The organism is Pseudomonas sp. ACN5 (genome assembly GCF_002303975.1).
Lineage (GTDB): Bacteria > Pseudomonadota > Gammaproteobacteria > Pseudomonadales > Pseudomonadaceae > Aquipseudomonas > Aquipseudomonas laurylsulfatiphila.
In genome coordinates this window covers 1-56,712 of sequence record NZ_MRCP01000011.1, presented here as the reverse complement: position 1 = coordinate 56,712, position 56,712 = coordinate 1, and the positions used below count along the sequence as shown (strand labels likewise).

54 protein-coding genes and 1 pseudogene are annotated in these 56,712 nt (G+C 62.2%); 28 read left to right on the top strand and 27 right to left on the bottom strand.

Translation table 11 applies throughout. The features are described from left to right. The first annotated feature begins 156 nt into the window (after positions 1-156). From BSF40_RS20360 to BSF40_RS20330, 7 genes are all read left to right on the top strand, one after another. Positions 157-1,656 (top strand): cytosine permease, encoded by a 1,500-nt coding sequence (locus tag BSF40_RS20360; protein ID WP_095966476.1) that lies wholly within the window; start codon positions 157-159, stop codon positions 1,654-1,656. Then, on the top strand, positions 1,653-2,495 hold the full coding sequence (locus tag BSF40_RS20355) for a nitrilase-related carbon-nitrogen hydrolase (RefSeq protein ID WP_095966475.1): 843 nt from the start codon (positions 1,653-1,655) through the stop codon (positions 2,493-2,495). Before BSF40_RS20360 ends, BSF40_RS20355 begins: the two co-directional genes overlap by 4 nt. Before the next feature lie 87 nt (positions 2,496-2,582). Then, positions 2,583-3,605 carry a helix-turn-helix transcriptional regulator gene (locus BSF40_RS20350; protein ID WP_095966474.1) on the top strand — a complete coding sequence of 341 codons (1,023 nt, stop codon included), beginning with the start codon at positions 2,583-2,585 and terminating at the stop codon, positions 3,603-3,605. Positions 3,606-3,806: 201 nt separating this feature from the next. After that, positions 3,807-5,603, top strand: coding sequence for an amidohydrolase (locus tag BSF40_RS20345; RefSeq protein WP_095966473.1), 1,797 nt, complete (start codon positions 3,807-3,809; stop codon positions 5,601-5,603). A gap of 18 nt (positions 5,604-5,621) precedes the next feature. Then, positions 5,622-7,361, top strand: coding sequence for an amidohydrolase (locus tag BSF40_RS20340; RefSeq protein WP_095966472.1), 1,740 nt, complete (start codon positions 5,622-5,624; stop codon positions 7,359-7,361). A gap of 107 nt (positions 7,362-7,468) precedes the next feature. Continuing rightward, positions 7,469-8,209, top strand: a complete 741-nt coding sequence (locus BSF40_RS20335) for a TorF family putative porin (RefSeq protein WP_095966471.1) — start codon at positions 7,469-7,471, stop codon at positions 8,207-8,209. 44 nt (positions 8,210-8,253) lie between these two features. Further along, the gene (locus BSF40_RS20330; RefSeq protein WP_095966470.1) at positions 8,254-9,642 is read left to right on the top strand and encodes a cytosine permease; all 1,389 of its coding nucleotides are present in this window, start codon (positions 8,254-8,256) and stop codon (positions 9,640-9,642) included. Positions 9,643-9,776: 134 nt separating this feature from the next. Here the strand turns inward: BSF40_RS20330 and BSF40_RS20325 are convergent, their stop codons facing one another. From BSF40_RS20325 to BSF40_RS20290, 7 genes are all read right to left on the bottom strand, one after another. Continuing rightward, positions 9,777-10,493, bottom strand: a complete 717-nt coding sequence (locus BSF40_RS20325) for a L,D-transpeptidase (protein ID WP_095966469.1) — start codon at positions 10,491-10,493, stop codon at positions 9,777-9,779. Beyond that, positions 10,490-11,248, bottom strand: a complete 759-nt coding sequence (locus BSF40_RS20320) for a M15 family metallopeptidase (protein WP_095966468.1) — start codon at positions 11,246-11,248, stop codon at positions 10,490-10,492. Before BSF40_RS20320 ends, BSF40_RS20325 begins: the two co-directional genes overlap by 4 nt. A gap of 33 nt (positions 11,249-11,281) precedes the next feature. Continuing rightward, positions 11,282-12,271: a lipoyl synthase gene (gene lipA, locus BSF40_RS20315; protein WP_095966467.1), complete on the bottom strand. Its 990-nt coding sequence runs from the start codon at positions 12,269-12,271 to the stop codon at positions 11,282-11,284. A gap of 139 nt (positions 12,272-12,410) precedes the next feature. Continuing rightward, a complete protein-coding gene (glyA, locus tag BSF40_RS20310; protein WP_095966466.1) occupies positions 12,411-13,667 on the bottom strand; it encodes a serine hydroxymethyltransferase in 1,257 nt (418 codons plus the stop codon). 32 nt (positions 13,668-13,699) lie between these two features. Then, positions 13,700-14,083, bottom strand: coding sequence for a glycine cleavage system protein GcvH (gene gcvH / locus BSF40_RS20305; protein ID WP_095966465.1), 384 nt, complete (start codon positions 14,081-14,083; stop codon positions 13,700-13,702). A 396-nt stretch (positions 14,084-14,479) separates the two neighbouring features. Further along, a complete protein-coding gene (locus tag BSF40_RS20295) occupies positions 14,480-15,988 on the bottom strand; it encodes a sigma-54-dependent transcriptional regulator (RefSeq protein ID WP_095966464.1) in 1,509 nt (502 codons plus the stop codon). A gap of 69 nt (positions 15,989-16,057) precedes the next feature. Next, complete coding sequence (locus tag BSF40_RS20290) at positions 16,058-16,972, bottom strand: LysR family transcriptional regulator (protein ID WP_095966463.1); 915 nt, start codon at positions 16,970-16,972, stop codon at positions 16,058-16,060. Positions 16,973-17,123: 151 nt separating this feature from the next. On the opposite strand from BSF40_RS20290, the gene speB reads away from it, so the two are divergent. From speB to BSF40_RS20260, 5 genes are all read left to right on the top strand, one after another. After that, positions 17,124-18,125, top strand: a complete 1,002-nt coding sequence (gene speB, locus BSF40_RS20285; RefSeq protein WP_095966462.1) for an agmatinase — start codon at positions 17,124-17,126, stop codon at positions 18,123-18,125. 68 nt (positions 18,126-18,193) lie between these two features. After that, positions 18,194-19,705, top strand: coding sequence for an aldehyde dehydrogenase (locus tag BSF40_RS20280; RefSeq protein ID WP_095966461.1), 1,512 nt, complete (start codon positions 18,194-18,196; stop codon positions 19,703-19,705). 254 nt (positions 19,706-19,959) lie between these two features. Next, positions 19,960-21,534, top strand: a complete 1,575-nt coding sequence (locus tag BSF40_RS20270; protein ID WP_095966460.1) for a cytosine permease — start codon at positions 19,960-19,962, stop codon at positions 21,532-21,534. A 2-nt stretch (positions 21,535-21,536) separates the two neighbouring features. After that, positions 21,537-23,225 carry a choline dehydrogenase gene (betA, locus tag BSF40_RS20265; RefSeq protein ID WP_095966459.1) on the top strand — a complete coding sequence of 563 codons (1,689 nt, stop codon included), beginning with the start codon at positions 21,537-21,539 and terminating at the stop codon, positions 23,223-23,225. Positions 23,226-23,434: 209 nt separating this feature from the next. Next, positions 23,435-23,893 (top strand): GNAT family N-acetyltransferase, encoded by a 459-nt coding sequence (locus BSF40_RS20260; RefSeq protein WP_007980669.1) that lies wholly within the window; start codon positions 23,435-23,437, stop codon positions 23,891-23,893. 13 nt (positions 23,894-23,906) lie between these two features. On the opposite strand, the gene BSF40_RS20255 is transcribed toward BSF40_RS20260, so the two are convergent. Beyond that, the gene (locus BSF40_RS20255; protein WP_095966458.1) at positions 23,907-24,212 is read right to left on the bottom strand and encodes an NIPSNAP family protein; all 306 of its coding nucleotides are present in this window, start codon (positions 24,210-24,212) and stop codon (positions 23,907-23,909) included. 230 nt (positions 24,213-24,442) lie between these two features. Here BSF40_RS20255 and BSF40_RS20250 point away from each other — a divergent pair, with 230 nt between their 5' ends. Next, entirely contained in the window at positions 24,443-25,105 is a 663-nt protein-coding gene (locus BSF40_RS20250) for an ATPase (protein WP_095966457.1), read from the top strand. Between the two features lie 40 nt (positions 25,106-25,145). After that, complete coding sequence (locus BSF40_RS20245; RefSeq protein WP_095966456.1) at positions 25,146-25,484, top strand: hypothetical protein; 339 nt, start codon at positions 25,146-25,148, stop codon at positions 25,482-25,484. Between the two features lie 317 nt (positions 25,485-25,801). Here BSF40_RS20245 and BSF40_RS20240 read toward each other — a convergent pair. Both BSF40_RS20240 and BSF40_RS33585 read right to left on the bottom strand, forming a co-directional pair. Further along, positions 25,802-25,960 (bottom strand): annotated as a pseudogene (locus tag BSF40_RS20240) (polyphosphate kinase 2); the annotation flags it as partial. After that, positions 25,885-26,064, bottom strand: coding sequence for a hypothetical protein (locus BSF40_RS33585; RefSeq protein ID WP_371918105.1), 180 nt, complete (start codon positions 26,062-26,064; stop codon positions 25,885-25,887). The gene BSF40_RS33585 and the pseudogene BSF40_RS20240, both read right to left, overlap by 76 nt. A 97-nt stretch (positions 26,065-26,161) precedes the next feature. Between BSF40_RS33585 and BSF40_RS20235 the strand changes: the two genes are divergently transcribed. The 4 genes from BSF40_RS20235 (at position 26,162) to BSF40_RS20220 (ending at position 28,579) form a co-directional block, all read left to right on the top strand. After that, a complete protein-coding gene (locus tag BSF40_RS20235) occupies positions 26,162-27,091 on the top strand; it encodes a phosphatase (RefSeq protein ID WP_095966455.1) in 930 nt (309 codons plus the stop codon). A gap of 24 nt (positions 27,092-27,115) precedes the next feature. Further along, positions 27,116-27,559 carry an arsenate reductase ArsC gene (locus BSF40_RS20230; RefSeq protein WP_095966454.1) on the top strand — a complete coding sequence of 148 codons (444 nt, stop codon included), beginning with the start codon at positions 27,116-27,118 and terminating at the stop codon, positions 27,557-27,559. A 62-nt stretch (positions 27,560-27,621) separates the two neighbouring features. Next, on the top strand, positions 27,622-28,002 hold the full coding sequence (locus BSF40_RS20225) for a DUF1801 domain-containing protein (protein WP_095966453.1): 381 nt from the start codon (positions 27,622-27,624) through the stop codon (positions 28,000-28,002). Between the two features lie 187 nt (positions 28,003-28,189). Further along, positions 28,190-28,579, top strand: coding sequence for a cytochrome c family protein (locus BSF40_RS20220; protein ID WP_095966452.1), 390 nt, complete (start codon positions 28,190-28,192; stop codon positions 28,577-28,579). On the opposite strand, the gene BSF40_RS20215 is transcribed toward BSF40_RS20220, so the two are convergent. Further along, positions 28,580-29,437 carry a LysR substrate-binding domain-containing protein gene (locus tag BSF40_RS20215; protein WP_008002864.1) on the bottom strand — a complete coding sequence of 286 codons (858 nt, stop codon included), beginning with the start codon at positions 29,435-29,437 and terminating at the stop codon, positions 28,580-28,582. Positions 29,438-29,571: 134 nt separating this feature from the next. Between BSF40_RS20215 and BSF40_RS20210 the strand changes: the two genes are divergently transcribed. The 4 genes from BSF40_RS20210 to BSF40_RS20195 are packed head-to-tail and all read left to right on the top strand — an operon-like array spanning position 29,572 to position 33,813. Then, a complete protein-coding gene (locus BSF40_RS20210) occupies positions 29,572-30,624 on the top strand; it encodes an agmatine/peptidylarginine deiminase (protein ID WP_095966451.1) in 1,053 nt (350 codons plus the stop codon). A gap of 4 nt (positions 30,625-30,628) precedes the next feature. Next, positions 30,629-31,537, top strand: coding sequence for an N-carbamoylputrescine amidase (gene aguB, locus BSF40_RS20205; RefSeq protein WP_095966450.1), 909 nt, complete (start codon positions 30,629-30,631; stop codon positions 31,535-31,537). 1 nt (position 31,538) lies between these two features. Then, positions 31,539-32,639, top strand: a complete 1,101-nt coding sequence (locus tag BSF40_RS20200) for an extracellular solute-binding protein (RefSeq protein ID WP_095966449.1) — start codon at positions 31,539-31,541, stop codon at positions 32,637-32,639. Between the two features lie 49 nt (positions 32,640-32,688). After that, positions 32,689-33,813: an agmatine/peptidylarginine deiminase gene (locus BSF40_RS20195; RefSeq protein WP_095966448.1), complete on the top strand. Its 1,125-nt coding sequence runs from the start codon at positions 32,689-32,691 to the stop codon at positions 33,811-33,813. Positions 33,814-33,951: 138 nt separating this feature from the next. Here BSF40_RS20195 and BSF40_RS20190 read toward each other — a convergent pair whose 3' ends face one another. From BSF40_RS20190 to BSF40_RS20135, 11 genes are all read right to left on the bottom strand, one after another. Continuing rightward, positions 33,952-34,380 carry a nuclear transport factor 2 family protein gene (locus BSF40_RS20190; RefSeq protein WP_095966447.1) on the bottom strand — a complete coding sequence of 143 codons (429 nt, stop codon included), beginning with the start codon at positions 34,378-34,380 and terminating at the stop codon, positions 33,952-33,954. Continuing rightward, entirely contained in the window at positions 34,373-35,116 is a 744-nt protein-coding gene (locus BSF40_RS20185; RefSeq protein ID WP_095966446.1) for an SGNH/GDSL hydrolase family protein, read from the bottom strand. Before BSF40_RS20185 ends, BSF40_RS20190 begins: the two co-directional genes overlap by 8 nt. Before the next feature lie 27 nt (positions 35,117-35,143). Beyond that, positions 35,144-35,344: a helix-turn-helix transcriptional regulator gene (locus BSF40_RS20180; protein ID WP_095966445.1), complete on the bottom strand. Its 201-nt coding sequence runs from the start codon at positions 35,342-35,344 to the stop codon at positions 35,144-35,146. After that, entirely contained in the window at positions 35,341-35,715 is a 375-nt protein-coding gene (locus BSF40_RS20175; protein ID WP_095966444.1) for a hypothetical protein, read from the bottom strand. The genes BSF40_RS20180 and BSF40_RS20175 overlap by 4 nt, the downstream gene beginning before the upstream one ends. Positions 35,716-35,965: 250 nt before the next feature. Beyond that, complete coding sequence (locus tag BSF40_RS20170) at positions 35,966-36,538, bottom strand: chorismate mutase (protein WP_095966443.1); 573 nt, start codon at positions 36,536-36,538, stop codon at positions 35,966-35,968. An 81-nt stretch (positions 36,539-36,619) separates the two neighbouring features. Next, positions 36,620-36,910 carry a hypothetical protein gene (locus BSF40_RS20165; RefSeq protein WP_095966442.1) on the bottom strand — a complete coding sequence of 97 codons (291 nt, stop codon included), beginning with the start codon at positions 36,908-36,910 and terminating at the stop codon, positions 36,620-36,622. A gap of 180 nt (positions 36,911-37,090) precedes the next feature. Then, positions 37,091-38,653, bottom strand: a complete 1,563-nt coding sequence (locus BSF40_RS20160; protein ID WP_095966441.1) for an amino acid permease — start codon at positions 38,651-38,653, stop codon at positions 37,091-37,093. A 162-nt stretch (positions 38,654-38,815) separates the two neighbouring features. Further along, positions 38,816-39,976: an iron-containing alcohol dehydrogenase gene (locus tag BSF40_RS20155; RefSeq protein ID WP_095966440.1), complete on the bottom strand. Its 1,161-nt coding sequence runs from the start codon at positions 39,974-39,976 to the stop codon at positions 38,816-38,818. Between the two features lie 3 nt (positions 39,977-39,979). Continuing rightward, the gene (locus BSF40_RS20150; protein WP_095966439.1) at positions 39,980-41,371 is read right to left on the bottom strand and encodes an aldehyde dehydrogenase family protein; all 1,392 of its coding nucleotides are present in this window, start codon (positions 41,369-41,371) and stop codon (positions 39,980-39,982) included. 7 nt (positions 41,372-41,378) lie between these two features. Further along, positions 41,379-42,752, bottom strand: a complete 1,374-nt coding sequence (locus BSF40_RS20145; RefSeq protein WP_095966438.1) for a glutamine synthetase family protein — start codon at positions 42,750-42,752, stop codon at positions 41,379-41,381. 256 nt (positions 42,753-43,008) lie between these two features. Further along, positions 43,009-44,598: a winged helix-turn-helix domain-containing tetratricopeptide repeat protein gene (locus BSF40_RS20135; protein WP_095966597.1), complete on the bottom strand. Its 1,590-nt coding sequence runs from the start codon at positions 44,596-44,598 to the stop codon at positions 43,009-43,011. Positions 44,599-44,824: 226 nt separating this feature from the next. Between BSF40_RS20135 and BSF40_RS20130 the strand changes: the two genes are divergently transcribed. The 4 genes from BSF40_RS20130 (at position 44,825) to BSF40_RS20115 (ending at position 48,780) form a co-directional block, all read left to right on the top strand. Then, positions 44,825-45,577, top strand: coding sequence for an SDR family oxidoreductase (locus BSF40_RS20130; protein WP_095966437.1), 753 nt, complete (start codon positions 44,825-44,827; stop codon positions 45,575-45,577). A gap of 43 nt (positions 45,578-45,620) precedes the next feature. After that, on the top strand, positions 45,621-46,034 hold the full coding sequence (locus tag BSF40_RS20125; protein ID WP_095966436.1) for a cupin domain-containing protein: 414 nt from the start codon (positions 45,621-45,623) through the stop codon (positions 46,032-46,034). A 95-nt stretch (positions 46,035-46,129) separates the two neighbouring features. After that, the gene (locus BSF40_RS20120; protein WP_095966435.1) at positions 46,130-47,215 is read left to right on the top strand and encodes an HlyD family secretion protein; all 1,086 of its coding nucleotides are present in this window, start codon (positions 46,130-46,132) and stop codon (positions 47,213-47,215) included. After that, positions 47,212-48,780 carry a DHA2 family efflux MFS transporter permease subunit gene (locus BSF40_RS20115; protein ID WP_095966434.1) on the top strand — a complete coding sequence of 523 codons (1,569 nt, stop codon included), beginning with the start codon at positions 47,212-47,214 and terminating at the stop codon, positions 48,778-48,780. Before BSF40_RS20120 ends, BSF40_RS20115 begins: the two co-directional genes overlap by 4 nt. 69 nt (positions 48,781-48,849) lie before the next feature. Here BSF40_RS20115 and BSF40_RS20110 read toward each other — a convergent pair whose 3' ends face one another. From BSF40_RS20110 to BSF40_RS33385, 4 genes are all read right to left on the bottom strand, one after another. Continuing rightward, a complete protein-coding gene (locus tag BSF40_RS20110) occupies positions 48,850-49,251 on the bottom strand; it encodes a hypothetical protein (protein ID WP_007996958.1) in 402 nt (133 codons plus the stop codon). Between the two features lie 249 nt (positions 49,252-49,500). Beyond that, a complete protein-coding gene (locus BSF40_RS20105) occupies positions 49,501-50,193 on the bottom strand; it encodes an RES family NAD+ phosphorylase (RefSeq protein WP_095966433.1) in 693 nt (230 codons plus the stop codon). Further along, positions 50,187-50,591, bottom strand: a complete 405-nt coding sequence (locus BSF40_RS20100; RefSeq protein WP_095966432.1) for an antitoxin Xre-like helix-turn-helix domain-containing protein — start codon at positions 50,589-50,591, stop codon at positions 50,187-50,189. Before BSF40_RS20100 ends, BSF40_RS20105 begins: the two co-directional genes overlap by 7 nt. A gap of 97 nt (positions 50,592-50,688) precedes the next feature. Beyond that, positions 50,689-52,185: a methyl-accepting chemotaxis protein gene (locus tag BSF40_RS33385; RefSeq protein WP_095966431.1), complete on the bottom strand. Its 1,497-nt coding sequence runs from the start codon at positions 52,183-52,185 to the stop codon at positions 50,689-50,691. A gap of 628 nt (positions 52,186-52,813) precedes the next feature. Between BSF40_RS33385 and BSF40_RS20090 the strand changes: the two genes are divergently transcribed. Next, positions 52,814-55,726, top strand: coding sequence for a multicopper oxidase domain-containing protein (locus BSF40_RS20090; RefSeq protein ID WP_095966430.1), 2,913 nt, complete (start codon positions 52,814-52,816; stop codon positions 55,724-55,726). A 64-nt stretch (positions 55,727-55,790) separates the two neighbouring features. Here BSF40_RS20090 and BSF40_RS20085 read toward each other — a convergent pair whose 3' ends face one another. Next, positions 55,791-56,063 carry a hypothetical protein gene (locus BSF40_RS20085; RefSeq protein WP_095966429.1) on the bottom strand — a complete coding sequence of 91 codons (273 nt, stop codon included), beginning with the start codon at positions 56,061-56,063 and terminating at the stop codon, positions 55,791-55,793. A 442-nt stretch (positions 56,064-56,505) separates the two neighbouring features. Between BSF40_RS20085 and BSF40_RS20080 the strand changes: the two genes are divergently transcribed. Continuing rightward, on the top strand, positions 56,506-56,712 hold a 207-nt coding region (locus tag BSF40_RS20080; protein WP_256589566.1), incomplete at its 3' end, for an MATE family efflux transporter.

Genomic DNA, 56,712 nt, shown 5'->3' with positions numbered 1-56,712 from the left:
ACAGTGTGCCTGCGATATTTTATTGCCCGGACTCACACCCTACATTGCCGTGAAACCAGCGTCATCGTCAGCTTTTTCTGGAGTTTCACCCGATCTGGACGTCGTAGCGAGCGCTGTAACCACAAAAACAACAAACACCAGCATAGGAACAATCGTATGTCAGGTTCCCCAGTGTCTGCGCGCGCCGCCGAGGCGAGTGGCGGATTGGCCATCGAAGGCCACTCCATCGATTACATTCCGGAAAACGAACGTCACGCCAAACTCAGCAGCCAGGGACCGTTCTGGTTCCTGGGCAACTTCCACTTCTTCACCATCTCCATCGGCTTTGTCGGCCCGAGCCTCGGCTTGTCCGCACTGTGGACCCTGCTCGCCGGTGCCCTGGGCATCATGTTCGGCACCATTTTCATGGCGTTCCACGGCTCCCAGGGCCCGGAAATGGGACTGCCGCAGATGATCCAGTCCCGCGCCCAGTTCGGTTATCGCGGGGTGATCCTGGCGTTGATGGCGACCATGTTCGTGTTCGTCGGATTCAACGTGGTGAACATCTCGCTGATCATGAACGGCCTGGAACATGTGTTCGGCATCGACCCGACCATCGTCGCCGTCACCGTGGTGCTGATCGGTGCGCTGTTGTCGATCTACGGCCACGACCTGATGCACAAGGCGTTCAAGTGGGCCTTGCTGGCGACCTTGCCGCTGTACGCCCTGGTGACCATCGCCCTGATGTTCGGTGCGGGTCAGGAAGGTGTCACGCCGGCGACCGATCTGGGTTTCAACTGGGTGGCCTTCGCCACGCTGTTCGCCATCGGTGCCAGCTACAACATTTCCTATGCGCCCTACGTGTCCGACTATTCCCGTTACCTGCCGAAAAACACCAGCCGGGTGAAATTGATCGCGGCGGTGTTCATCGGTGCCTCGTTGTCCGGCAGCTGGATGATCGGCCTCGGCGCCTGGCTGGCGCAGCAGTTGAAAGCCGCGGATGCACTGGTGGCGTTGAATCAGGTCGGTTCTTCCATGGTGCCGGGGTTGGGCAATCTGCTGGTGATCGTCTCGGTGGCGGGCTTCCTGCCGATCATCGCGCTCAACACCTACAGCGCCATGCTGACGCTGCTGACCGGTGTCGACTCGATCAGGAAAATCACCCCGACTCCCCGCGCCCGCGTGCTGTCGATCAGTGTGATCAGCGTGGTTCTGTTGACCTGCGTGCTGTCGATCAAAGGTGACGGTATCGCGCTGTTGAACACCTTCCTGGTGCTGTTGCTGTACTTCCTCGTGCCGTGGACCGCGGTCAACCTGGTGGACTACTTCTTTGTGCGCAGGGGCCGCTATGCGATCCCGCATTTCTTCACACCAAAGGGCATCTACGGCGCCTGGCAATTTCGCGGCATCGTCTCGTACCTGATCGGCTTTGCCGCGATGGTGCCGTTCTTCTACATCTTCGATGCCGCCGCCGGCAAAGAGGTTTTCGTCGGCCCGCTGGCGCGGGTGCTCGAAGGCGTGGACATCGCCTGGCTGGTGGGCCTGGTGGTGTCGGGGCTGACCTATTACCTGCTCAGCCGCTCGATTGACCTGGCCGCCGAACGCCGGGTGATCGATGCACTGAGCGAGAGCGACATCGTCGCCATGACCCATTCATCTGCGGAGGCAGGGCGTTGAACAACGCAAAAAATACCGTGGTCGCCTGTTGCCAACTGGCACCGAAAATAGGTGACCTGGCCTACAACCGCACGCTCACCGAGCGCGCGATTCGCCAGGCGGCGCACCAGGGGGCGCAAGTCGTCGTGCTGCCTGAGCTGGTGCAGAGCGGCTATGTGTTTGCCGACCGCGACGAAGCGCTGAGCCTGGCGGAAACCGTTGACGGTCCGACATTGCAGTTGTGGCAGGCCCTGGCCCGTGAGCTGAACCTGGTGATCGTCGGCGGCTTCTGCGAACGCCTGCCCGGCGATGAGCTGGCCAACAGCGCGGCGATGATCGACGCCAATGGCCTGCGCGCGGTGTACCGCAAGGCGCATCTGTGGGATGCCGAAAAGGACATCTTCACCGCCGGCGATGCGCCGCCGCCGGTGATCGAAACGCTGCATGGACGGCTCGGCATGCTGATCTGCTACGACCTGGAATTCCCCGAGTGGGTGCGTCTTGCGGCGCTGGCCGGCGCCGATCTGTTGTGCGCGCCGGTCAACTGGCCCGACGGTCCGCGGCCGCAGACCGAGCGCCCGGCGGAAGTCTTGCGGGTGCAGGCCAATGCCTCGGTGAATCGCCTGTTCATTGCAGCGTGCGATCGCTATGGCCATGAACGCGGGGTCGGTTGGGTGCAAGGGTCGGTCATCGTCGATGCTGATGGTTATCCCTTGGCCGGGCCGGCGGAGCAGGGCGGCGAGCAGATCCTGCTGGCGACGCTGAACCTCGCCGAAGCGCGCAACAAGCGCATCAGCGCGCGCAACGACCTGCATCAGGATCGCCGGCCACAGCTGTACGGGTTGCACAGCACTTTGTAACCGATGATGTCATTGCGTGCTGGACGCCCGTCAGGGGCCTATGGCATCGTCGAAACGAAAGGCCATGCAGTGAACGGGATCGCAATGATGGGGGCGGGAAATAAAGTCGACGGTGACGCAACGATGGTCACGCTCAAGGCGTTCAATCATTGCGTATTGCACCTTGGCCGGCTGGCGCGGGAGAGCGGATCGTCGCGGTTCATCGCCGATGGCCTGCAGGCCTTCGGTCAACTGGTGCCCTTCGCCTCTGCCTGGTGGGGCGAAATGTCTGCGCCAGGTCATGATGTGCCCATGCAAAGCTGGATGCATGGCAGCATCAATCTCCCTGAATCCTTTGCCGCCGAATGGCATCCGGTGGCGGCCAACGATCAGTTCTCCTACGCCACGCTCAATCATCCCGGTGAAGTGGTGCGCGACAAGGGTTTCACCGACCCTTGCGAGGCAGTCAATGATTTCGCCCGGCGCTTCGATCTCTATCACTTGATGAGCATCACCTACGAATTGCCCGAAAGCGGCCTGATGTTTTTCGTCTGCCTCTACCGGGGTGAGGATGAACAGGCGTTCGAGGAGAACGAAGCCGAGCTGTTTTTGGCGTTCTGCGATCACCTGTTCCAGCTGTGGCGGTTCCAGGTGCAGGACATGATTCGCTTCGACAGCGAAAACGGCGCGAGTGATTTTGGCATCGCGCGCATGGACGGCAGTCTGCTCTATGTGGGGGCCAGGTTGTGTGTTGCCATCCAGCGCGAACTGCCCGGCTGGAGCGGTTCCACGCTGCCACCGGAGGTGATCGCGCAATTGTCCAAAGCCCCCTGCGTGATCCGTCTGGGTCGCTGCGCCCTGACCCTGAGCCCCAACGCCGAACACGTCATCCTGTCCCTCGAAGCCCCCTCGGGCGGGGATGGCCTGGCACCTCGGGAGCGCACGGCAGCGATGCTGTTCGCCGCCGGCCATTCCTACAAAGAGATCGCCAAACTCCTCGCCTTGAGCCCCGCGACCGTGCGCACCTATCTGCGTAACTGCTACTTGCAGCTCGGTGTGAAAAGCAAGGTGGAACTGGGCTCGGTCCTGCGCTCGCCGGGCGCGCTGACGGAGTCCGTGCGCCGGGATTAATCCCAGCCGTTTCAATTATTTGCCTGACCCCTCCTCATTTGCAGAGGTCCATTCGAACGCTGCGCCCTATAGGGTAGGCCCTGTCTATACAAGGGCTTGTGCAGCCGTTCGGGCCGCTTCAAAACAATAAGAACAGGGGTGAGGCATTTGAGACTTTCCAGGCTTTTTGTCGCCATTGCGGCGACCACGACATTCTCCGGCATGGCGTTGGCGGCGACACCCGCCGACACGGTCATGCGCAATGGCTACGTCTACACGGTCGATGGCCAGAATTCCGTGCAGCAGGCCATCGCCATTTCGGGCGGCAAGATCGTCTACGTCGGCAGCGATGCCGGGGTCGACGGCTACATCGGCAAGCAGACACAACTGATCGACCTGGCCGGGCGCATGCTGATGCCGGGCTTCGTCGATGCGCACATGCACCCGGGGGATGGCGGTCGCGCCATGACCTTGTGCGACCTGAAATACCAGACCATGACCCGCACGCAGTTTCAGGCGAGCATCCAGGCCTGTCTCGATGCCGAGAAGGACAAGGGACCGGATGTCTGGCTGGAAGTCGGCAGCTGGGACCGCATGGGCATGACCGGGCTTGACGGCGACGCCGACAAATCGACCCTGGACGCGCTCAAGACCCGGCGTCCGATCCAGGTGCGCTCCACCGATTTTCACACCGTGCTGACCAACTCTCGCGGCCTGGAACTGGCCGGGATCAACAAGAACACCCCCGACCCCGAAGACGGCAAGTACCGACGTGACAGCGCCGGCAACCCGAACGGCATCTGCGAAGACGGCGCCGCCGAGTCGTTGGCCGCCGTGGTGCCGCCCGCCACCGACGCAGAAAAGCTCAACCAGACCCGTGCGGCCCTCGACGCCATGCGCCAGCAAGGCATCACCAGCTTCTTCGATGCCCTGTCGGGGCCGGAAAGCGGCAAGGCCTTCACCACTCTGCAAAAGTCCGGCGAACTGACCGCCCGGGCCTTGCTGGCGATCAAGCTGGACCCGGCCGCCGCTGCCGCCGACCCGGTGAAAACCATCGCCGAGGCCAAGGCCCTGGCCAGCACCTACGACCAGGGCGACGTGCATGTCGCGCCGGGCGTGAGCATGCGCCACGTCAAACTGTTCATGGACGGCATCATCAATGCCCCGGCTGACACCGGCGCCCTGTTGACCCCGTATCTGCACAATAGCGGCACCGAACAGGCGCCGAAGTGGACGCCGGGCAAGAACCTGGGCGAACTGTACTTCCCGCCGCAAGTGCTCAATCCACTGGTGCTGCAAGCGGTCAAGGCCGGTCTCGATCCGCACTTGCACGCCACCGGCGAGCGCGCGGTGCGCGATGCACTGGACAGCGTCGCCTACGTGCGCAAGGAACTGCCCGGTACGGATTTCCGTCCGGCCATTGCGCACGCCGAGTCGGTCGATCCTGCCGACTATCCACGTTTCAAGGCACTGGACGTCACGGCCACCATGTCGTTCCAGTGGGCGCAGCAGGCACCGTCCACGGTCGACGGCACCAGCGATCACCTCGGCGCCGAGCGTTTCGAGCGCATGGAACCCTCGGGCAGCATCGCCCGTGCCGGCGGTCGTGTGGCGTTTGGCAGCGACTGGCCGGTCGATCCCCTCGATGAGTTCCTGGCGCTGAAAGTCGGTGTCACCCGTTCCGGCGATCCCACCAACCCGCACAGCTATGGACCCAAATATGCCGGGCGACTCAACAGCGATCCGGCCATGTCGCGAGCCGAAGTGCTGCGCAGCATCACCCTCAATGCCGCCCAACAGCTGAAGCTGGAGGCGGTGCTGGGCTCGGTCGAAGTCGGCAAGTTCGCTGACCTGATCGTGCTCGACAAGAACTTCATGCAGGTACCCGAGGACGCACTGGGCCGCAATGACGTGCTGTTGACGCTGGTCGGCGGCAAGGTCGTGTGGGCCAAGGCGCCGTTCCTGGGGCTTGCGCCAAACGTGGTTTCCCAGGCCGTTACTTCCCGATCCGCCCAATAAAAACCAGAGAGCGTTCCGATGCGATTGATTCCAAACCTGTTGGCCGCCGCACTGGCCTTGTCGTCGGTGCCGGCGATGGCCGCCGCTGACCTGGTGTTGTTCAACGGCAAGGTCTTTACCGCCGAACCCGGCCAGGCGCTGGTGCAGGCTGTTGCGGTGCAAGACGGCAAGATTCTGAAAGTTGGCAGCGATGCCGAAATCAACGCCCTGGCCGATGCCAAGACCCAGCGCATCGACCTGGCGGGCAAGGTGTTGATGCCAGGCATGATCGACACCCACAGCCACCCGGTGGTGGGGGCGTTCGACAGCATGAAGGCCAACCTGCTGGACGAAGTCAAACCGCTGCCGGAACTGGAGCAGTGGTTGATTGAAGAGGACAAGGCCGGGCGTGCCCGGGCTGGCGATGTGATCAGCGTCGCCGGGGTCAGTTCGGCCTATTGGGAAAAAAGCCGTGAACTGGGCAAGGTGTTCAATCAGGGGCGCTGGGCCGATCAACCGATCGTCTTCAGCGGCATCGACGGCCACACCGGTTGGGCCAACAGCGCGATGCTCAAGCGTCTGAACATCGACGCGGCACTGGTCAAGAGCCTGCCGGAGAAAGAGCGCGGTTACGTCGGCCATGAAGCGGACTTCACGCCGAATGGCTACTTTGCCGAATCACGCTGGGACGTGGTGCGCAGCGCAATTCCCGCGCCCAGCCAGGAGACCATGCTCAAGGCCGCGAAAGAGGCGGTGCGGGTCAACAACCAGTTCGGCATCACTGCGTGGATGGACGCCGCGGCGAACGGCGGCAGTGAAGACTCACTGTTCGATTTCCATGCCACCGCCGAAAGCGTCGGCGTACTGCCGCTGTACAAGGAACTGGCGCAGAACGGCGAACTCAGTGCCCACGTCGCCGCGCTGATGGTCACCAACCCGAAGAGCAAACCCGCCGACCTGGAAGTGATCGCCACGGTGATGAAGCAGTTCGAAGGCGTGCCTAACCTGACGTTCCCCGGCATCAAGGTCTTTGTCGACGGCATTCTCGAGTTCCCGGGGCAAACCGCTGCGGTCATCGTGCCGTACAAGAACAGCCACAAGGACGGACAACTGCTGACCGACCCGGCGCACTTCGGTGAACTGGTGGTGGCGGCGGAAAAACGCGGCTGGATCGTGCACATGCACGCCGTCGGCGACCGCGCGGTGCGTGAAGCGCTCAATGGCGTGGCCTATGCGCGCAAGCTCAGCCCGAAGCCAGTGCCGCACAGCGTCGCGCACCTGCAACTGGTCAATCCCAAGGAGTTTCCGCGCTTCAAGCAACTGGGCGTGATCGCCTCGATGCAACTGCTGTGGGCCACCGGCGAGTCCTACACCGTCGAACTGGTCAAACCCTACATCAGTGCCTTTGCCTACGGTTACCAGTATCCCGCGCGGTCCCTGCATGACGCCGGTGCAACGATTGCCGGTGGCAGCGACTGGCCGGTGTCGAGCGCCAATCCGTTCAACGCCATTGCCCAGGCCAGCACGCGCAAAGGACCGTTGGGCGTACTCAATGCCAAGGAAAGCATCGACCGCCAGACCATGTTCTATGCCTACACCCTCAATGCCGCGAAAACCCTGGGCCTGGACAAGCAGATCGGCTCGCTGGCACCGGGCAAGCAGGCTGACCTGATCATTCTCGACCGCGACGTGTTCAAGGTCAGCGATGACGACCTGTTCGAAACCAAAGTCCTGAACACCTTCTTCGCCGGCAAGCAGGTCTACGCCCCAGCGTCCTGACCTGCGAACACCCGACATACGCAAAAACCGCCAGCCCCTCGCAGCGCGAGGGGCCTGGCATCGCCATGCCTGAAATTCCCCGTACGCCATAACAACAAGAGAACTGTATGAACGCACTTTCAGCATTGACCCTCGCCGCACTGGCATTGGCCCCCCTGAGCAGCCACGCCCTGGCCCTCAACGATGACTTCAGCCTTGACATGACCCTGGGCGTGGTCAGCGACTACCGTACCCGTGGCATCTCGCAAACCCTGGGGGATCCGGCCGTGCAGGGCGGGGCAACGCTGCTGCACAGCAGTGGCCTGTACATCGGCGCCTGGACCTCCAACGTGGATTTCGGTGGCGACTTCGATACCCGGCAGGAGCTTGAGTACTACGCAGGTTACTTCTGGCAGGCGACCGAGGCCATCAGCCTGGACCTGGGCTACATCAAGTACGACTACCCGAAAAACGCCGAATTCAACCTCAGCGAGGTCTACGCCATTGTCGATCTGTATGGCGTCAAGCTCGGTGCCTATTACTCAAAGGACACACCGAACTTTTTCGGCGAGGACCAGGACACCCTTTACACCTACCTGGGCTACAAAATCGATCTGCCGGCTGAAGTCGGCCTGGACCTGCGCTTTGGACGCAACGATGTGAAAGACCCCGCGTTCTGGTCCGCCAGTGGCGATAACCGCGAGTCTTACTACGAGTGGGAGGCCAAGCTGACACGCGACTTCGTCGGCGTGACCTGGGGCCTGAGCTACGTCGACACGGACTTGTCGAAAAGCGAGTGCAGCAGTTGGTATGGCTATGACGACCTGTGCTCGGCCACGGTCGTTGCCAGCGCCACCAAGACCTTTTAAGTACACCCCGACAACAAAAACAGTTCCTCAAAGGAAACACCGTCATGAGTGCGCAACGCAGTCCCCTGATCGAGACCCGCTCGATCGATTTCATTCCCGAGGCCGAGCGTCACGGCAGCCTCTACAGCCAGTTCACCCTGTGGCTTGGCGCCAACCTGCAGATCACCGCCATCGTCACCGGCGCCCTCGCCGTGGTGCTGGGCGGCGATGTGTTCTGGTCGCTGATCGGCTTGCTGATCGGGCAAGTGCTCGGCGGCGCCGTGGTGGCGCTGCACGCGGCGCAAGGGCCCAAGCTCGGGCTGCCGCAGATGATCTCCAGCCGCGTGCAGTTCGGGGTGTATGGCGCGGCGATCCCGATTGTCCTGGTGTGCCTGATGTACCTCGGTTTCAGCGCCACCGGCGCGGTGCTCTCGGGGCAGGCGATTGCGCAGTTGATCAGCGTCAGCGACAGCGCCGGCATCCTGATTTTCGCGGCGTGCATCGCGTTCCTGACGATCTTCGGCTATCGGGTGATTCACCTGGTCGGGCGGGTGGCCAGTGTGCTGGGCATCATCGCCTTCGCCTACCTGTTCACCCGGTTGATGACCCTCAACGACATCGGCCTGCTGCTCGACAACCGTCATTTCAGCTGGAGCACGTTCTTGCTGGCGGTGTCGCTCTCGGCGTCCTGGCAGATCGCTTTCGGCCCTTATGTGGCGGACTACTCGCGCTACCTGCCGAGCAATACCTCATCGTGGAAAACCTTCACCGCCGTGGGCCTCGGCACAGTGTTGGGGGCCCAGACCTCGATGGTGCTCGGGGTGTTCGCCGCCGCATTGGCCGGAGCGAATTTCCGTGGGCACGAAGTGGCGACCATTGTCGGTCTGGGCAGTAGCGGTGTGATCGCCTCCTTGCTGTACCTGAGCATTGTGTTCGGCAAGGTCACGGTGTCCACCCTCAACGCCTACGGCAGCTTCATGTGCATCGCCACCATCATCAGTGGCTTTCGCCGCCGCCTGGAATTCAGCGCCCGCCAGCGCATGCTGTTTGTGCTGCTGATCGTCGCGGCGTCCACCGCACTGGCGTTGGCGGGGCAGTACTCGTTCCTCAACTCGTTCAAGTACTTCATCCTGTTCCTGCTGACGTTCTTCACCCCGTGGAGCGCGATCAACCTGGTGGACTACTACTTCATCAACAAGGAACGCTACGACATCCCGGCGCTGTCCGACCCGACAGGCCGCTACGGTCGCTGGAACGTGCTGGGGATCAGCGTCTATGTGATCGGCGTGTTGATCCAGTTGCCCTTTGTCGACACCCATTTCTACTCCGGGCCGATGGTTGCGCAACTGGGCGGCGTGGACATTTCGTGGATTGTCGGGTTGTTGGTGCCTGGGGTGATCTACTACGCGCTGGCCAAGCCGTCGATGGGTGCTGTGGTGGTTGAGCGGGGTTAACACCGGAAGAGCGGCGAGTACCTGTGGCGAGGGAGCTTGCTCCCGCTGGGGCGCGTAGCGGCCCTAAAAGATGGGACTGCTACGCAGTCCAGCGGGAGCAAGCTCCCTCGCCACAGGTTTGGTGTTGCTCTTAATCAACGCTCAGGTAACTTCCAGCGCTCACGCAACTGCTCGTACTGCGCTTCAGGCAGTTGCACCAGCACCGGGGATTTGCCAGGGTCCAGCCAATCCAGCAGCCGCTCGATATCCGCCGGGTCCATGGCCGTACAGCCACGGGTCGGCGCCGTGGGGCCGCGCCAGATGTGGAAGAAAATGCACGAGCCGGCAGCGGGAGAGGCCGGGGTGTTGTGCTGGATGAAAATGCCCTGGCGGTACAACTCATCCGGGCGGCGCATCCGTTCGGAGCTGCTCCAGTCTTTTTCGACGACCGCGCCGTCGACCAGTTCGTTGTAGCGAGTCGATTGGCTGTCATCCACGCATTCGATGCTCGGTGTCAGCGACAGATAGGGCAGGCGGGTATCGGCCGAAGGCGCGTAGCCAAACGCCGTGCCCAGCTTGAACATGCCAGCTGGGGCCTTTCCATCGCCTTCCTGTTTGACCGGTCCTTCAGGTGGCCCGCTGTCGAGCAGCCCCTTGCCCCAGCCCATGCCGTTCTTGCCGAGAACGACTGCGAAGGGCGCTTCGAATTTGCGCAAGGTCTGCCTGTGCCGTTCATAGCGCTGGGCAGTACCCCGGATGTCATCCCAGCCTTTACTGGTGACCACGATCAGTTGGTCGCTGCCGTCGAGTCCCTGGGCCATGGCGGCCAGCGGAAAAAACGCCACCAACATGGCCTTGAGCAGATTGTTCATGGCGTGAACGGCGTGATCGGGAAGTCCATGACGTCCGGCTTCGGTGGATTGCCGCTGTATGTGAAGTGCCACCACTCGGCCGAATACCCCACAAAGCCTTCCTTGGCCATGGCGTCGGTCAGTCGCTGGCGATTGGCCCTGGCCGTGGCGTTGATCAGCGCCGAGTCGGTGTGCGCCCGCTCATCGAAGCAGTCGAACCCGGTGCCCATGTCGAGCGCGCCGTCGTGCCAGCGCTCGCCGTAAGGCGCCGTGCAATCCACCGGTTTCACCGAAGGCGTCCAGGTGTCGGCGGGCAGGGCGTCGGGGCCGGTCATCGTCAGGTCGACGGTGTTGCCCCGGGAGTGATTGGACACCCGGGCCACATACCCCAGGCGCCAGAAGTCCTGCTTGTCGACCCGCGGATAGAACTCGGTCTTGAGCGGGTCGCCGGGTTCGCTGGCGAAGCGGCCCATGTCCGCCACCGCGCGGGTCGGGCGATAGCAGTCGAATACCTTCAAGCCGTAGCCTTCGGCTTTCAGTGCGCTTTGCACTCGGGCCAACGCCTTCGCCGCGTCCTGCGATAGCAGGCACTCCGCCGCCTGGTAGCCGTCGAGCGGGTGCCCGGTGAAATTGTGTGCGCTGGCGTAGCGGATGTCCTGCACGATGCCCGGGTCGACGCTGCGCACATACAGCATGTGCCCGGGTTTCGGCTCGTCGGCCATGCACGGCAGGGCAAGGCTCAGGCACAGCAACAACAGACAGGGTGAACGCGGCATCGGGAACGGCTCCATGCATGACCAGTCACTCCATCATGGCTGGAAACCGCCGGCACCTCCATGAAGTTGTTGATCGGCATGATAGGACGAGCGCACCAGCGGCCCGGACGCCACGTTCTTGAAGCCCATGCGCGTGCCTTCCTCGGCGAACCAGGCAAAGGTGTCCGGGTGCACGAAGCGCTGCACCGGCAAGTGACTGCGCGAGGGCTGCAGATACTGGCCGAGGGTCAGCATGTCGATGTCGTGCTCGCGCATGCGCTGCATGACTTCGATGACTTCCTCGTCGGTTTCGCCCAGGCCCAGCATCAGGCCGGATTTGGTCGGTACGTGGGGCACCGCGAGCTTGAACTTCTGCAGCAGGTCCAGTGACCACTCGAAGTCCGAGCCGGGGCGCGCGGCCTTGTACAGGCGCGGTACGGTTTCCAGGTTGTGGTTGAACACATCCGGCGGCTCAGTGGCGGTGATCGCCAGGGCCACGTCCATGCGTCCGCGATAGTCCGGCACCAGGGTCTCCAGCTGCACGCCGGGGGACAGCTTGCGGATTTCCCGCAGGCAATCGACAAAGTGTTGGGCGCCGCCGTCGCGCAAATCGTCGCGATCCACCGAGGTGATCACCACGTACTTCAGGCGCAGTTCGGCGATGGCCACGGCCAGGTTCATCGGCTCGTTGACGTCCAGCGGCCTGGGCCGGCCATGGCCGACATCGCAGAACGGACAGCGCCGGGTGCAGATGTCGCCCATGATCATGAAGGTCGCGGTGCCACCGGAAAAACACTCGCCGAGGTTCGGGCACGAGGCTTCTTCGCAGACGCTGTGCAGCTTGTGCTTGCGCAGCAGTTGCTTGATCCGCTCGACCTCGGGAGAGATCGGCATGCGCACGCGGATCCAGTCGGGTTTGCGCGGGAATTCATCCGTGGGAATGATCTTCACCGGAATCCGCGCGACCTTGTCCGCGCCGCGCAGTTTGGTGCCGATTTCTACTTTCGCCGGGCTCTTGCCGGTCGATGCGACAATGGCATTCATGGTGCTTTCCTTGTGCAATTGCGCAGATCCTGTGGGAGCGGGCTTGCTCGCGAAGGCGGCGTGTCAGTCAATATTGATGTCGACTGACACGGCCCCTTCGCGAGCAAGCCCGCTCCCACAAGGGTTTTGTGTTGTGGGGTCAGTCGCGGTAGACCGGGAAGTCGGCGCACAGGGCGGCTGCCTGTCGGGCGACATTGGCTTCGATGTCGGCATCACCCAGGTGATCGAGGATGTCGCAGATCCACCCGGCCAGGGCGATGCTTTGCGCTTCCTTGAAGCCACGGCTGGTGATCGCCGGCGTACCGATGCGCAGGCCGGAGGTCACGAAGGGCGATTGCGGATCGTTGGGCACGGCGTTCTTGTTCACGGTGATGCCGGCACGCCCGAGGGCGGCGTCGGCGTCCTTGCCGGTCAGGCCCTGGCGGATCAGGCTGACCAGGAACAGGTGGTTGTCGGTACCGCCGGACACCACGTCATAACCGCGCTCGATAAACACCTGCGCCATGGCCTGGGCGTTGCGGATCACCTGCGCCTGATACGTCTTGAATGCCGGCTCCAGCGCTTCCTTGAAGCACACGGCCTTGGCGGCGATCACGTGCATCAGCGGGCCACCCTGACCGCCGGGGAACACGGCGGCGTTGAGCTTCTTCTCCAGCTCCGGGTTGGCCTTGGCCAGAATCAGACCGCCACGGGGGCCGCGCAGGGTCTTGTGCGTGGTGGTGGTGACCACGTCGGCGTAGGGCAGCGGGTTCGGGTACAGACCCGTGGCCACCAGCCCGGCGACGTGAGCCATGTCGACGAAGAAGTAGGCGCCGACCTTGTCCGCAATCTGACGGAAGCGCGGGAAGTCCAGGGTCTTCGAATAGGCCGAGAAGCCGGCGATGATCATCTTCGGCTGGTGCTCGAGCGCCAGGCGCTCGACTTCGTCGTAATCGATCAGGCCGGTGGCGGTGTCGATGCCGTACTGCACGGCGTTGTACAGCTTGCCGGAAAAGCTCACCTTGGCGCCGTGGGTCAGGTGGCCGCCGTGGGCCAGGCTCATGCCGAGCACGGTGTCGCCCGCTTGCAGCAACGCCAGATAAACCGCGGCGTTGGCCTGGCTGCCGGAGTGCGGCTGGACGTTGGCGTAATCGGCGCCGAACAGTTGTCTGGCGCGGTCGATGGCCAGTTGTTCGACCACATCGACGTGCTCGCAGCCGCCGTAGTAACGCTTGCCCGGATAACCTTCGGCGTACTTGTTGGTCAGGCCGCTGCCCTGGGCCTGCATGACCCGCTGGCTGGTGTAGTTTTCCGAGGCGATCAGTTCGATATGGTGTTCCTGCCGGGCATCCTCGGCATTCATCGCCGCCAGCAGTTCGTCGTCGTAGCCTTTGATCTGGTCGTGTTTGCTGAACATGGTGTGGTCCTTTTTCCGGATTCGTGGGGGCTTCAAGCGTCGGCGTGTTCGGCGGTCAGGCGTTCGTAGGCGTCTTGATCCAGTAGATCTCCGAGCGCCTCGACATCGACCGGCTTGAAGCGAAAGAACCAGCCTTCGCCCAACGGGTCTTCGTTGACCAGTTCCGGAGTGCCCTCCAGCGTGTCATTGACCTCGACCACCTCACCGTCCAGCGGCATGCCGATGCTGCTGGCGGCTTTCACCGACTCCAGCACCGACACTTCAGCGCCGGCACCGAAGGCGCCCAATTCAGGCACCTGAACGAACACCACATCCCCCAGCGCCTGCTGGGCAAACGCCGTGATGCCGACGGTGACCAGGCCATTGCTCTCAAGGCGCAACCATTCGTGATCGACGGTAAAACGCAATTGGCTCATATCAACTCCTTATTGTTTTAAGGCTCGTGGCGGGGCGACGAGCGGGGTTGGAGGAGTGATAGCAAGGGCGGTGCCAATGTTTATTAGTCGTTTTAAATCAATGGCTTAAGGTGTTTTTACAAGAAAGGGATGACGAGTGCTGTATTGAAATCAATACGGGCAAGCAAAGCCCCGGACGCAAGCGCCGTGATTGCTGGCAGGCAAGTGGTTGTCTTGATTTCGCTACGCCGTATCGATTTTAAGACATGGAATCCAACAACAACACTGATCCCCTTGTGGGAGCGGGCTTGCTCGCGAAGGCGCCCTGTCAGGCAACACTGATGGTGAATGACACACCGCATTCGCGAGCAAGTCGGATCGCCGCACCGCCGCTCCCACATTTTGACCGAGTCAGTCTTACGGTTTGTTGGGAATCCCGTACTTGCGCAGGCGAATCGCGATGGCGCTATGGGATGTCTGCAACCGCGCAGCGAGCAATCGACTGGACGGATAACTGCGGTAAAGCTGTTCCAGCAGGTTCTTTTCAAAGTCGCCAACGGCCTCTTCCAGGCTGCCCACTTCGCCGTCGTTTTGCCGCTCGACGGCGGTGCGGGCGATGTCGAGGTCGTCGATGTCCACCAATGGATTTTCGCAGATCGCCGCCGCGCGAAAGATCACGTTTTGCAGTTGCCGCACGTTGCCCGGCCAGCGGTTGCCGAGCAGGGCACTGAAGGTGCTCGGCGCCAGGCGACAGGCCGGTCGCTGGATCTGCGCGCAGGCCTGTTGCATGAAGTGATTGGCCATCAGCAGAATGTCGTGACCGCGCTCGCGCAGCGGCGGCACTTGCAGGTTGAGCACGTTGAGGCGGTAGAACAGGTCTTCGCGGAAACGTCCTTCGGCGACCATTTTTTCCAGGTCGCGGTGGGTCGCGCTGAGCACCCGCACATTGACCCGTACTTCCTTGTCGCCACCGACCCGACGAAAGCAGCCATCGCTCAAGAAGCGCAGCAACTTGGCTTGCAGATAGGGCGACATTTCCCCCACCTCATCGAGGAATACCGTGCCCTGGTCGGCCAGTTCCAGCAGGCCGAGCTTGCCGCCCCGTTGCGCGCCGGTGAAGGCGCCGGGGGCGTAGCCGAACAGCTCGCTTTCAGCGAGGCTCTCCGGCAGTGCCGCGCAGTTCAGGGCCAGGAATGGCGCGTCGTGGCGTGGGCTGATGGCATGGCAGGCACGGGCCACCAGCTCCTTGCCGGTGCCGGTTTCACCCTGGATCAAGAGCGGCGCATCAAGGGCCGCCACCCGTTGGGCACGGGCCTTGAGTGCGCGGATCGGCGGCGATTCGCCGAGCAGCGCATCGAAGCCTTCGGCATGGTCGTGGTGCAGCGCCGACAGGCGTTCGCCGATGCGATTGGGTTGATACAGGGTGAGCAGGGCGCCGGCGTCGGTGATCGGCATCGCGTCGAGGAGCAAGGTCTGGCCGCCGAGACTGACCTCGTGCATCGGCAGGCGGAAATGATGGGCGATCAGGGTGCGCTGCAAGTCGGCATCGTCGAACAGGGCGGTCAGCGACTCACCGGCCGGTTCGCGGCCGCACAGGGCGATCAGCGCCGGGTTGGCCAGCAGCACATGACCACGGTCATCCACCGCCAGCACCGGGTCGGAACTGGCGGCCAGCAAGGCGTCCAGTTGCAGGCGCCGGCGTTGCCCCGGAAGGATGTCGACCAGGGTCACGGCCTGCACGCCGCGCACATCGAAAAGGGCTTCGCGCAGCTCTTCGAGCACCTCGGCGCCGAGGGTCGGCGCATCGATGTAGACGTTCGGCGGGACCATCTCCACGGCGTCCAGGTTGAAACTGCGTCCACCGAGCAGGGCCAGCACTTCCTGGGTGATGCCGACGCGGTCGATGAAGGTGACGTGGATGCGCATGACGGGCCTGCAAGGTTGGCGAACTAAAATCAGTATGCCCGGCAAAATTTCAATTTGGCGAGTGTCACCTCACGGCGTGCCGGTTTTACGGGCGCTGGCGGCCAGGTCCTCGAGGAACGCCTGGAGGATGGGCGGCGGTGCCGTACCGCGTCGGGTGATCACATCGAAGGGTGACTTCAGGCGCAGGCTCGCGGCTGCCAGTTGATGCATCTCGCCGCTCTTGACCCACTGGCTGGCGAAGTGCTCGGGCAGGAAGCCGACATAGGCGCCGGAGATGATCAGGATGGCCGAAGCCTCGATGTTATCGACGGTGGCGGCCGCCTTGCTGACGCCCAGGTGCTCGAGGTCGTATTGCTGCATGTAGCCGCGCACGACGATGCGCCCGGCGGCGACTTCTTCGAGCAGTTCCTCACCTTCTGCCTGGCTGCCAAACAGCGGGTGGCGCCGCCCGCAATACAAGCCCAGGGCTTCCTGGTACAGCGGCGATTGCAGCAGCCCCGGCACATGGATCGGGAAGTGCCCGATGGCGAGATGGAGTCGACCGTCGAGCACCCGTTCTTCGAGTTCCGCCGGGGTGCCGACGTACACGTTCAGGTGCACGTCGTGGCCGCGGGAAACGAAGCGCTGGGTGGTGCGCGGGATCGGCGAGTCGGGGTCGGTGATCGTGGTGTCGATGATCCCCAGGTTGAGCTTGCCGCTGATGTGCTGCTTGAGCACGTCGGCGTCCATGCAGAAGTTTTCCACCGCCGACAGCAGGCGCTGGGTGGCTTCATGAATCGCCACGCCCTGTTCGGTCAGGCGAAAGCCGCTGCGCCCGCGCTGGCAGAGTTTGACCCCCAGGCGGGTTTCCAGGTGGGTCATCTGCTCGCTGATGGTCGACTGCCCGGCATTCAGCGCCGCCTGCGCGGCCGAGAAACCGCCGCAGCGGACAATCGTGGCAAACACCCTGAGCAGTTTCAGGTCGACATCGTGCAGCTGGATCATCTTGGACCTCCGGCCTGTGGACGCATCGGGAATGCCGATATGAGTATCTGATGTTTAGCATTTTTTCCACGAAAACCTGCGCCCATAGTCTCTCCAACGGCGGTCGCCTTGCAGTCCGCCAGGCCGATAACAAGAAGTGGAGAGGCTAGAAATGTCGAACAACGGTTATGAATCCGGTCGCCTGAACCTGCCATTCGTGGGTCATTGCACCTTTGGCAAATCCCCGGTGTGCACCGATTGGGATGCACTGGATGCCGACGTCGCGGTGCTGGGCGTGCCCAACGACATGGGCACCCAGTGGCGCTCCGGCGCACGCTTCGGACCCCGCGGGATTCGTGAAGCATCGACGCTGTTTTCCTTCGGCCACGCCGGCGCCTACGATCACGAAGATGACGTGATGTACCTCACCGCATCGGATGTGCGCATGGTCGACGTCGGTGATGCCGACATCGTCCACACCGACATGGCCACCAGCAACAAGAACACTGAATACGCCGTGCGCAAGATCCTCGATGCCGGCGTGATGCCGGTGGTGCTCGGCGGCGACCACTCGGTGCACGCGCCGGTGATCAAGGCCTTCGAAGGCCGCGGCCCGATCCACATCATCCACTTCGATGCGCACCTGGATTTCGTCGACGAGCGCCACGGTGTGCGCTACGGCCACGGCAACCCGCTGCGCCGTGCTTCGGAAATGAACCACATCGTCGGCATGACCCAGATGGGCATCCGCAACGTATCGTCGTCCAACCGTGACGATTACGAAGCGGCCCATGAAGCCGGCTCGAAAATCCTCTCGGTACGTGACGTGCGCCGCCTCGGTGTCGAGGGTGTACTGGCGCTGATCCCGCAGAACATCAACTACTACATCACCATCGACATCGACGGTTTCGACCCGTCCATCGCCCCCGGCACCGGCACTCCGAGCCACGGCGGCTTCCTCTACTACGAAGTGCTGGAAATCATCCAGGCCCTGGCCAAACGCAGCAAGGGCAACATCGTCGGTATGGACCTGGTGGAAGTGGCGCCGGTGTACGACCCGACCGGCATGACCTCGATCCTCGCCGCGCAACTGCTGCTCAACAGCATCGGTTTCATCTTCCACGAGCGCGGCAAGGTGCGTGCGGCCGCCGAGAGCGAAACCATTCCAGCCTGATATCGAAACCACAAAGCTCAGAAGCCAGAGCCCCGGCAGTGCCTGACTGCCGGGCAGAGAGAATAAAAATGGACACGATCGTCAAGAGTTACCTGCAGAAATTCGGCGTCAGCGAAGCCACCCAGACCTTCCTCAGCAAGGTCCAGAAAATGTTCATCGGCGGCGCCTGGGTCGAAGCCAGCGACGGCCAGACCTCCGATGTCATCGAACCTTCGACCGAAGGCCTGATCACCCGCATTCCCATGGGCACCACCGATGACCTGGACCGCGCCGTGCAAGCCGCCCGCGCCCAGTTCGACGGCGGCGCCTGGCGCCAGGCCAAACCGGCCGAACGCGAGCGCATGATGCAACGCCTGGCCGACCTGATCGAACGGAACGCTGCCGAACTGGCGGAAATCGAATCCATCGACATGGGCAAATCCGTGGCCTTCGCCAAGGACGTGGACATCCAGGGCACCGTCGATACCCTGCGTTACTTCGCCGGCTGGGCCACCAAGCTGCATGGCCGCACCGTCGAACCTTCGCTGCCGGGCAACTACCTGGCTTATACCCGCAAGGAAGCGGTCGGCGTGGTCGGTGCCATCGTGCCGTGGAACTTCCCGCTGCAGACCATGGCCTGGAAGCTCGGCGCGGCGCTGGCGACCGGTTGCACCGTCGTGGTCAAGCCCGCCGAGCTGACCTCGTTGTCGGCCCTGCGTTTCGCTGAACTGGTGCAGGAAGCGGGCATCCCCGATGGCGTGATCAACATCGTCACCGGGCGCGGCAGTGTGGTCGGTGCGGCCATGGCCACCCACCCTGGCATCGACAAACTGACCTTCACCGGTTCGACCCCGGTCGGCCAGACAGTCGGTCGCGCAGCGCTGGATGACATGAAGCGCCTGACCCTCGAACTCGGTGGCAAATCACCGGTCATCGTCTGCGCCGACGCCGACATCCCGGCCGCCGCCCAAGCGGTCGCCAACGGTGTGTTTTTCAACTCCGGGCAGGTATGCGACGCCGGTACACGGGCCTATATTCATAGCAGTGTCTACGACCAATTCCTGGGTGAGCTGATCGCCTACACGCGCACCCTGAAAATGGCCCCGGGCCTGGACCCGGACTGCTTCATCGGTCCACTGGTTTCGGCCCTGCAAAAGCAGCGCGTGACCGAGTACATCGAGACCGGCAAGGCAGAAGGCGCCGAACTGGTCTACGGCGGACAAGCGGTCGAAGGCCCAGGCTTCTTCGTCGAGCCGACCATCTTCGCCCATTGCCGCAACGACATGCGCATTGTCCAGGAAGAGATCTTCGGGCCGGTGCTGGTCACCGCACCCTTCGACGATGAAGAAGAGGCCCTGGCCCTGGCCAACGACTCGCCTTACGGCCTGGCTGCCGCACTGTATTCCAACGACCTTGGCAAAGTGCACAGCCTGATCCCGCGCCTCAAGGCCGGCTCGGTCTACGTCAACGCCCACGGCACCCTCGATCCGTCGATGCCGTTCGGTGGCTACAAACAGTCCGGGTTCGGCAAGGACCTGGGCGCCGAGCAGCTCGATTACCTGCTCGAAACCAAGGCGGTCTGGATCACGCTGCCAGGCTGATGCTGATCAGTTAAGACAAGGAACAATGCAATCCCTGTGGGAGCGAGCTTGCTCGCGATAGCGGACTGTCAGCCAACATCAATGTTGCATGTCACGCCCCCATCGCGAGCAAGCTCGCTCCCACAGGTTTTGCGCCAAAGTTGAAAGCAATTGCACCTTTGAAATTCGGGAACGGCAAGGACGCGCCCCCGGGAGTCGTTCACCCGAAAGAACGCGGTTATCTCGTCATGATCTTCCAACAATAAGAGACCATCATGAACACTAACGCCAAGTCAGCCCCGAGCGTGTCCAGCCTCGATGACAAACCCGTCGTCGAAAGCCATTCGATCGACTTCATCCCCGAGAACGAGCGCACCGACAAACTGTCGAGCCAAGGCCCGTTCTGGTTCCTCGGCAACTTCACCTTTTTCACCATGACCATCGGCTTCGTCGGCCCGAGCGTCGGCCTGACCGCGCTCTGGACCACCCTGGCCGGCACGCTGGGCATCATGTTCGGCACGCTGTTCATGGCGTTTCACGGTTCGCAAGGCCCGCACCTGGGCCTGCCGCAGATGATCCAGTCCCGCGCGCAGTTCGGTTATCGCGGGGTGATCCTGGTGCTGCTGGCGACGCTGTTCGTGTTCGCCGGTTTCAACATCGTCAACCTGGTGCTGATGATGCAGGGGTTGCACACGCTGTTCGGTTTCAGCCCTGCGGTGATCGCGGTGGCGGTGACCATCCCGGCGGCGGTGCTGGCGATTCTCGGCCATGACTGGATGCACCGCAGCTTCAAATGGGCACTGTTCCTGTCGTTGCCGCTGTATGGCCTGGTGACCATGGCGGTGCTGATGGGGTGGGTGCCGGATGCGGTGCTGCCGGCACTCGCGGAAGGCGAAGTGGCCCGGGAGCCACTGGGTTTTAACTGGACCGGTTTCATCGCGCAGTTTGCGGCGGCCGCCAGCTACAACATCGCCTATGCGCCTTATGTGTCGGACTACTCGCGCTACCTGCCGAAGAACACGTCCAGCGGCAAGCTGATTGCGGTGGTGTTCCTCGGGGCTTCGCTGTCCGGTGCTTGGATGATTTCCGTGGGTGGCTGGCTGGCCGATCACCTGCATACCACTGACGTGCTGGTGGCCCTGGGGCAAGTCGGCAACACCGTGTCGCCACTGATGGGCACGGCGGTGGTGGTGGTCACCATCCTGGCGTTCCTGCCGGTGATCGCGATGAACATCTACAGCGCCAAGCTGACCACGCTGACCTGCGTCGACTCGATCAAGCACATCGAACCCACCCGCAAGGCACGCATCCTGGCCATCGGCTTCGTGATCCTGCTGCAACTGGGCGTGGCCCTGAGCATCCAGAGCTCGGGCAAAGGCCTGTCGGTGCTGGGGATTTACCTGGTGGTGATGCTGTACTTCCTGGTGCCCTGGACCTCGGTCAACCTCACCGATTACTTCTTCGTGCGTAAGGGCCGCTACGCCATCCCGCATTTCTTCATGCCCCACGGCAACATTTATGGCAGCTGGGGACTGCGTGGGATCGCCGCTTATGCCATCGGTTTTATCTCGATGATTCCGTTCTTCTACATCTTCGACGGCGTTGAACAGCGCGAGGTGTATGTCGGCCCGCTCGCCAAGGCACTGGGCAGCATCGACATTGCCTGGCTGGTCGGGTTGATCGTCTCGGGCCTGGCCTACTACTGGCTGAGCCGCTCGATCGACCTCAAGCGCGAAGAAGCGGTGATCCAGCAGATCGAAAAAACCTCCCCGCAATACACCACCGGCGACACGCTGATCCACAAACAGCAGCCACTGCCGGTATTCACTGAATCGACGGTCGGGAGATGACCATGGCTACGCAAAAATACGACTACATCATCATTGGCGCAGGCTCGGCAGGTTGTGTGTTGGCCAACCGCCTGAGCGAAGACCCGGCCACCTCGGTGCTGGTTCTGGAGTTCGGCGGCAGCGACAAGAGCGTAGTGATCCAGATGCCCAGTGCCTTCTCGATCCCGATGAACACCAAGAAGTACAACTGGCGCTACGAGACCGAGCCGGAGACTTTCCTCAACGGTCGGCGCATTCACTGCCCACGGGGCAAGGTGTTGGGCGGTTCGTCTTCGATCAACGGCCTGGTGTATATCCGCGGCCATGCGCTGGATTTCGACGAGTGGGAATCCCTGGGTGCCGAAGGCTGGGGCTATCGCAACTGCCTGCCGTACTTCAAGCGTGCCGAAAGCTACGAGTCGGGCGGTGACAGCTATCGCGGGCAGACCGGCCCCTTGCACACCACCAACGGCAACCACATGAAAAACCCGCTGTACGGCGCCTGGGTCGAAGCCGGCGCGGAGGCGGGCTACATCAAGACCGAAGACTGCAACGGCTACATGCAGGAAGGTTTCGGCGCCATGCACATGACCGTGAAAAACGGCGTGCGCTGCTCCACGGCCAATGCCTACCTGCGTCCGGCCATGGGCCGTCCGAACCTGACGGTGATCACTCACGCGATGACCCGCCAGGTCATCCTCGAAGGCAAGCGTGCGGTGGGGGTCATGTATGACCACGGCGGCCAGACCCACCAGGTGCTTTGCAACCGCGAAGTGCTGATCTCGTCCGGGCCGATCGGCTCGCCGCACCTGCTGCAACGCTCCGGCATCGGCCCGGCGGACGTCCTGCGCAAGGCCGGGATCGGTGTGCGCCATGACCTGCCGGGGGTAGGGGAGAACCTGCAGGATCACGCCGAGGTGTACATCCAGTTCGGCTGCAAGGAACCGGTGACCCTCAACAGCAAGATGGACCCGCTGAGCAAGCTGATGATCGGTCTGCGCTGGCTGCTGTTCAAGGACGGCCTGGGCGCCACCAACCACTTCGAGGCCGGTGGCTTCATCCGCTCCGAGAAAGGCCTGCGCTGGCCGGACATCCAGTTCCACTTTCTGCCGGCAGCGATGCGCTACGACGGCAACAAGCCGATCAAGGGCCATGGCTTCATGGTGCTGACCGGGCCGAACAAACCGAAAAGCCGTGGTTACGTGCGGGTGCGCTCGGCCGACCCGTACGAGCATCCGGAGATTCGCTTCAACTATCTGGAGCGGGAAGAGGACCGCGAAGGTTTCCGCCGCTGCATCCGCCTGACCCGCGAGATCATCGGCCAGAAAGCCATGGACCGCTTCCGCGACGGCGAAATCGCCCCGGGCGCGCAGGTGACCAGCGACGAAGACCTCGACGCCTTTGTGCGCGACAACCTGGAAAGCACCTACCATCCTTGCGGTTCATGCCGCATGGGCGAGGACGACATGGCGGTGGTCGACTCCGAATTGCGCGTGCGTGGCATCGCCGGTCTGCGGGTGATCGATTCGTCGGTGTTCCCGACCGAGCCGAACGGCAACCTCAATGCGCCAACCATCATGCTCGCCGAGCGGGCGTCCGATCTGGTGCGTGGCGTGCAGATGCTGCCGGCGTCGGATGTGCCGGTGGGGCTGGTGGAGGGTTGGGAAAGCAGCCAGCGTACTTCGTTGCCGGGGCGTAATGTGCGGGTCTGACGGCAACCCGCAATCAATGTGCAAACCTAATGTGGGAGCGGGCTTGCTCGCGAAAGCGGTGGATCAGTCACATCCATGTTTAATGTGCTGCCGCCTTCGCGAGCAAGCCCGCTCCCACAGGGGTAACGGTGCTTTCAGGAAAAAAGTGCGTCGTTGTTTCCTGGCCATTGCTAGTCTGTAAATCCTTGAGACCGCAATGGAGCACCCTCATGGCTATTCAGGCCCTGCGCGCCGATGCATCGCATATCGACCAGATCGCCCCTCTGTTTGACGCCTACCGGATGTTCTACGAGCAGCCGTCGAACCTGGCGCAGTCGCGCGCCTTCATCGCCGAGCGCATCGCCCGGGATGAATCGGTGATTTTTCTGGCCCGGGACACCGACGGTGAAAACCTCGGCTTCGTCCAGCTGTTCCCCACTTTTTCCTCGATCGACGCCCATCGCACCTGGCTGCTCGGTGATCTGTTCACCACGCCCGCTGCACGGGGCAAAGGCGTCGGCACCTTGCTGATGAACACCGCCCGGGATTTTGCAAGGCTGGCCGGTGGCAAAGGCATGACCCTGGAAACCGCCACCGACAATGTCACCGCCCAGCGCCTGTATGAATCCCTGGGCTGGGTGCGCGACCCCGGTTACTACACCTACTGCCTGGATCTGAAAAAAGACTGAGTCAGCCAGCCTTTCAGGCAAACACCGGCCGCATGAATGAGCGCTCGTAGCTGAGGATGAATTTCCTCTCTTCGGCGTATTTGAACGCCGCGATGCACGCCGGATCGTTCATCGATTGCTGCCGGTAATGTTCGTAGGCCGCCAGGCTGGGAAAGGTGAACAGCGCCAGGGCGATATTGTTGGCGCCCTCCGAAGGCAAAAAGTAGCCGTGGTGCTGGCCGCCGAACTTCTCCACCAGGGGGATCCACAACTTGCCGTAGTGCTCGAAGGCGTCGAGCTGGTAGGGGTCGAGCACGTATTTCAGGTAGCAGGTCACCATTGTTTCACTCCTTGATCAGGTTTTGAGGGCAGTCGCCACTGTAATCAACAGTGGGCGCCCGGCACAGCCGCTTGTTCGACATTGACCGGTAAATTTGCGCCAGAGGCCTGCATTGGCGCCGCCGCACTATTGGTTCAGTCAATAGTCACCATCAAGCATCGCAAGTTCTGTTTTTTGCGCAAAGGCGGAAAATTGCCGGCATTGAACACGCTGCTCAAGGAACCTGCGCGATGAAAATCTTGACCCGACTGGCTGTGTTTGCCCTGTTGCTGGGCAGTGTTGCGTCTACCGCATCGGCCTTTGCCGGGGACGCACGCACCTGCCACCTGCCGCCCATCACCGGAAGCCAGGGCGGCTTGCAATACGGGCAGACGGTCGGGGTGCTCTACAGCGAACACACCGTGGAAAACCTGCAATACCTTGAGCAATACCACTCGGTGGCCGTCAATGGCGCGAAGAACGCACTGGATGCGCGAATTCGTCAGGCTTTCGTCGACAGCTCCGATCCGCAACTGGCCATCGACTGGCTGCTGAGTTCGTTGCACAAGAGCTTTCTGTCGGTGACGGTCTACGACAACCTCGATGCCCTGGTGCAGGCCCATCCCGATGTCGTGGTGATGCTCGATACCCACAACCAGTTGTTGACCCAGCGTAACGACCGGGTCGAGGCGCGTTTCACCGCGCGGTTCTACGACGCCAGCCTGCAATACATCGGCAAGGCCGAAGGCGCGGTGGAAAAACAACTGCCGTCGGTGTGGGTGCATGACAAGGCCGCGCCCGAGATTGCCGCGCAAATCGAACAGCAACGCGACCTGCAACTGACTGCATTGAAGCAATTCGATGCGTCGTTGAAGGCGCTGGTATCCGCCGGATTAACCGCAGCAACCCATTAACCAGCCAATTCACCATAGATTGCTTTTCAGGACCTGATTCATGCGCACTTTTTTTGCCCCGACCCTGGCCTTCGCCTCGCTGTTGCTGGCCGGTTGTGCCACACCGAACAATCCGACGCTGACCTTGCAGACCAGCAAGTCGCCCGAGGCGTACACCCATTGCGTGGTGCCGAAGTTGCAGCACGATGCACTGGCGCCCACGGTGTCGCAGACCCAGCGCAGCTACCGGATCGTCGTGTCGAGCAAAGTGGCGGCGGACAACGTGCTTGAAACCTACAAGGCCTCGAACGGCGGCAAGGTGTTCCTGTACGAGCGCAAGCTGCTGGCGTCGACTTTCGTACCGTCCAGTTTCGAGCGTGCGGCGCAGGAATGCCTGTAAGCGCCATTTCAGGCAAAAAAAAGCCGCCGGGAGAGGCAGCAGAAAGTTAAAGCACGCATTGGATGACTGGAGTATGGCGTTCGGTGCATGACAATTCGATGACAGCTTGATGGACATTCATCAGGATGCCAGTAATCCCGCTGCGAGTGATTAACTGTTGCGAGGGGGCTTGCCCCCGTTCGGCTGCGCAGCAGTCGTAAATCCCTACAGCGCGGTATGCCTGAAAAACCGCGATGGATGATTTTGGGGTCGCTGCGCAACCCAACGGGGCGGTGCGGCGATCCGACAAGCCCCCTCGCCACAGGTCCTGTGTTGGGTCAGTAAACCTCGGGCACGATGATTTCCTGCGGCACAGGCCCCCGCGAATAGTCTTTCTGGCGCTCGCGCTGCGGCAATTCGATCACCGGCAACTCGACCTCTTCATAAGGCATCTGGCTGAGCAGGTGATGGATGCAATTGAGCCGGGCCTTCTTCTTCGCTGGAAATACCACTGCGTGCGTTCGCGGTCATTGGGGGCGGGCAGGGCGGCCACCCGGCAGACCCGGGGGTTGAGTCGCTGGGTGATGCCCGCTGGTGTCACATGGGTGTCATCGAAGCCATGGCAAGATCCTCGCAATCCGTCTTGAGTGCCCGACGGTCGTCAGTCCGCCGGCAGTTGAATGTGCAAGGAACCCCGTATGAAAGACGCCCCGCTGTTTGCCGCCATCGACCTGGGTTCCAATGCGTTTCGCCTGATGATTGGTCAGTCGGTGAGACGAAACCAGCAGATGGTCATTCAGGAAGTGAGGACCCTGCGCGAACCGGTGCGTCTGGCCGAAGGCCTGCAGGGCGGGGCGCTCGATGAGCTGGCGCTGGACCGTGGCTGGCAGGCGCTGGCGCGGTTCGGCAAGAAGTTGCGCGGTTTCGAGGCCGGACGCGTGCGGGCGGTGGCCACCAGTGCCGTGCGCGAGGCGGACAACGCGCCGCTGTTCCTGGCCAGTGCCGAGCGTCACCTGGGCTTTCGCATCGACGTCATTTCCGGTCACGAAGAGGCGCAACTGGTCTACGCCGGCGTCGCCCACACCTTGCCGGCGCAAACCACGCGGCTGGTGGTGGATATCGGCGGTGGCTCCACGGAAATGATCATCGGCCGTGGCGACCAACTTCTGGTTACCGAAAGCATTGCCATCGGCAGCGGCACCTTTGGTGCGCATTACTTCCACGGCGGGCGGATCCTGGCCGAAGCGCTGCTGGAGGCCGAACGCGCGGCCACGGTGCAATTCGAACGCATTGCCCGCCGCTACCGCGCCATGGGCTGGCAGCAGGCGATCGGCTCTTCAGGAACGGCGCGGATGCTGGCCAAGGTGCTCAAGGCCAATGGCCTGAACGATGAGGGGCTAAGCGGCATCACCTACGGCGGCCTGTTGCGCCTGTCGTTGCGCCTGCTGGAAGTCAAACATGTGAAACACCTCAAGCTGGCCGGTCTGCCCACCCACCGCCTGAGCATTCTGCCCGGCGGCCTGGTGGTGATGCTGGCGGCGTTCAAGGTGTTCGGGATCACACATATGATTGCGTCTGAACCGGGATTGCGGCTCGGCGTATTGCATGGATTGATGAACAAACACTGACAACCTGCCAGCCGAGGTAAACCCATGACCGAACCACGTCGCGTGCTGTTCGTCTGCGCCAGAAACGATGTCCGCTCACCCATGGCCGAAGCCTTGCTTCGCCACACCGACCCTGCCGACTTCCTGGCCTTCAGCGCCGGGCTTGAGGCCACCGAGATCGATCCACGTACCTTCGAATCCCTCGAACACATCAATGTCGATGCCAGCGGCTTGCGCAGCAAGTCCCTCGAGGATTTCGAAGGGCAGGCATTCGACTACGTCATCACCCTGTGCGACAAGTCCCGGGAAGAGGCCGCGCGCATGCCGTTTACCGGTGAAGTGATGGTCTGGAGCTTCGAAGACCCGACCACCAGCGAACGACACGACCCGTTCCGCCATACCCTCCAGGAAATCGGCGACCGCATCAAAATGTTCATCACCGTGAAAACCCGTCCCGCGCCCCAGGCACCGTCAGTCAGCGATTCCTGAAAAGCCGCGAGCAGCGTCTACCCTCATCGGTCACAACCATCATGATGAGGGTGCAGACAGTGATGAAAACGGACAAGGTTGAATCAAACGAAGCCTCGGCACTGATCGACGAGCGAATCCGCGAACTGGCCGACTGGCGCGGCGAGACCCTGGCCCATATGCGCAAGATCATCCGGCAGGCCGACCCCGAAGTGATCGAAGAGTGGAAGTGGCGCGTGCCGGTGTGGTCCCGTGCCGGCATCCTCTGCACCGGCGAGACCTACAAGCAAGTGGTGAAGCTGACCTTCGCCAAGGGTGCGTCGCTGGACGATCCGTCGAAGCTGTTCAATGCAAGCCTTGAAGGCAATACCCGCCGTGCCATCGATGTTCGCGAGGGCGAGCAGATTGATGAAAAGGCGCTGACGGCGTTGGTTCAGGCGGCCATTGAACTCAACAAAAAGTAAGCCATGCACAAGTCCCTGTGGGAGCGGGCTTGCTCGCGAAAGCGATAGTCCAGTCACCTACGATGTTGAATGTGAAGGCCTCTTCGCGAGCAAGCCCGCTCCCACAGGGATTGCGTCCATTTGACCACTTGGGGTATCCCCGGCCTGCATGTTCCAATAGCGAGCCATCGCAGACTGGAAACGCAACATGAAGAAAATCGCTGCCCTGACCCTCGCCCTGGCGCTCACCGCTGGCCAGTTCAGCACACCCACCCTGGCTGCGGGCGATGTCCAGGCCGGGGAGAAAGTGTACAAGCGCCTCTGCAGCGGCTGCCATCAGATCGGCGAATCGGCTCGCGCCTTCTTCGGCCCGCAGCTCAATGGCGTGATCGGCCGCCACTCCGCCGTCACCACGGACTACGTGTATTCCGACGCGATGAAATCCGCCAACCTGGTCTGGGATCGCGAAACCCTGATCGCCTACCTCGAAGCGCCGAAGAAAGTGGTGCCCGGCACGCGCATGATTTTCTGGGGGCTGAGCGATCCGGAAAAAATCGAAGACCTGTTGGCCTATCTGCAAACGTTTCCGGCGCAGTAATCACTCGCCCAGGTTCTCCACCAGCCATTGAGTGAAGCTGCGCGCCATCGCCGTGTTCTCGCTGTCACGGTGGGTCAGCAGCGCCCAGTTCGGGCCGCGGATGGTTTGTTCCACCATCGGCTGCAACAGCCCGGTGGCCCGCGCCTGCCGACTCAGCAACTGGCTCACCAGCGCAATGCCGAGCCCGGTGCAGGCGGCGTCCAGCAGCAGCCCCGGATCGGAAAAGTTCAGCCCCTGATCCATCTGCCCCACATCAATGCCCGATTCCACCGCCCAGTGGCTCCAGTCCATTTCCCGCTCGCCATGCAGGGTGGTGCGCTGTTCCGCCGGCACCGCCAACAGGCTCGGGTGGCACGCCGGGTAGAGGCGGTCGGCGTGCAGCACCTTGAAACTGCATTCGGCCTGGGAACTGATGTCGTCGCGCACCGCCAGGTCGATGGTCTGACTGGCCATGTCCGGTACTTCATCGGTGCTGAAGATCCACAAATCGACCTGCGGATGCTGGCGACGGAAATCCCCCAGGCGCGGCAACAACCAGTGCCGGGCAAACGCCGGGGTGGTGTTGAGCACCAGTTGATTGGGTTTCTGGTATTGCCCCAGCCGGCGAATGCCCACCGCCAGTTGCTGCAACAACGCCTGGGTGGTGCTGAGCAGATCGTGACCGGCATCGGTCAGGCTGACGCTGCGCCCACTGCGATAGAACAGCGGTTGTTCCAGGTAGGCCTCAAGGCTGCGGATCTGCTGGCTGATCGCCGACTGGGTGAGGTGCAACTCTTCGGCAGCCTTGTGAAAGCTGCCCAACCGGGCGGCGGCTTCGAAGCCGCGCAGGGTGCTCAGGGGCGGCCAGTGTTTGAGCATATCGATAAGTTCCTCTAATCAGTTGCCTGCAAAATCCATCGTTTGTTAGCCCGTTTTGTCAGCCGTAGCATGCATGCCAAGACCGCCAAGGGCGTTTTCATTGAACACAATGACTTAACTCAGAGGTACTTGTCATGCAGCAGAACGGTATTCAAAACAGCGGTTGGACGATGCCGGCCGAATGGGTCACCCACGCCGCCACCTGGATGGTCTGGCCGCACAACAAGACCCTGTGGGAGTCGGGCTGGCAGGTGACGCTGCCCCAGGTTCAAGAGGACTTCGCCCGGGTGGCCAACGCCATCGCCCGTTTCGAGCCGGTGAAACTGGTGGTCGATCCTTCAGCGGTCGCCAGCGCCAAAGCCTTGTGCGGGCCGAACATCGAGTTGATCGAACTGGCGGTCAACGACAGCTGGTGCCGCGACTCCGGCCCGAGCTTCGTCTGCCACCCGCAGCAAGGCCTGGCCGGTGTGAGCTGGCGCTTCAATGCGTGGGGCGGCAAGTCGGCCCACGAACTGGACGAAAGCCTGGCCCGCCGCGCGCTCAACCATCTGGGCCTGGAGTGTTTCGGCACGGCGCTGAGCAACGAGGGTGGCGCCATTCATGTGGACGGCGAGGGCACGCTGATCACCACCGAGTCGGTGCTGCTCAACCCTAACCGCAACCCGGGCGTGACCAAGGCCGAGATCGAAGAGATCTTCACCCGCCTGCTGGGCGTGAAGAAAACCATCTGGCTGCCGGGCGATCCGGACTACGTGACCGGTGACATGACCGACGGCCACGTCGATGGCGTGTGCGCCTTCGCCCGCCCTGGCGTGTTGCTGGTGGACGCCACCCACGACCAACAATCGGTGTACGCCGAAGTCGCCCGGGAGAACCGTCGCGCCCTTGAACTGGCCACCGACGCTCAAGGCCGCAAATTCGAGCTGATCGAACTCTATGAAGCCACCGACGCGGTGGACACCGAGGCCGAAGTGTTCTGCGCCTCCTACACCAATTTCTACATCGCCAACGGCGCGATCATCATGCCGGCCTACGGCATCGATGCCGACAAGGTCGCTGCCGAAGTGCTGGCGCAGGCGTTCCCCGGTCGCGAAGTGGTGCCGGTGCGGATCAACCATCTGGCCCATGGCGGTGGCGGTGTGCATTGCATCACCCAGCAACAGCCGGCCTGGCCGGTGCGGGGTTGATGCCATGACACTGTTGACCATCGCCACCACGCAAATGCCCTGCACCTGGGACCTGAAACACAACCTCGACCAGGCCGAGCAACGGGTCCGCGAGGCCGCGGCCAAGGGCGCGCAGGTCATCCTGTTGCAGGAGCTGTTCGCCACGCCGTACTTCTGCATCGAGCAACACCACAAACACCTGGCGCTGGCCGAGGAGTATCGCGACAGCCACGTGCTCAAGCGCTTTGCCGCATTGGCCAAAGAGTTGGGCGTGGTGCTGCCGCTGAGCTGGTACGAGAAGGCCGGCAATGCCTACTTCAATTCGTTGAGCGTGGCCGACGCCGACGGGCGCCTGTTGGGCGTGTACCGCAAGACCCACATCCCCAACGCCATCGGCTATCAGGAGAAGGAATACTTCAGCCCCGGCGACAGCGGGTTCCGGGTCTGGGACACCGCGTTCGGGCGTATCGGCCTGGGTATCTGCTGGGACCAGTGGTTCCCGGAAACCGCCCGCTGCCTGGCCTTGATGGGCGCCGAAGTGTTGCTGTTCCCCACGGCCATCGGCTCGGAGCCTGGCTGCGCCGCCCTCGATTCCCGCGATCACTGGCAGATGACCATGCGCGGCCACGCCGCCGCCAACCTGTTGCCGGTGGTGGCGGCCAACCGTGTCGGCCGGGAAGCGGCGACCACCGACCCGACCCTGCAAATGAGCTTCTACGGCTCGTCGTTCATCTGCAATCACAAGGGCAAGTTGCTCGCCGAAGCCGACCGCGACAGCACCGGCGTGCTCGTCCACACCCTGGACCTGGCGGCCATGCGCGAAGACCGCCTGACCTGGGGCATCTACCGCGACCGCCGTCCGGACATGTACGGCGCCTTGCTGACCCAGGACGGTCGTCAGATCCACTCACGCTGGGCAACCCAAGGGGTGTGACATGAATACGATCAACAAGCTGTGCCTGGCCATGGGGCTGGCGCTGACCTGTGCGGTGCCTGCGTTGCATGCCGAGGAGAAAACCCTGCGGCTGTACAACTGGGCCGACTATTTTGCCGAGGACACCCTGAGCCAGTTCACCGCCGAAACCGGGATCAAGGTGATCTACGACGTCATGGACGGCAGCGAAACCCTGGAAGCCAGGATGCTCGCCGGCGGCAGCGGTTACGACCTGATCTTCCCCGGCGATACCGTGGCCGAGCGCCTGGTGCGCGCCGGCAGCCTGCAACCGCTGGATCAGTCCAGAATCACCGCCTTGAACGACGTCGAGCCGGGGTTGCAGAAGCTGCGCTCGCACTATGAGCATTCGAGCAACGCCACGGTTCCCTACACCTGGGGCACCATCGGCCTGACCTACAACGCCGAACAGATCGCCCAGCGTGCGCCGGACGCACCGGTCAACAGCCTGGACATGCTGTTCAAGCCGGAGCTGGCGGCGAAGTTTGCCGATTGCGGCATCTCGATGATCGACTCGCCGGACGAAGTGCTGGCGGTGGTGCTCAACTACCTCGGCCGCGACCCGCGCAGCGGCAAACCGGCGGACCTGGCGGCGGCCAGTGAGTTGCTGATGAGGGTGCGGCCGTACGTGCGCAAATTCCAGTCGCAACCGGTGACCGATCTGGTCAATGGCAACCTGTGCATGTCCCTGGGCTACAGCGGCGACATGACCCAGGCGCAGCGCACGGCCGACAGCGCCGGCAAGAAAACCACCTTCCACTACCGCATTCCCCGCGAAGGCACCACGGTGTGGATGGACACCATGGCCATTCCCGTCGACGCCCGGCACCCGGAATACGCCTACGCTTTCATCAACTTCGTGATGCGCCCGCAAAACATGGCGGCCATCAGCAACTTCACCGGCTACCCGACCTCCAACGCCAAGGCGCGGCCGGACGTCGATGCCGCGATGCGCAACAACCCGGACATCTACCTCGATGAAGCCACCTATGCGCGGCTGATTCCCGGCAAGGACATCTCCCAGGCCGACATGCGGGCACGCATGCGCACCTGGACCAAGTTCAAGACCGCTACGGTCAATTGATCACCGGCTGGCCCACGGGCCGGCCAAACCCCGGATTTCAGGAAAACACATGCCGACACGTCGAACATTCATCAAGCAGGTATCGGTCATCGCCGGACTGGGCGCGGTGGCGTCCATGGGATTGGGCTTGGGGGCCATGCCGGTGCGCGCGGCCGGCAAAGGCAACGGGTACATGCCCGATGAAGGGGACAAACACCAGCGGGCCTTCATCGCCTTCGGGGCACAGGCCGCGATCTGGGAGGACTTCACGCCCCACGTGCAAGACGCCCTTGGCCGGATCGCCCGCAGCATCGCCGAATACGAGCCGGTCACGGTGTTCTGTCGCCAGAGCGAACGGCGCCTGGCCGAAGCCAAATGCGGCAGCCACAACACCACCTTCGTGATCACCGAACTGGATGACATCTGGATGCGCGACATCGGCGCCAATTTTCTCGTCGATGACAACGGCAACCTCGGCGCCGTGGACTTCAACTTCAACGGCTGGGGCAACAAACAGCAGCATGAGGACGATGCGCAATTGGCCGCCCAGGTCGCGCAAAACGCCAAGGCGGATTACCAGCGCAGCGAACTGGTGGGCGAGGGCGGTGGCATCGAAGTGGACGGCCACGGCACCGGGATCATGACCGAAAGCAGCTGGATCAACCGCAATCGCAACCCCGACTGGAGCAAGGCCGATGTCGAAGCGGAGCTGAAGGAACGCCTGGGCCTGCGCAAAATCATCTGGCTGCCGGGCATCAAGGGCAAGGACATCACCGACGCCCACGTCGACTTCTATGCGCGCTTCGTCAAACCCGGGGTGGTGATCGCCAACCTCGACAACGACCCCGAGTCCTACGACTACAAGGTCACTCGCGCCCATCTGCAGATCCTGGAAAACGCCACGGATGCCGATGGCCGCAAATTGCAGGTGCATACCGTTTCGCCACCGCTCAACCCGCGCAACAGCCGGTTCAGCAAGGACAACCCGGACTTCGCCGCCGGCTACATCAACTACTTCGTGATCAACGGCGCGATCATTGCGCCGCAATTCGGCGACAAGCAAGCGGATGCCAAGGCTTTCGACCTGCTGTCCGAACTCTACCCTGACCGTGAAGTGGTGCAGCTCGACATCGACGCGATCTCCGCCGGTGGTGGCGGCATACACTGCGTGACCAGTCATCAGCCGATGGTGTGAAGCCTTCAGGTTGTACACAAAACCTGTGGGAGCGGGCTTGCTCGCGAAAGCGGAGTATCAGTCAACATCTCTATCGACTGGTTCACCGCCTTCGCGAGCAAGCCCGCTCCCACAGGGGTATTTGTTGAATCAGATAAATCAGGCCTTGCTTGCCTTCAGATAAGCCCCCAACCGCCGCCCCATTTCCTCGCCCAGCGCCTGCAAGCCACTCAGCGGCCGCACCATCACCTCAAACTCGACAATCCTGCCCTGTTCGTTGAAGCGGATCATGTCGATGCCCTTGAGCTCTTTCTCGCCGACCCTGGCACTGAATTCGAGAATCACGTTCAAGCCATCCGCCGTCGCCAGCTCGCGGTGATAGGCAAAATCCTCGAACACGTTCATGACCGTGTTGAGGATCATCGACACCACTGGCGCCCCCGGATACGGCGTGTGCGCCATCGGCGAACGGAACACCGCTTGCGGATCGAGCAGTTCGGGCAAGCCACTCAAGTCGCGGTTGCCGAGCATCGCGTGCCACTGCTTCAGGGACGCTGCGACATTGGGGTTCAGGTTCAGCTCAGACATCTTCAACTCCTGTTTTTATTGTTGTGGTGCGAAAGCGTTGATCGATAACCCTGGCGGCATCGTCGGCCCATTGCAGGTAGAGCATCGGCCCCGGATGAAAACCATCGCTGGCCATCAAGCCCGGTTCGGGTGCCAGCGGGGTGGTCAGCAGCGTGCATTGATCCACGCCGGCGGCCAGATCCGCAAGCCGTGCGTTGAAGCGACGCGCCCTGAACCCCAGAAACCAGCGCAGCGGCTGCGGCAGGGCGGGGAACAAATGCATCGGTGGAAGCGGCGACACCACAATCTGCCTCACCGCGAACCTGTCGCACAACAGCGCCATCAATCGCTGTTGCCGAGCGAGCCACTGATCCAGGGTGAGCGAGCTGGTGACATCGTTGACGCCAATCGACAACAGCGCCACATCAAACGGCTCGGGGGCGTGCTGTTCGAGCAGCTCCAGCAACCCTTGCGAATCCAGACCGGTGCGCGCCCAGAGCTTCCACGACACCTGATAATCCTCGACCAGGCGCTCCACCAGCCGACCGCTGAGCGCCTCGCCTTGAGTCGCCGCCCCCACACCCGCCGCGGCGCTGTCGCCGACAATCAACAAGCGCAGAACGTCGCCGCTGCCGGCCACGCCCTGGCGTTCACCTTCGGCCTCCGGCAGCCTGGGCGTCACCCGTCGCGTGTACAGGCCCTGCATCAGCAGCAACGGGCCGAGCAGGATTTTGGCGAGGGTTTCCGTATGGCTCATGGGCAGGCGCCTGATTGAAGAGAGAGATCAGCCGGCGAACTCGTCATCGAAAATATGCTCGATAGGCAGCGCAAATGCCCGGGCAATCTGGAACGCCAAGGGCAGGCTGGGATCATAGCGGCCATTTTCGATAGCATTGATGGTCTGCCGTGAAACATTCAACAACGCCGCCAGATCGACCTGCGACCACTTGCGTTCGGCACGCAGTTCCTTGAGACGGTTTTTCATTGGTAGCGCCGCTTGGCCAGTCTGAGCCCGATCATCCACATCAGGCCCATCACGGGCCACACACAGACCCAGGACACATGTGGAAAGCCGACATTCTCCAGAAAGCCGTAGGTGAAGGTCAGCAATGCCGAAGCGGCAAAGGCAAAACCGAGCGCTTCGTACTGGATACGCAAGTGCATTTCGTCCAGCGTGCGCATGTTGCGCACCACTGCCCAACACATCAGCCCCGCAGGAATCACCGGCAACAGCGTGATGATGATCTTCAGCGCCATTGCCATTTCCTGCTGATCCTTGAGCAGGATGACCGACAGGATCAGCAATACCGAGTACAGCGCCGTCGCGGCACCCATTTCCATGTAATAGCGTTTCATTGTTTCTTCCTGGTGTAAAAGACCCTTTACATGATCGGCGGGTTTTTCAGCGGTGTAAAGGGTGTTTTACATTTGGCGTGCGGGTTTTCCATTGGTGCAGATCGCGTAAGGCCTGTTGTTCAAACCGTAATGCAAAACCCTGTAGGAGCGAGCTTGCTCGCGAAGGACTCAAGAGCACCGCAATCAGTCAGTTAACCCGCGTTATCGTTAACGCCCATCGCGAGCAAGCTCGCTCCTACAGTAGGCAATGTCATCGACCTACGATGCACAGCTCCCCGGTCGCACGAATCATCGCCTGGCCATGCAGGTAATCCTTGATCAGCGCCGAGCGTTCGGTGGCCAGCCATTGCGGGCAGTTCGGGTCTTTGCGGTAGGGCAGGAACGCGGCGTACTGATTGAGCAGCAGGTTCTGCAGTTTGTCGAGTTTGGGCCGGATGTCGTTGTTGAGGTCCGGTCGTGGCGTGTCCGGTGCCTTGTGCGCCGCTTGCCATTGTGCGAGCCGGCCGTATTGCACCAGTTTGCTGGCTTCGATCTGGGCAGCGATCAGGTCGGCGACTTCGTCGGGGTCAAGCTTGCGCTGATCCGCCTGCTTGCGCGCGTTGGCGATGACTTGCGCTTCCCGGGCATTGTCCTGGACCGGTTTGCCGCTGTCCCACTTGGTCAGCGCCACCAGCTCACTGATGTTCAAGCGCTCGTTCATCGTCGCCAGCAAGGGTTGCAGGGCATCGGGTGCCGGGGGCGTCGTGCCGGCCTGGGCAACGCCCGCGAACAAACCGAGCAGGGTGCAGGCCAGCCAGTGCGAAAGGCGTGGGGAACGGGGCATGGACGGAATCTCCTTGGACGCAAAAATCACTCCGGCTTGTGTATCACAAGTGCGGCCAGGGAACGACAGGTTGCGAATGATTCAGGCCAGCAACCGCTCAATCTGCGCCAGCTCCCAGGTGCTGAGCAAACTCACCGGGTCGGTGCCGAAGCGCTGCCCGCTGTCGAACGCATACTCGCGGCCATCGGGGCATTGACCGTGCAGGCAGTGGCGCAAGTGGCCGGCGTCGACGTCGAGCAACAGGCGCCAGCCGTCGATGTCGACCCGAACATGACTGGACTGGCAAGCGTCGTCGACTCGCTGGAGCGTGCGAATACCCTGGGCGGCATCGCGCAACGGCTGGTAAACCTCGCGGGCGGTGAGGGCGGGCACAGGTGTCTCCGGGATGAAATCGGGGGAGGCACAGGATAAATCATCAGCGTGCATAAAAGCCCGGACCCTGTAGGAGCGAGCTTGCTCGCGATGGACTCAAGAGCGCCGCGTTTAGCCAGTAAACCCGCGTTATCGTTAACGACCATCGCGAGCAAGCTCGCTCCTACAGTGATTCGGCTATCAGCTTCCGGCTTGTTTGTTCAACGCTGCTTCCGCCGCGGCGATTTCAGCCTGGCGCTTGACGATCATGTCGCCCACCGGTGGCCCCTGGAAGCGCCGGGCTTCAAAACCGAACCAGACGATGGCGGTCAGCACCAGGAAACCGATGGTGATGTACAGCGCCCAATCGTTCGGTGGCTGGATGCCGATGACGAAGATGATGATCATCGACAGGATCGAGAGGATGGCGAACACCGAGTACCAGAATCGCCCCATGTTCCATGGCCCCATGGTCGGCCACTTCGACGTCCCGTAGGTAAACAGGCCGAGCACGATGGGGATGGCGAAGGAGAAGAACAGGAAGATCACCGTGCAGGACACCACGATCGTGTAGACCGGCGTTGCCCCGACCGAGATCACCGACGAGCCCCAGTCGAACAGGACGGCAAGGGTGGCACCGGTCCAGATGGCCGCCACCGGGCTGCGAAAGGTCGGCGAAACCGAGGCCAGGGCTTTGGAACAGGGCAGGCCACCGTCCCGGGAGAACGCGAATATCATGCGTGAAACCGAGGTGACCGTGGCCAGTCCGCAGAGCACCTGCGAAATGAAAATCGCCACGAAAAGCACCAGTTTCAAGGTCGGGTTGACCTGGGTGTTCATGGCCCAGAAAAACACGTTCCAGCCCTGTTTGGCAGCCTCGTCCATGTTCGGCAGCATCAGCACGAACGCGCTGAGCATCAGCCAGCCGAACAGCAACGACCAGACCACCGACATGACCATGCCGCGGGGCACCGACATGGCCGCGTTGCGGGTTTCCTCGGAGGTATGCGCCGAAGCGTCATAGCCGGTGATGGTGTAGATCGGCAACAGCAGGCCGAGCATGAACACCCAGCCGTTGGAGACCTGCGGCCAGACGTTGCCGCCTGCTTCGCCGGAATAGTTGCCGAAGGTCCACAGCCGCGCGAATTCATAGCTGGGTGCCGAGATCAGGCAGACGATGGTCAGCGCCAGCGCCGTGGCGAAGATCAGGTAGCCGGAGAAGTCGGTGAGCTTGGCCGTCAGGCCGATACCCAAGTGGTTGCACAAGGCCTGCAGGCCCGTGAGGATTGCCAGGAAAATCACTCTGACCGTGGTCGTGTCCTCCATGCCCAGTGCCGGTCCGAAGGCACCGAAAAAGAAGTAATAGGTGCCGACGTTGATCGCGCCCAGCACCGTGACCAGCCCCAGCAGGTTGAACCACGCGGTCAACCAGCCAGTGAAGCGGTTACCGAGGATCGAGCCCCAGTGGTAGAGGCCGCCGGCGGTGGGGTAGGCCGAGGAAATCTGCGCCATGGCCATGGCGAATACCCCGGAGATCAGGCAGCCGATCGGCCAGCCGATCCCGATGGATATGCCACCGGCGCCCGAGGTGCCCTGGGCCAGTGAGTTGATGCCACCGGAGAGGATGCAGATGATCGAAAAGGAAATGGCGAAGTTGGAGAAAACCCCCATTCGTCGTGAGAGTTGCTGGGCGTAGCCCATGCTGTGCAGCACCTTGACGTCATCGTCGTGGGTGTCGGTGCCCGGCTGGCTTGTTGGGTTCATGATATGTGCCCCTTGTCAGGTATTGAACAGGCCGAACTGAGCCGCCGTAGGCTCGACCTTGGTTTTCTGTAGGAGCGAGCTCGCTCGCGATGGACGTCAACGATGACGCGGGGAGCCTGACACCCCGCGTCATCCTCAAGTCCATCGCGAGCAAGCTCGCTCCTACAGACGGCCGTGAAGTGCCGCGTCGAAAATCTTTGCCACGCCGTCCCGGGTCAAGGGCAGCGGGTTGCCGCCGGCCGAGGGGTCGACAATCGCCATGTCGGCGATCAGGTCGGCCTGCCGGTCATCCACGCCCAGTTCAACCAGGGTATGGGGCACGCCGATGTCCTTGCGCAACTTCAGGACGAAGGCCAGGAAGCTGTCGAACCCCGGCGAGGGCAGGCGCAGGTACGCCGCCAGGCGGGTGATGCGCTCCTCGATGGCCGTGCGATTGAATTGCAGGACATAGGGCATGAAGGTGGCGTTGGTCATGCCGTGATGGGTGTCGTACAGCGCACCCACCGGATGGGAGAGCGCATGCATCCCGCCCAGGCCTTTCTGGAATGCCGTGGCGCCCATGGCCGCCGCCGCGAGCATTTGTGCGCGCGCCTCGAGGTCCGACGGCGTGTGTACGGCTTTCACCAGGGCGTTGGCCACCAGGCGCATGCCTTCCACCGCAATGCCATCGGCCAGGGGATGAAAACCAGGGGCGCAGTACGCTTCCAGGCAATGCGATAACGCGTCCATGCCCGTGCCGGCGGTGACCTTGGCGGGCATGCCGACGGTGAGGGCCGGGTCGCTGATGACCACGCGCGGCATCATTTTCGGGTGGAAGATGATGCGTTTGGTGTGGGTGCGCTCGTCGATGATCACCGCCGCACGCCCGACTTCCGAGCCGGTCCCCGCCGTGGTCGGCACGGCAATGACCGGGGCGATGCGGCTGTCGTCGGCGCGGGTCCAGTAGTCGCCGATGTCTTCGAAGTCCCAGACCGGGCGGGTCTGGCCGCTCATGAAGGCAATCAGCTTGCCCATGTCCAGACCACTGCCGCCGCCGAAGGCGATCACACCGTCATGTTTGCCGCCGCGCCAGGCGTCGAGCCCGCCGGCCAGGTTGGCTTCCACCGGGTTGGGCTTGAGGTCACAGAACAACGCCACACCCAGGCCGGCGGCGCGCAGCGCGTCCAGTGCCGCCGTGGTGATCGGTGCGCGGGCCAGGCCGCTGTCGGTGACCAGCAAGGGTCGCTGGATCCCCTGGCTGCGACAGACGTCGGCCAGCTCGGCGATGCGCCCGACGCCGAACCGAACGCTCGTGGGGTAGTTCCAGTTTCCAGTCAGGTTCATGGTCTACACCTCGTGACGCAGATGAAAGGATTTGGCTCGGGTCAGGTGCTCGTAGCCCAGTGGCGACAGGGTGACGCCGCGCCCGCTGTTCTTCACGCCGGTCCAGGCCAGCGCCGGGTCCAGGTAATCGCAGCGGTTCATGAACAGCGTGCCGGTGGCGATCTGGTTGCCCAGGCGTTCGGCCGCTGCGAGGTCCCGGGTCCAGATGGACGCGCTGAGCCCGAACTCACTGTCGTTCATCAAGGCAATGGCCTCGTCATCGCTGGCCACCGGCATGATGCCGACCACCGGGCCAAAGCTCTCATCGCGCATGACCGACATTTGATGGCTGACATCGACCAGGACCTGGGGCGCGAGGTAGGCACTGCCCGGCACGTCGGCGGGAAAGGCCTGCGGATCGATCAGCGCCGTCGCGCCCTGGGCGAGCGCTTCGGCAATCTGGCCACGCACGAAAAACGCGGCACCCTGTGTCACCATCGGACCGAGGGTGGTGGCTTCGTCCAGCGGGTTGCCCAGCACGTACTGGCGGGTCAGTTCGGCGAAGCGCTCGACAAACACCGGGAAGATTTTCTGGTCGACATAGATGCGTTCCACGGCGCAGCAACTCTGCCCGGAATTGAAGAAACTGCCGTCCACCAGGTTTTCCACCGCATGCTCGAGGTTGGCGTCAGCCCGCACGTAGGCCGGATCCTTGCCACCGAGCTCCAGGCCCACGCCGATGAAGCGTCCCGTGGCGGCGCTTTCCATGGCCTTGCCGGCATCGACTGAACCGGTGAAGTTGACCTGCTGTACCCGACCCGAATCAATGATCGCGGCGGTCTGCCGATGATCGAGCAGCAGGTTGTGGAACAGGCCGTCCGGCAGATGGGCGCGGCGCATGGCTTCGGCGAAACGCTCACCCACCAGCAGCGTCTGCGACGCATGCTTGAGGATCACGCTGTTGCCGGCCATCAACGCCGGGATGATCGTGTTCACCGCCGTCAAATAGGGGTAGTTCCACGGCGCGACCACCAGCACCGTGCCCAGCGGCTCGCGCTTGATGTAGCGCCGAAAACCCGCCACAGGCTCCGGCTCTATATCGGCCAGCGCTTGCGGCGCGATGGCGATCATGTGCCGGGCGCGTTCGGCAAAACCGCGCAGTTCGCCAGCGCCATAGCGCACCGGGCGACCCATCTGCCAGGCCAGTTCCGGCACGATGTCGGCCTGCATCGACAACATCGCGTCCACTGCGGCGCTGCACAATGCTGCGCGTTCGCTCAGTGATCGGCGTTGCCATGCCGCCTGGGCGCTGGCAGCGGCGGTCAACGCCTGCTCGACCTGCGCCGCATCGGCCATCTCTCGTTCGACGTACACCCGGCCATCGACCGGGGAGATCAATTGCACCTTCGCAGTCATGATGTTCTCAATAGCGCTCGAAGCCGCGCTGCAGTTCCCAGTCGGTGATTCGCCGGTCGTACTCTTTCTGTTCCCACTCGGCGGTGTGCACGTAATGGTCGACCACCTCATCGCCGAACGCCTCGCGCAACATGGCGGAGGCCTTGAGGGCGGCGCTCGCCTCGCGCAGGGTCTTGGACACTTCCGGCAACTGCTCGTCCTGGTAGGCATCCCCTTCGAATGGCGGCACGAGATCGAGCTTTTCGTCGATACCGGCCAGGCCCGCCGCGATCAACGCGGCGAAGGCCAGATAGGGGTTGAGGTCGGCGCCGCCGATGCGGCATTCGATGCGGATGGACTTGCTGCCTTCGGCGCACAAGCGAAAGCCCGCGGTGCGATTGTCGCGGCTCCACACCGCCCGCGTCGGCGCAAAGGTGCCGGCCTGGAAGCGCTTGTAGGAGTTGATATAGGGCGCGAGAAAACAGGTGATGTCGTTGGCGTACTTGAGCTGCCCGGCGACCCAGGCACGCATCAGTTTCGACATGCCGAACTCGGCTTTCGCGTCGAAGAACAGCGGCTTCTTCGCGTTCTTGTCCCACAGCGAATTATGGATGTGACTGCTGGAACCGGCGGCGTCGTAACGCCACTTGGCCATGAAGGTGATCGCCTTGCCCTGCAACTGCGCGATCTCTTTGCAGGCGTGCTTGATGATGACGTGGTGGTCGGCCATGGTCATGGCATCGGCGTAGCGGATGTTGATCTCTTCCTGGCCCGGCCCCCATTCGCCCTTGGAGTTTTCCACGGGTATGCCCGAGGCCTGCAGATGCTTGCGAATCGCCCGCAGCACCGGTTCTTCGCGGGTGGTCTGGAGGATGTTGTAGTCCTCGATGTAATGGCCGGCGGTTTTCGGTTTGTGGTAGTTGCGCTTGTGGATCGTCTCGTAGCTCTCATCGAACAGATAGAACTCGAGTTCCGAGGCAAACATGCCGGTATAGCCACGCTCGCGCAGGCGCTCGACCTGTTTTTTCAGAATCGCCCGTGGGCTGTGGGGCAGGTCCTGGCGATGGTGATGATCGAGCACGTCGCACAGCACCAGCGCCGTGCATTCCAGCCAGGGCACGCGCCGCAGGGTGGACATGTCGGGCTTGAGCACGAAATCACCGTAGCCCTTGCTCCAACTGGCCGCGGCGTAACCTGGCACCGGCTCCATGTCGATGTCGTCGGCCAACAGGTAGTTGCAGCAATGGGTTTCTTCGTGGCCGCTGTCGATGAAAAACTCGACCTGGAAGCGCTTGCCGACCAGGCGTCCCTGCATGTCGACCATGCAGACCAGCACGGTGTCGATTTCGCCGGCGGCAGCGGCGCGTTTGAGTGCATCAAAGCTGAGGAGGGGCTCGGTCATCACGGCAATCCTGCGTGAAAGGTTTTGGCCAGTCTGAGATCGCTGTTGCAGACGCTCTCCAGAAACACCCAAAACCTGCAGAACCGAGCATCATGAGCAACGAGTTGCTCAAAGCTTAGCCTACCGTAGCAATGTGCAACTATTGTAGGCGCGAGCTTGCTCGCGATGGTCGTTAACGATGACGCGGGTTTTCTGATTAAACGCGGTGTCTTCACGTCCATCGCGAGCAAGCTCGCTCCTACAGGGGGGCGCGCGTTTACTCCGGCAATCCCGCCAGGCGCAATCCATCGACGAAGCGGGCGAAATCCTCAGGCCGTTGAATGGGCAGCCAGTCCTTGAGGGCGCACAGGCGCAAAGAAGGATCCAGCGCTAGCAGGCGTTGCATCGCCAGCTTCGCTTTGTCCATTCGACCACCGAGCGCGTGACTGGCCGCCACCAGTGCCGCGGCGACCAGCAGGCTGGGCAGGTTGCCCAGTGCCTTGTCCGCCCAGGCCGCAGCGGCATCGAAGTCCCCGGCGAAGAAATGCGCGAGCGCCATGCCGACCTGCATCCTGAACATTTCCGGGTCCAGCGGGCTCAAGCGAACGGCATGGTTCAAATGCTCGATGGCCGCGTCCGTTTCACCGCGCAGCGCCCGCAGGATTCCGCCTAGAAACCAGGCGGGGGCGAGGTTTGGATTGAGCAGGCGCGCTCGGTCGAGCAGTGCAATGCCGCCGTCGACTTCGCCGGCGAGGTGGGCCAGCGCATGTCCGCCCCGGGTCAATGCGACGGCATCATCGCGACCGAGGGTCACCGCCTGCCGCGCCAGCCGTATGCCCTCGGCGATTTCTGCAGGCCGATCGCTCATCCAGCCATTGAGCTTGCGCCAGAAGTGGCACCAGGCGGCCATGCCATAGGCCGAGGCAAATTCCCCATCGAGCTCGATGGCCTGGTAGAACATCGGCAGCGCCTGCTCGATGGCTTCCCGGCTGCCGCTGTGCAGTTTTGCCATGGCCCGCAGGTAGTAGTCGTAGGCGTCCAGGCTATCCGTCGGCTTGCGCTTGGCGCGTTCGATTTCTGCCCGCTCCAGTTGCGGCGCGATCGCGCCCACGACGCTCTCGGTGATTTGGTCCTGCAGCTCGAAGATATCGTCCAGCAGGCCTTCGAAGCGCTCGGCCCAGAGGTGCGTACCGCTTGTCGCGTCGATCAGTTGCCCGGTAATGCGCAGCTTGTTCCCGCTCTTGCGCACGCTGCCTTCGAGCACGTAGCGCACGCCCAGCGCCTGGCCAACGCCTTGGGCGTCCACCGTCTGGCCCTTGTAGGTGAAGCTCGAATTGCGCGCGATGACGAACAGCCAGCGAAGTCGCGACAGGGCGGCGATGATGTCCTCCACGACGCCGTCGGCGAAGTATTCCTGCTCCGGATCACCGCTCAGGTTCTGGAAGGGCAGGACGGTGATCGAGGGCTTTTCCGGCAGGACCAGCGCAGGGGAGGGGATTGGCTTCGGGGCGGCGGTCGGGCGTTCATCGACTTCGGGCTGTCGCGCTTGCCCGGTCAAGTCGCCGTTGATCTGGCCAACGAAGCGGTAGCCTTTGCGGGCGACGGTGCGTACCAGGCGCTGCTCCTCACCGGTATCGCCGATGGCCTTGCGCACGGCATTGATGTGGCTGGTGATCGTCGATTCCGAAACGATCCGGTCGCCCCACACCGCCTTGAGCAATTCGTCCTTGCTGACGACGCGGTCGGGATTGTTGACGAACAGCAGCAACAGGTCGAAAACCTGCGGTCCGACGGCCACGACTTGCCCGCGCAGGGTCAGCTCCCGGCGTTCCTGATCGAGTACGTAATCTTCAAAACTGAATGGCAAGACGGGCATCCCCAGGCGGCTGGTTGTGACTGAAAAGGATGATACGGCAGCTCGACAGCCGCTGCACCGTCAGCGGCAAGGGGGCTGGACGACCATCAGTGGCCTTGGACAAAAATCCAAGCGCTCGCCAAGGCAAACCCAAGCCCGGCGCAAGGACTTGCCCTGCCCGTGCAGGCAATCTCTCTACACCGACGCAATGGTTGCAGTCGACAAGTGGAGAACAGTCATGAAGATCGTCGTCATCGGAGGCTCGGGCCTCATCGGATCGAAACTTGTGAACACCCTTCGCGAACGCGGCCATGATGCGCTCGCCGCCAGCCCCAGCTCGGGCGTGAACAGCATCACCCGCGAAGGCCTGGCCGAAGCGATGGATGGTGCTGACGTGGTGGTCGACGTGGCGAACGCACCGTCGTGGGAGGACCAGGCCGTTCTCGATTTCTTTGAAACATCGAGCCGTAACCTGCTGGCCGCCGAAGCCGCTGCCGGGGTTCGTCATCACGTGGCCCTGTCGATTGTCGGCAGCGAACGGCTTCCCGATACCGGTTATTTCCGGGCCAAGGTCGCGCAGGAGGCCCTTATCAAGGCGTCCAGCATTCCCTACAGCATTGTGCGTGCCACGCAGTTCTCCGAGTTTGCCGCCGGCATTGTCCAGTCGTTCACCGTCGGCGATGAGATTCATGCGTCGCCGGCGCTGATCCAGCCGATTGCGTCCGACGACGTGGTAGCGGCGCTGGCCGATGTCGTGCTGGCAGCACCGCTCAATGGCACGGTTGAAGTGGGCGGCCCGGAAACCATGCCGATCGACGAACTGGCCAGGCGCTATCTACGGGCGACCCAGGACAACCGCAAGGTCGTGCCAGATGTGCATGCCCGTTACTTCGGCGCCGTGCTCGACGATCAATCGCTGGTCACCGGCAAGAACGCACGCCTGGGGGCGATTCGCTTCGACGACTGGCTGGCCCGGGCGACAGCGCAGTAACGGATCTCACCTCTCATTTCCCTATGCATCCAGGAGACATCCCATGGTTACCCGATTGCTAATGGCCGCTGTGTTCGCAGCGCTCTCTATCAGCGCCGCCTCGGCCGCCGAGCCGCCCCCCGGCAAGGTGACGGTGGTGTTCGACCGTCCCATTCCCAATATCCCCGGCAAGAGCATGAGGGGCGTAGTCGTCGAGTATGGGCCGGGTGCCGCATCACCGGCCCACACCCATCCGAAAACGGCCTTCATCTATGCAACGGTGCTGGAAGGTTCGTTTCGCATCCACGTCAAAGGCCAGCCGGAACATATCTACAAGGTCGGCGAAAACTTCGTAGAGGAGCCGGGTTCCGTGCACCTGGTCAGCGCCAACGCCAGTGACACCCAACCGGCACGCCTGTTGGCGGTGTTCGTCCTCGACACCGAGGAAAAGGTGCTCGTCACCCCGATCAAGCAGTGAGCCGATCAACCCGCTCATGAAGGCTCGACAGCCGGGCGGCAGACCCTGCCGCCCCGTGGCTGCCTGGCTCTTGGCATTGAACAGGATATGAAAAAATGAACTCGCTCCAGGACAAGGCCGCCATTGCCACCGCAACGCCGGTGGTCGTGGTGCGGCGCAGCCCGCGCAAGACCATCGGCCTGTTGCTGTGTGTCGCTGCCGTGATGGTCGTGGCGGTTTGGGGCGCCATGGCGTTTACCCGTGGCGTGACCTCGACCGACAACGCCTATGTCCGCGGCGACGTCACCTCGCTGGCCGCCAAGGTCGCCGGCTATGTCACGGCGCTCGAGGTCGAGGACAACCAGACTGTGCGCGCGGGTGATGTGCTGTTTCGTATCGATGACCGCGACTATCGCGCCAAACTTGCGCAAGCCGAGGCCAATGTCAGCGCCGCCCGGGCGAACCTGACCCATGTCGACGCGCAGATCCGGCTTCAGCATGCGCTGATCCGGCAGGCCGAAGCACAAAGACGCTCGGCCACCGCCGACATGAGCCTGGCGGCCAAGACCCACGACCGCAGCCGCAAACTGATCGTCAGCAATGCCGTGAGCCAGGCACTGGTCGATGAAACCGGCACGGCACAATCCAGAGCCGTGGCGTCGGTATCGGCCGCTTCGGCAACGGTCGAGGCCCAACAGCAACGCATCAGTGTGTTTGTCGCGCAAAGAGAGGCGGCCGTGGCAGCGGTGGCCCAGGCTGAGGCAGCCCGTGATCTCGCCCGGATCGATCTCGATCACACCGTGGTGCATGCGCCGGTGGATGGCGTGGTCGGCAATCGTCAGGTTCGCCTCGGCCGGTTCGTCACGCCGGGTGTCGCCCTGCTCGATATCGTGCCGGTCAACGATGTGTGGGTCGTGGCCAATTTCAAGGAAACCCAGCTCGAACAGATTCGCCCTGGTCAGCCCGTGCGCGTCACGGTCGATGGCTATCCCGATGCGGCACTGGCCGGCGTGGTCGACAGCTTTGCACCGGGCAGTGGCTCGGCGTTCAGCCTGCTGCCGCCCGACAACGCCACCGGGAACTTCGTACGTGTCGTACAGCGCGTTCCGGTGAAGATCCGCCTGGCTGACAATCCGCTACCGGGCCGCATCGTGCCGGGGCTGTCCGCGCGGGTAGAGGTTGCGCAAGGGGCCGGCTCATGAGTCGCGCCAGGCCGACGACCGGCGTGCTGCTGATCGCGGGCATCGTCCTGGCCGCGTTGACCGAAGCGATCGCCAGCACCGTGCTCGCCCTCGGACGCGGCGACATCATCGGCGACACTTATGCCACGCCTGACGAGTTTGCCTGGCTGGATGTCGGCTACATCGCCCTCAAGCTGATCGGGTTCATGCTCGCCCCCTGGCTGATGCAGCGGTTTTCTCCACGCAACGTGCTCATCGGCGCCACCCTGGTCATGGGCCTGGCGTGCTGCGTGGCTGCCGTCAGCGCCTGGCTGGAGCTGCTGATCGCACTGCGCATCCTGCAAGGCTTCGCCGGCGGTGCTTTGCTGGTGGCGGGCCAGGCGATCATCTTTCGCGGTTATCCGCGGGCCCTTCAGCCGATCCTGCAAGCCCTGTTCGCCATGGCGGCCGTGGTTGCGTCCGCGACCCTCGCACCGGCCCTGCAAGGGTGGTTGATCGACAGCCAGTCCTGGACCTGGATTTTCTTCAGCGTGGTGCCGCTGGCATTGGCAGCGACCGGCCTCTTGCTCATCGCCGACCACCCCGTGCCCGCCAGGGTCCGGCAACCTTCGTTTGACTGGCTCGGGTTCTCGTTGCTCGCTGCGGCTCTGTTCTGTTTCACCTACGTGCTCAGCCAGGGCAGCCGCTGGGACTGGTTCGAGGAACCGCGCATCCTGGTACTGACGGTGCTCGGTGGTGCCGCGCTGCTGGGCTTTCTCGGCCAACAGGTCCTGGCCGACGGCCAGGGGCTGCTTGACTTCAGCCTGTTCAAATCGAGCGATTTCACCTTTGCCTTTATCGTCAGTTTCGTCGCCGGTGCCGCGCTGTTCGGCAGCGCCTACCTGATCCCGGCGTTCGCCCTGTCGGTACTCGCTTTCACACCGACCGATGCCGGGCTGCTTCTATTGCCCAGCGGCGGTTTTTTTGTCGGTTCGCTGCTCATCGCCGCCTGGTTGTTCCAGGCCCGCCGCGTGCCGCCTGTGGCCACCGTGCCCTTGGGCATCTTGCTGATCATGGCGGCTATGTGGATGCTGTCCGGCTCCACCAGCGAAAGCGGCAGCGATGACATGATGGCGGCCATCCTGCTGCGCGGCCTGGGCCTGGGCTTCCTGTTTCTGTCGATCACACTGATTGCCTTCACCCACCTCAACAGCCGCAACCTGGCCAGCGGCATCGGCCTGTTCAACACAGGGCGCCAGCTGGGTGGCCTGATGGGCGTCGCCGGGCTGCAGACCCTGATCGAGAATCACGCCGTCACCAACGGCGTGGTCCTGGGCACCCACGTCACTGCGGGTGGGCACGCGCTCATCGAGCGGCTGACGACCACCACCGCGATGCTGGCGGGGAAGGGCATGGACCAGGTGACCGCCGGCCGGGCGGCCACCAGCCTGCTGGGCAAGGCGGTGTCAGGTCAGGCCACGGTGATTGCCTTCGACACGGCGTTCTTCGCCGTGGCCCTGCTGTTCGTCTTTGCCGCCCCCATCCTGGTCGGCATCAAGATTGGCCTGGCGCGCTATGCGAAAGCGCATGAACAACGGACGAATTGATCACCTGCACGAAAAAGCCCGGCGGTTGAGGCCGGGCTTTTCGTTGAGTCCTGCGGTAAAGCACTGCATTCAGACAGCGCGGCTTTCGATCAGACGGTCGGAGCCACCTTCGGCAACGCGGTTTTGCAGCAGTTTGTCGGAACCGCCTTCGGCAACGCGGTTTTGCAGCAGTTTGTCGGAGCCACCTTCAGCGACGCGGTTTTGCAGCAGTTTGTCGGAGCCACCTTCAGCGACGCGGTTTTGCAGGAGCTTGTCAGAGCCGCCTTCGGCAACACGTTTTTCCAGCAGGCGATCCGAACCACCTTCGGCCACACGATTCTCGATCAGGCGATCAGAACCACCTTCAGCCACACGGCTTTCAATCAGACGATCCGAGCCGCCTTCAGCGACCACAGGTTGAGCAGACGTTGCGGCAAAAGCGTTAACTGCGAAAACCGAGAAAGCGATGCTGAGGAGGGTTTGGCGTTTCATGATGGTGTGCTCCGGGGTGCTGATGGGTGGGTATGGAGCAGATGTTACGCCGGGGATTTTTTAAGAGAACTTCATTGAATTGATGGTGACTATCGATGCGGTCAATGGATCGAACACCGCTTGTATAAACACCTCTTTTTGTGGCGAGGGAGCTTGCTCCCGCTGGGTCGCGAAGCGGCCCCAAAAAAAAGGGCTGCTGCGCAGCCCAGCGGGAGCAAGCTCCCTCGCCACAGGGTCATCGCCAGGCGATCAAGCCTCGCTGATCTGGCTGACACTGGTGATCTGCCCGTTCCACACCATCTCGTAATGCGCCGCTTGAATGATCGAGGACACGGGCCTCGGCGTCATCAACGCCCAGCAATGACTGCCCGGCATGCGCACCGAGTGATAACGCAAACCGGGACAACCGGCGTCCCGCACCGCCCGCCCCAGCACGCGGGAATGGCTGTAATCGTCCGACGCATACACCGGATCGGCCAACGGCAGGGCGGTGGCGTCCTTCATGCCGCCATCGCCAAAGGCACAGGCCAACCCGCGAAACACAAACCGCTCATAGTTCAGGCTCGGCACCTTCGACCAATATAGAGCCTGGTGATGCCGCACTTCGGCCAGCGCCGCTTCCATCGAATCCGCCAGGTACAACACCCCGAAACTGCCGTCACTGAAGCGCGACCCCGCCGGATTGACATGGGTAAACGGCGCGATGGCGTAAGAGCAACCGGCAATCCCGAACGGGATCTCGCTGCGCGTGATCAACTCAAGCTGACCCACTTCATTCTTCAACCGCGGATTGGTCAACGCCTGAATCTCGAACAGCACCTCAAACTCATCCGCGTCCGCCACGTCATCAAACAACGCAATGGGCGGAAACTTCGAATTGACCAGGCGATAAGCCTGCAACGACTGACCGGCAAACACCGCCAGCTCACTCGCCATCACCATTGCGCACCCCGCAACATGTCGATGCGGCGGAAGGTTTCATACAGCGCAATCATGTCGCCCTGGGCCATGATCTCCAACGGGCTGCGGCCATTGAAAAACTCATTGTCATTGGCCATCGAGGCAAAGCCGTACACGTTGTCCGGGTTGTCGAACACCAGGCGCAGCGTGGCGTGAATGTTCAGCACGAAGCTGATGCGCTGCATCTGGTCCGCATCCAGCGCCACAGCCCACTCCACATCGCGCTGCCGGGCGCGGGTGTAGGTGCTGCGGGAAATACGCAGGATGCGACAGGCCTGGTCGCTGGTGGCTTGCCACTTTTCCAGAATGCTCACCGCAGCGCGCAGGCCGGTGACGCATTGGTTCTTGCTGAAGGATTGGGGTTGCAGGGGGACGGCCATGATCAGTACCTATCTTGAGTCCATAGACTCAAAGATAGGTATTAAGAATCTGTAGAGCAAGTCGGTTCGACCAGCGGACAACCTCCCGCGTCGAGCATCACTGATGAAACGTGCGCCCCAACGCATCCAGCCGAGTCGCAATAGGCGGCAAGCGCCGACTGCTCGACGCCAGCGTCTGCACATCATCCGCCGTGTTCTGCGCGATGCTCTGCACCGACTGCAAGCGCCCGACAATCTCGACACTCGCCGTGGATTGTTCGCGGGTCGTCGTGAAAATTCGCCCGTTGAGCTCATCGATCTGCGAGATGTCGCTGCCGACCGCCTGCAACATTGCCGCCGCCAACTGACTGTCCTCGACGCAGCGCTCCACACCTTCGCGACTGTCCTGCATGGCCTCCACGGCTTTGCGGCTGCCTTGCTGCAAGGCCTCGATAATGGTCCTGATTTCCTTGGTGGACACCGCCGTGCGCTGCGCCAGGCTGCGCACTTCATCGGCCACCACCGCAAAGCCGCGACCTTGCTCGCCGGCACGCGCCGCTTCAATCGCCGCGTTGAGCGCCAGCAAATTGGTCTGCTCGGCAATGCTGCTGATCACCTCCAGCACCGTACCGATCTGCTGCGCCTGCCCGGCCAGCACCTGCACGGTCTGGTTGGTGCCGTCCAGGCGCGAAGCCAGCTGGGTGATTTCCTGCCGGGCACGGTTCACGCTTTCCTGCCCGCGGGTGATCTGCACACTGGCCTGGCCGGCATGTGCAACGGCATGCTCGACCTGCACCACGATGTGCTCCATCGCGTCACCCATGCGCTGCATCGACCCGGTCATCTGCGCGATTTCCGTCAACTGATGTTTGGCGCCTTTCTCCAGCGTGTTGCTGGCCTTGGCCAACTCCTGGCCCAACTGACCCAAGCCGTTGGAGTCACGCACCACCCCGTCCACCAGCGCGGTGATTTGCATCAGGAACTGATCGAACCGTTGCGCCAGCGACACATGCACCCGCGCCTTGTCACCCTGACCGGGATCGGTTGTCAGCTGCGAAGTCGCGGCGAGCATCTTGTCCAGCATGTCCTGGCTCTCCACCGCATCGGCCTGGCTGTGCACCGCAAGATAGAGCAGTGCGACCGTCTCCATCAGCACATAAAAGGCGTGAACGAACACCATCGCCCAGCCACCGTGATGCGCCATCACGAACACTGGAAACCCCTGATGCTGCAACACATGAAACACCACGTGATGCAGCGCAATCGTCACCGCCGCCACCAGAATCGGCAGCCAGTCCCGATAAAACGTGAGCACCGCCAACAACGCAAAAATCCCGAAGTGCGACTCAATGACCCCCTCGGCCTGGTTGATGTGCAATGCAGCCATCACCATCAAGCCTGTGCCGAGTAAACAGCGCATCAACCGAGAGCCGCCGATGGCGCGATACACCAGCGTCAACAACACACTGGTACCGCCACCCACCAACAGCGCCTGCTTGAAGGTGTCGTGCCAGAACGCCAGGCCCACCGCGAAAGCGAACATCAGCCAGATCAGGCCCAGCATGATGCGGTCGGCTTTGCGGTAGTGGTCGAGGAAGCGAGGGGGGAAGGGCATGTACGCTGACTCCATGTAATCGAACCGGGAAGAAGCAGGGGTTGGACTGATACCGGAAGACAAGCCTTTTATCGCTTTAACCATCGAGGCAAATCGGTTGCCGCCATGGTCGAGGTGTTGATAAAACGTGGTGAGTGTAGCCGTTTGCCATCATTCTTGGATGGGGTGGCGGGGCAGAGGGGAACAATGTCAGATTTAGAGGCAAGGAATGCTGAATTGGCGGGGTAGTGGCTCGCATGCAGGGGCGCGCTGAAGCCTTTGGCGACGCCGATATCGGCTTATGCAGTCACTCGTCACGAGCAGCGATCGGCTGTGGATTCAACCGCTCGATACATTCAGAAAGTGGCGATTTTTCCTGGCCCGAACACCCCGCACAATCGCACCCTGTATTGGGGGATATTCCCCGTCATCGGGGCTTGTATCCTGGCTTCTCATACGCCTGCTTGAAGCCGGCGGACAGGCGGGCATGGCGTAGATCCATTAGCCTCACCCTGTCACTTTTGGCGAGAGATTTGCATCGTTCTCATCCCGGCGCGACATCTGACATTTCGCCAGCCGGGCCAGGAGCAGTGGCTCGTTGCCCACGTATTGCCATGCGGCTCCTGGGAACCCGTCAGAGGTGTTTGCGATGAAACTAGATACCGGAAGGTTCAAACCTGGTGCATTGTCCAAAACCAGGCTGGCGCTGAGTATCTCTGCTGCCGCGATCATGTTCGGGCTGGGCCTGTCCCAGACCCATGCAGCCCCCCTCGACAACACCGATCCACCGCCTCCTACCGACCCATCGGCGTTCACCAATCCGCCCGCCGACCCCGATGCCGCATTGCGAGACTTGCTCAAGCTGCCTCCCGCCAACGTCGGCGCCTTCGACTTACCCAATGGGGTGGTCGGTAACCGCAAGACCCCCTTGGTCGACAATGTGCTGCCGCCCAATCTGCAACCGAGCTTCAATATCCCCACTAACGGTAATGCCAGCCCGGTGTTCGGGGTTCAACCGTTCACACAGAAGCTGGAGCTTTTCGAGGAGTTCGGCTCGAACAAACTGAACGCGGCCGACCCGCCATCACCCGTTCCGTTTCCGGTCCCGACGCTGGGCCCCGCACCGGCGCAAGACCCCTTGAAGGTGGCGCGTAGCGGCCCGTCGCCGGCTGCGCTGGATGCCTTTCTCAGGCAGCCGGCATTGACGCCCTTCCCGACAGAGTTCTCCAATGTGCTGGACCGCAACCCCTGGAGGGCGCAGATCGAGGATTTCCTCAATCGCCGGGTCGATTCGCCCGCAGAAGGCCGGCCACCGGGAAAAGGCTGGTCGCACCAGCGTTTCAATGAGTTTTTCCCGCGCGACGCCTTCAAGACGGTGCAAGCCGGCGCGCACGTCAACAGCGGCTTGCGTGATCGTATGCAACGGCATAACTACGCCGTGGGGGAATTCGCGCCAGGCGGGCTCTATCACAACACCAACGGCAACCCGGCCAACGAGGGCACAACCAAGGGCATTCAGGTGCAGTTTCACCCCAACTTCCCTGTCCAGGACCATAATGCGCTGTGGACATTCGACGGCACCTTTCCACCCAAACTGCTTCAAGTACGCTATGGCCAAGCGATGCTGATGCGGCATTACGATGCCTTGCCGATTGACCCGTCGGCCAACCGGGGCTTTGGCCTGCACACCATCAGCACCCATGAGCATAACGGCCACTCGCCCGCGGAAAGCGACGGTTTTGCCAACGCGTTCTTCTTCCCGGGCCAGTACTACGACTATCGCTGGCCGATCCAGTTGGCCGGTTACGACAGCATCAATACCAGCGCTCAGGATCCGCGTGCGGCGTTCCCGTGCGATCCCGGTGAAAAGCTTTTCGTCAACGACGCCACCCCCGGCTTCAAGACCTGCGACCACGGCACCATCAAGATCCGTGGCGACTGGCGCGAAACCATGAGCAGCCACTGGTTCCACGACCACATGCTCGATTTCACCGCGCAGAATGTCTACAAGGGCAATGCGACGATGATGAACTACTACAGCGCCGTGGACCGTGGCAACGAGTTGGTCGAAGACGGGGTCAACCTGCGCTTGCCCAGCGGTTCGGGCCTGGGCTGGGGTAACCGCGACTATGACGTCAACTTGACGATCGCTGACAAGGCCTGGGACCAGACCGGCCAGTTGTGGTTCAACCCCTTCAACACCGATGGTTTTCTCGGTGACCAGGTGCTGACCAACTGGGAGTACAAGCCCTTCCTGGACGTACGTGCCCGCCGCTACCGTTTCCGCATTCTCAACGGATCGGTTTCTCGCTACTTCAAGCTGGCGGTGGTGCGTCAGGTCAATGGTAATGGTGGCGAGTTTCCTGGCCCGAGAAACTCCGGGGTTTCCTATAACCGGGTGCCGTTCCACATGATTGCCAACGACGGCAATATCATGGAACACGCGGTTCCGTTCGATGGCAGCCTGGACCTCGATGGCGACGGCGACAGACAGGACCACAATGCCATTCTGCCGATACAAGGCATTTCCGAACGCTATGACATCGTCATCGACTTCGCGAAAAACGGCGTCAAGCCGGGCGACAAGATATTCTTCGTCAACATCGAGGAGCATGAAAACGGCAAGCGTCCCGAACGTGACATCCCATTGGCGGAAGTGCTGTCCGGGAAGTACCTGCCCGTTGTCAGGCAAACCAGCCACGGGCCACAGTGGATCAACGGTGACCCGGGCGTGGGCCTGTTCATGCAACTGAACGTGCGGCCTTACACCGGCCAGGACGTCAGCATGAACCCGGTCGACTTCGAGCCCGCCAAGCCTGGCAAGCCCGAGGGCAGGTTCATGATCCCTTTGCCCTTGCACCGTGACGACCCTGCCGATATCGCCCGGCTTGCCCGGGCGCGGCACCGCACCTTTATCTTTGGCCGCTCCGACGGCACGGATTTCAAGCCCTGGACGATCAAGACCGATGGCGGCGAAGGCTTCAACATGGACCCGCGGCGGATTTCAGCCGCGCCACAACTGGCCACTGGCCCGACACCGGCGGGGTTCAAGGGGGAGGGCACGCTGGAAGTCTGGAAGATCCAGAACGGCGGCAATGGCTGGAGTCACCCGGTGCATGTGCATTTCGAGGAAGGGATCATTCTCACTCGAGGTGGCAAACCACCACCAGAATGGGAAAAAGGCGCGCGCAAGGACATCTACAATGTAGGCCCCCATCCCGAGAGCCTCGACAATGTCGAAATGGCCTTACGCATCCGTGAGTTTGCCGGTACCTACATGGAGCACTGCCACAATACGCAGCATGAGGACACGGCGATGCTGCTGCGCTGGGACTCTGAGCACCCTGGCCAGTTCCAGTTGATGCCCACACCATTGCCCAGCTGGGACGGCGTGAAATTCGTGGCCTCGGTGGCGTTACCGACATTCCGTACGGGGGATGGCGTCGGGCCACAGGTCAACAATGACCAGGAGGATAACAGTGGCAGTGGTAGTGGAAGTGGAAGTGGAAGTGGCAGTGGAAGTGGCAGTGGAAGTGGAAGTGTTAGCGGGGGCAAAGGCTAGCATCGTCCATCAAGCCACTTTTCCTGTCGGACAAAAAACGGGCGCCTTCTGCGCCCGTTTTCATTCACTCCGCAGCCTGCGCCCGCAACCACCGACCAATCACATCCATCAAGTCACAACCATCGCGCAATGGAATGACCAGCAGCTTGGAAAAGTCCGCCAGCACCACCGTGTCGCAACCAATTTCGGCTCGGTAGGCGATGTTTTCCAGCACCTGCGTAACCGTTCGAATCCGGTAATCGGCCATGGCTTGCAGGACGTCGAGTGGGGCTTGGGTGTCGATGAGCAGGGAGGCCGGAACCAGGTCGATTCCGGTTAAAGGCATGTATCGATTCATTGTGAAGATCTCTGTTTGATTGGCTCAAGGCCGTCACTCAGTCGTCGCCAAACGAATGGGTGGCAGCTGTGCGCAGGTTGGCGAACCGGCACAGAGAAAACCGGCAGACCCGAAGGTCTCCCGCGCACAGCCGCCATAACAGCGGCTTTGCGGGTGCGATGATACCTGCAATAAAGCGGATAGCCTTCGCATTCTCTGAGGTCAGGTCGCCAAACCCGAATCGCCATTAGGGCGACGGCGCCGACTATAAGCCGCACGAGATCAGCGCGGGAAGGTGAGGCATTCCGAGCTTTGTGTAGGACCTTTGAGGAAGAAACTTCAGACCTTTCACCTCAGGTCGCTGGATATCCAGACACAGACCTGAGATGGTCATCGCCCCTTGGTTTCAGCCACCCACGCTATCCTTAATCATCGCTCCTGCCGTCGAGATGGATCTTCGCCCATGCAAACCCCCAACCCCCAACGCCCCCTCTGGAAAACCTACCTGTTTTTCCTCGCCCCGATGGTCCTGTCGAACTTCCTGCAATCCATGTCCGGCACGGTCAACAGCATCTACATCGGCCAGATGCTCGGCACCCAGGCGTTGGCGGCGGTCTCGGGGATGTTCCCCATCGTGTTTTTCTTCATCGCCCTGGTGATCGGCCTCGGC

Bases quoted from the DNA above. Each gene is read 5' to 3' on its own strand.
- BSF40_RS20360 (WP_095966476.1), top strand. From the start codon at position 157: ATGTCAGGTTCCCCAGTGTCTGCGCGCGCCGCCGAGGCGAGTGGCGGA.
- BSF40_RS20350 (WP_095966474.1), top strand. From the start codon at position 2,583: ATGGGGGCGGGAAATAAAGTCGACGGTGACGCAACGATGGTCACGCTC.
- BSF40_RS20345 (WP_095966473.1), top strand. From the start codon at position 3,807: ATGGCGTTGGCGGCGACACCCGCCGACACGGTCATGCGCAATGGCTAC.
- BSF40_RS20340 (WP_095966472.1), top strand. From the start codon at position 5,622: ATGCGATTGATTCCAAACCTGTTGGCCGCCGCACTGGCCTTGTCGTCG.
- BSF40_RS20335 (WP_095966471.1), top strand. From the start codon at position 7,469: ATGAACGCACTTTCAGCATTGACCCTCGCCGCACTGGCATTGGCCCCC.
- BSF40_RS20330 (WP_095966470.1), top strand. From the start codon at position 8,254: ATGAGTGCGCAACGCAGTCCCCTGATCGAGACCCGCTCGATCGATTTC.
- BSF40_RS20325 (WP_095966469.1), bottom strand. From the start codon at position 10,493: ATGAACAATCTGCTCAAGGCCATGTTGGTGGCGTTTTTTCCGCTGGCC.
- BSF40_RS20320 (WP_095966468.1), bottom strand. From the start codon at position 11,248: ATGCCGCGTTCACCCTGTCTGTTGTTGCTGTGCCTGAGCCTTGCCCTG.
- lipA (WP_095966467.1), bottom strand. From the start codon at position 12,271: ATGAATGCCATTGTCGCATCGACCGGCAAGAGCCCGGCGAAAGTAGAA.
- glyA (WP_095966466.1), bottom strand. From the start codon at position 13,667: ATGTTCAGCAAACACGACCAGATCAAAGGCTACGACGACGAACTGCTG.
- gcvH (WP_095966465.1), bottom strand. From the start codon at position 14,083: ATGAGCCAATTGCGTTTTACCGTCGATCACGAATGGTTGCGCCTTGAG.
- BSF40_RS20295 (WP_095966464.1), bottom strand. From the start codon at position 15,988: ATGCGCATCCACGTCACCTTCATCGACCGCGTCGGCATCACCCAGGAA.
- BSF40_RS20290 (WP_095966463.1), bottom strand. From the start codon at position 16,972: ATGATCCAGCTGCACGATGTCGACCTGAAACTGCTCAGGGTGTTTGCC.
- speB (WP_095966462.1), top strand. From the start codon at position 17,124: ATGTCGAACAACGGTTATGAATCCGGTCGCCTGAACCTGCCATTCGTG.
- BSF40_RS20280 (WP_095966461.1), top strand. From the start codon at position 18,194: ATGGACACGATCGTCAAGAGTTACCTGCAGAAATTCGGCGTCAGCGAA.
- BSF40_RS20270 (WP_095966460.1), top strand. From the start codon at position 19,960: ATGAACACTAACGCCAAGTCAGCCCCGAGCGTGTCCAGCCTCGATGAC.
- betA (WP_095966459.1), top strand. From the start codon at position 21,537: ATGGCTACGCAAAAATACGACTACATCATCATTGGCGCAGGCTCGGCA.
- BSF40_RS20260 (WP_007980669.1), top strand. From the start codon at position 23,435: ATGGCTATTCAGGCCCTGCGCGCCGATGCATCGCATATCGACCAGATC.
- BSF40_RS20255 (WP_095966458.1), bottom strand. From the start codon at position 24,212: ATGGTGACCTGCTACCTGAAATACGTGCTCGACCCCTACCAGCTCGAC.
- BSF40_RS20250 (WP_095966457.1), top strand. From the start codon at position 24,443: ATGAAAATCTTGACCCGACTGGCTGTGTTTGCCCTGTTGCTGGGCAGT.
- BSF40_RS20245 (WP_095966456.1), top strand. From the start codon at position 25,146: ATGCGCACTTTTTTTGCCCCGACCCTGGCCTTCGCCTCGCTGTTGCTG.
- BSF40_RS20235 (WP_095966455.1), top strand. From the start codon at position 26,162: ATGAAAGACGCCCCGCTGTTTGCCGCCATCGACCTGGGTTCCAATGCG.
- BSF40_RS20230 (WP_095966454.1), top strand. From the start codon at position 27,116: ATGACCGAACCACGTCGCGTGCTGTTCGTCTGCGCCAGAAACGATGTC.
- BSF40_RS20225 (WP_095966453.1), top strand. From the start codon at position 27,622: ATGAAAACGGACAAGGTTGAATCAAACGAAGCCTCGGCACTGATCGAC.
- BSF40_RS20220 (WP_095966452.1), top strand. From the start codon at position 28,190: ATGAAGAAAATCGCTGCCCTGACCCTCGCCCTGGCGCTCACCGCTGGC.
- BSF40_RS20215 (WP_008002864.1), bottom strand. From the start codon at position 29,437: ATGCTCAAACACTGGCCGCCCCTGAGCACCCTGCGCGGCTTCGAAGCC.
- BSF40_RS20210 (WP_095966451.1), top strand. From the start codon at position 29,572: ATGCAGCAGAACGGTATTCAAAACAGCGGTTGGACGATGCCGGCCGAA.
- aguB (WP_095966450.1), top strand. From the start codon at position 30,629: ATGACACTGTTGACCATCGCCACCACGCAAATGCCCTGCACCTGGGAC.
- BSF40_RS20200 (WP_095966449.1), top strand. From the start codon at position 31,539: ATGAATACGATCAACAAGCTGTGCCTGGCCATGGGGCTGGCGCTGACC.
- BSF40_RS20195 (WP_095966448.1), top strand. From the start codon at position 32,689: ATGCCGACACGTCGAACATTCATCAAGCAGGTATCGGTCATCGCCGGA.
- BSF40_RS20190 (WP_095966447.1), bottom strand. From the start codon at position 34,380: ATGTCTGAGCTGAACCTGAACCCCAATGTCGCAGCGTCCCTGAAGCAG.
- BSF40_RS20185 (WP_095966446.1), bottom strand. From the start codon at position 35,116: ATGAGCCATACGGAAACCCTCGCCAAAATCCTGCTCGGCCCGTTGCTG.
- BSF40_RS20180 (WP_095966445.1), bottom strand. From the start codon at position 35,344: ATGAAAAACCGTCTCAAGGAACTGCGTGCCGAACGCAAGTGGTCGCAG.
- BSF40_RS20175 (WP_095966444.1), bottom strand. From the start codon at position 35,715: ATGAAACGCTATTACATGGAAATGGGTGCCGCGACGGCGCTGTACTCG.
- BSF40_RS20170 (WP_095966443.1), bottom strand. From the start codon at position 36,538: ATGCCCCGTTCCCCACGCCTTTCGCACTGGCTGGCCTGCACCCTGCTC.
- BSF40_RS20160 (WP_095966441.1), bottom strand. From the start codon at position 38,653: ATGAACCCAACAAGCCAGCCGGGCACCGACACCCACGACGATGACGTC.
- BSF40_RS20155 (WP_095966440.1), bottom strand. From the start codon at position 39,976: ATGAACCTGACTGGAAACTGGAACTACCCCACGAGCGTTCGGTTCGGC.
- BSF40_RS20150 (WP_095966439.1), bottom strand. From the start codon at position 41,371: ATGACTGCGAAGGTGCAATTGATCTCCCCGGTCGATGGCCGGGTGTAC.
- BSF40_RS20145 (WP_095966438.1), bottom strand. From the start codon at position 42,752: ATGACCGAGCCCCTCCTCAGCTTTGATGCACTCAAACGCGCCGCTGCC.
- BSF40_RS20130 (WP_095966437.1), top strand. From the start codon at position 44,825: ATGAAGATCGTCGTCATCGGAGGCTCGGGCCTCATCGGATCGAAACTT.
- BSF40_RS20125 (WP_095966436.1), top strand. From the start codon at position 45,621: ATGGTTACCCGATTGCTAATGGCCGCTGTGTTCGCAGCGCTCTCTATC.
- BSF40_RS20120 (WP_095966435.1), top strand. From the start codon at position 46,130: ATGAACTCGCTCCAGGACAAGGCCGCCATTGCCACCGCAACGCCGGTG.
- BSF40_RS20115 (WP_095966434.1), top strand. From the start codon at position 47,212: ATGAGTCGCGCCAGGCCGACGACCGGCGTGCTGCTGATCGCGGGCATC.
- BSF40_RS20110 (WP_007996958.1), bottom strand. From the start codon at position 49,251: ATGAAACGCCAAACCCTCCTCAGCATCGCTTTCTCGGTTTTCGCAGTT.
- BSF40_RS20105 (WP_095966433.1), bottom strand. From the start codon at position 50,193: ATGGTGATGGCGAGTGAGCTGGCGGTGTTTGCCGGTCAGTCGTTGCAG.
- BSF40_RS20100 (WP_095966432.1), bottom strand. From the start codon at position 50,591: ATGGCCGTCCCCCTGCAACCCCAATCCTTCAGCAAGAACCAATGCGTC.
- BSF40_RS33385 (WP_095966431.1), bottom strand. From the start codon at position 52,185: ATGCCCTTCCCCCCTCGCTTCCTCGACCACTACCGCAAAGCCGACCGC.
- BSF40_RS20090 (WP_095966430.1), top strand. From the start codon at position 52,814: ATGAAACTAGATACCGGAAGGTTCAAACCTGGTGCATTGTCCAAAACC.
- BSF40_RS20085 (WP_095966429.1), bottom strand. From the start codon at position 56,063: ATGAATCGATACATGCCTTTAACCGGAATCGACCTGGTTCCGGCCTCC.